Source organism: Clostridium sp. TJA038 (assembly GCF_058310255.1).
On sequence record NZ_JBZEFA010000007.1, the window covers coordinates 1 to 57671 of the forward strand.

Annotated in this window: 51 protein-coding genes, 8 tRNA genes, 1 other RNA gene and 1 other annotated feature (1 of these 61 running past the window's edge); of the genes, 51 read left to right on the forward strand and 9 right to left on the reverse strand. The window is 26.5% G+C overall.

The genetic code is table 11. From position 1 onward, the window contains the following. The first annotated feature begins 5 nt into the window (after positions 1 to 5). From AC4FQV_RS10105 to AC4FQV_RS10165, 13 genes are all read left to right on the forward strand, one after another. Positions 6 to 81, forward strand: a tRNA-Ala gene (locus AC4FQV_RS10105). 265 nt (positions 82 to 346) lie between these two features. Next, positions 347 to 853, forward strand: a complete 507-nt coding sequence (locus AC4FQV_RS10110; RefSeq protein ID WP_491140257.1) for an HD domain-containing protein — start codon at positions 347 to 349, stop codon at positions 851 to 853. 319 nt (positions 854 to 1172) lie between these two features. After that, on the forward strand, positions 1173 to 3926 hold the full coding sequence (locus tag AC4FQV_RS10115) for a UPF0182 family protein (RefSeq protein WP_491165432.1): 2754 nt from the start codon (positions 1173 to 1175) through the stop codon (positions 3924 to 3926). A gap of 143 nt (positions 3927 to 4069) precedes the next feature. Then, entirely contained in the window at positions 4070 to 5464 is a 1395-nt protein-coding gene (locus AC4FQV_RS10120; RefSeq protein ID WP_491140259.1) for an NAD(P)/FAD-dependent oxidoreductase, read from the forward strand. 12 nt (positions 5465 to 5476) lie between these two features. Then, a complete protein-coding gene (locus AC4FQV_RS10125; RefSeq protein WP_491140261.1) occupies positions 5477 to 5710 on the forward strand; it encodes a DUF1667 domain-containing protein in 234 nt (77 codons plus the stop codon). Positions 5711 to 5768: 58 nt separating this feature from the next. Beyond that, positions 5769 to 5972: a binding site (T-box leader), on the forward strand. Between the two features lie 87 nt (positions 5973 to 6059). Continuing rightward, the gene (gene serS, locus AC4FQV_RS10130) at positions 6060 to 7337 is read left to right on the forward strand and encodes a serine--tRNA ligase (RefSeq protein WP_491140263.1); all 1278 of its coding nucleotides are present in this window, start codon (positions 6060 to 6062) and stop codon (positions 7335 to 7337) included. A gap of 117 nt (positions 7338 to 7454) precedes the next feature. Continuing rightward, complete coding sequence (locus AC4FQV_RS10135; RefSeq protein WP_491165433.1) at positions 7455 to 7868, forward strand: hypothetical protein; 414 nt, start codon at positions 7455 to 7457, stop codon at positions 7866 to 7868. Between the two features lie 123 nt (positions 7869 to 7991). Further along, positions 7992 to 8082 (forward strand) — tRNA-Ser (locus AC4FQV_RS10140). A gap of 215 nt (positions 8083 to 8297) precedes the next feature. Further along, a tRNA-Ser gene (locus AC4FQV_RS10145) sits at positions 8298 to 8388 on the forward strand. Between the two features lie 225 nt (positions 8389 to 8613). Beyond that, positions 8614 to 8880: a hypothetical protein gene (locus tag AC4FQV_RS10150; RefSeq protein ID WP_491140265.1), complete on the forward strand. Its 267-nt coding sequence runs from the start codon at positions 8614 to 8616 to the stop codon at positions 8878 to 8880. Positions 8881 to 8986: 106 nt separating this feature from the next. Beyond that, positions 8987 to 9077 (forward strand) — tRNA-Ser (locus AC4FQV_RS10155). Between the two features lie 5 nt (positions 9078 to 9082). Continuing rightward, positions 9083 to 9173 (forward strand) — tRNA-Ser (locus AC4FQV_RS10160). Between the two features lie 96 nt (positions 9174 to 9269). Further along, on the forward strand, positions 9270 to 10151 hold the full coding sequence (locus AC4FQV_RS10165) for a metallophosphoesterase (RefSeq protein ID WP_491140266.1): 882 nt from the start codon (positions 9270 to 9272) through the stop codon (positions 10149 to 10151). 72 nt (positions 10152 to 10223) lie between these two features. On the opposite strand, the gene AC4FQV_RS10170 is transcribed toward AC4FQV_RS10165, so the two are convergent. Next, positions 10224 to 10394, reverse strand: coding sequence for a hypothetical protein (locus AC4FQV_RS10170; RefSeq protein WP_491165434.1), 171 nt, complete (start codon positions 10392 to 10394; stop codon positions 10224 to 10226). Between the two features lie 205 nt (positions 10395 to 10599). Between AC4FQV_RS10170 and addB the strand changes: the two genes are divergently transcribed. Beyond that, positions 10600 to 14076, forward strand: coding sequence for a helicase-exonuclease AddAB subunit AddB (gene addB / locus AC4FQV_RS10175; protein WP_491165435.1), 3477 nt, complete (start codon positions 10600 to 10602; stop codon positions 14074 to 14076). Continuing rightward, positions 14066 to 17866, forward strand: a complete 3801-nt coding sequence (gene addA / locus AC4FQV_RS10180; protein ID WP_491165436.1) for a helicase-exonuclease AddAB subunit AddA — start codon at positions 14066 to 14068, stop codon at positions 17864 to 17866. Before addB ends, addA begins: the two co-directional genes overlap by 11 nt. Before the next feature lie 217 nt (positions 17867 to 18083). Here the strand turns inward: addA and AC4FQV_RS10185 are convergent, their stop codons facing one another. Then, positions 18084 to 19352, reverse strand: a complete 1269-nt coding sequence (locus AC4FQV_RS10185) for a CCA tRNA nucleotidyltransferase (protein WP_491140323.1) — start codon at positions 19350 to 19352, stop codon at positions 18084 to 18086. A gap of 134 nt (positions 19353 to 19486) precedes the next feature. Here AC4FQV_RS10185 and AC4FQV_RS10190 point away from each other — a divergent pair, with 134 nt between their 5' ends. After that, positions 19487 to 20458: a 3'-5' exoribonuclease YhaM family protein gene (locus AC4FQV_RS10190; protein WP_491140270.1), complete on the forward strand. Its 972-nt coding sequence runs from the start codon at positions 19487 to 19489 to the stop codon at positions 20456 to 20458. Positions 20459 to 20522: 64 nt separating this feature from the next. Here the strand turns inward: AC4FQV_RS10190 and AC4FQV_RS10195 are convergent, their stop codons facing one another. Next, positions 20523 to 21695 (reverse strand): ROK family protein, encoded by a 1173-nt coding sequence (locus tag AC4FQV_RS10195; RefSeq protein ID WP_491165437.1) that lies wholly within the window; start codon positions 21693 to 21695, stop codon positions 20523 to 20525. A 316-nt stretch (positions 21696 to 22011) separates the two neighbouring features. Here AC4FQV_RS10195 and AC4FQV_RS10200 point away from each other — a divergent pair, with 316 nt between their 5' ends. From AC4FQV_RS10200 to AC4FQV_RS10225, 6 genes are all read left to right on the forward strand, one after another. Then, entirely contained in the window at positions 22012 to 22914 is a 903-nt protein-coding gene (locus AC4FQV_RS10200; RefSeq protein ID WP_491165438.1) for a DUF7916 family protein, read from the forward strand. 29 nt (positions 22915 to 22943) lie between these two features. Continuing rightward, the gene (locus AC4FQV_RS10205; RefSeq protein WP_491165439.1) at positions 22944 to 23258 is read left to right on the forward strand and encodes a PTS sugar transporter subunit IIB; all 315 of its coding nucleotides are present in this window, start codon (positions 22944 to 22946) and stop codon (positions 23256 to 23258) included. A gap of 52 nt (positions 23259 to 23310) precedes the next feature. Further along, positions 23311 to 23631, forward strand: coding sequence for a PTS sugar transporter subunit IIA (locus AC4FQV_RS10210; protein ID WP_491165440.1), 321 nt, complete (start codon positions 23311 to 23313; stop codon positions 23629 to 23631). A 126-nt stretch (positions 23632 to 23757) separates the two neighbouring features. Continuing rightward, positions 23758 to 25107 carry a PTS sugar transporter subunit IIC gene (locus AC4FQV_RS10215; RefSeq protein ID WP_491165441.1) on the forward strand — a complete coding sequence of 450 codons (1350 nt, stop codon included), beginning with the start codon at positions 23758 to 23760 and terminating at the stop codon, positions 25105 to 25107. Between the two features lie 4 nt (positions 25108 to 25111). Next, positions 25112 to 26890: a glycoside hydrolase family 35 protein gene (locus AC4FQV_RS10220; RefSeq protein WP_491165442.1), complete on the forward strand. Its 1779-nt coding sequence runs from the start codon at positions 25112 to 25114 to the stop codon at positions 26888 to 26890. A gap of 139 nt (positions 26891 to 27029) precedes the next feature. Continuing rightward, positions 27030 to 28469 (forward strand): sulfatase family protein, encoded by a 1440-nt coding sequence (locus AC4FQV_RS10225; protein WP_491165443.1) that lies wholly within the window; start codon positions 27030 to 27032, stop codon positions 28467 to 28469. 92 nt (positions 28470 to 28561) lie between these two features. Here AC4FQV_RS10225 and AC4FQV_RS10230 read toward each other — a convergent pair whose 3' ends face one another. Beyond that, entirely contained in the window at positions 28562 to 29731 is a 1170-nt protein-coding gene (locus AC4FQV_RS10230) for a L,D-transpeptidase (protein WP_491165444.1), read from the reverse strand. A 185-nt stretch (positions 29732 to 29916) separates the two neighbouring features. Here AC4FQV_RS10230 and pepT point away from each other — a divergent pair, with 185 nt between their 5' ends. Beyond that, a complete protein-coding gene (gene pepT, locus AC4FQV_RS10235) occupies positions 29917 to 31137 on the forward strand; it encodes a peptidase T (RefSeq protein ID WP_491140281.1) in 1221 nt (406 codons plus the stop codon). 85 nt (positions 31138 to 31222) lie between these two features. Here the strand turns inward: pepT and AC4FQV_RS10240 are convergent, their stop codons facing one another. Continuing rightward, complete coding sequence (locus AC4FQV_RS10240) at positions 31223 to 32098, reverse strand: DegV family protein (RefSeq protein ID WP_491140282.1); 876 nt, start codon at positions 32096 to 32098, stop codon at positions 31223 to 31225. Positions 32099 to 32287: 189 nt separating this feature from the next. Here AC4FQV_RS10240 and AC4FQV_RS10245 point away from each other — a divergent pair. Continuing rightward, a tRNA-Arg gene (locus tag AC4FQV_RS10245) sits at positions 32288 to 32364 on the forward strand. 142 nt (positions 32365 to 32506) lie between these two features. Then, positions 32507 to 33658: a Card1-like endonuclease domain-containing protein gene (locus tag AC4FQV_RS10250; protein ID WP_491165445.1), complete on the forward strand. Its 1152-nt coding sequence runs from the start codon at positions 32507 to 32509 to the stop codon at positions 33656 to 33658. 36 nt (positions 33659 to 33694) lie between these two features. On the opposite strand, the gene AC4FQV_RS10255 is transcribed toward AC4FQV_RS10250, so the two are convergent. Next, complete coding sequence (locus tag AC4FQV_RS10255; protein ID WP_491140285.1) at positions 33695 to 34582, reverse strand: phosphatidylserine decarboxylase; 888 nt, start codon at positions 34580 to 34582, stop codon at positions 33695 to 33697. Between the two features lie 161 nt (positions 34583 to 34743). On the opposite strand from AC4FQV_RS10255, the gene AC4FQV_RS10260 reads away from it, so the two are divergent. From AC4FQV_RS10260 to AC4FQV_RS10285, 6 genes are all read left to right on the forward strand, one after another. Then, entirely contained in the window at positions 34744 to 35313 is a 570-nt protein-coding gene (locus tag AC4FQV_RS10260) for a TetR/AcrR family transcriptional regulator (RefSeq protein WP_491140286.1), read from the forward strand. 55 nt (positions 35314 to 35368) lie between these two features. After that, positions 35369 to 35443, forward strand: a tRNA-Arg gene (locus AC4FQV_RS10265). A 143-nt stretch (positions 35444 to 35586) separates the two neighbouring features. Then, positions 35587 to 36852 carry an HlyC/CorC family transporter gene (locus AC4FQV_RS10270; RefSeq protein WP_491140287.1) on the forward strand — a complete coding sequence of 422 codons (1266 nt, stop codon included), beginning with the start codon at positions 35587 to 35589 and terminating at the stop codon, positions 36850 to 36852. A gap of 2 nt (positions 36853 to 36854) precedes the next feature. Beyond that, on the forward strand, positions 36855 to 37286 hold the full coding sequence (locus tag AC4FQV_RS10275; RefSeq protein ID WP_491140288.1) for a nucleoside deaminase: 432 nt from the start codon (positions 36855 to 36857) through the stop codon (positions 37284 to 37286). A 62-nt stretch (positions 37287 to 37348) separates the two neighbouring features. Further along, positions 37349 to 37807: a hypothetical protein gene (locus tag AC4FQV_RS10280; RefSeq protein WP_491140290.1), complete on the forward strand. Its 459-nt coding sequence runs from the start codon at positions 37349 to 37351 to the stop codon at positions 37805 to 37807. Positions 37808 to 37962: 155 nt separating this feature from the next. Next, positions 37963 to 38625 (forward strand): glucosaminidase domain-containing protein, encoded by a 663-nt coding sequence (locus AC4FQV_RS10285; RefSeq protein WP_491165446.1) that lies wholly within the window; start codon positions 37963 to 37965, stop codon positions 38623 to 38625. A 65-nt stretch (positions 38626 to 38690) separates the two neighbouring features. Here AC4FQV_RS10285 and AC4FQV_RS10290 read toward each other — a convergent pair whose 3' ends face one another. Next, a complete protein-coding gene (locus tag AC4FQV_RS10290; protein ID WP_491165447.1) occupies positions 38691 to 40163 on the reverse strand; it encodes a protein adenylyltransferase SelO in 1473 nt (490 codons plus the stop codon). 312 nt (positions 40164 to 40475) lie between these two features. Here AC4FQV_RS10290 and AC4FQV_RS10295 point away from each other — a divergent pair, with 312 nt between their 5' ends. From AC4FQV_RS10295 to brnQ, 9 genes are all read left to right on the forward strand, one after another. Continuing rightward, positions 40476 to 41672: a phospholipase C gene (locus AC4FQV_RS10295; RefSeq protein WP_491165448.1), complete on the forward strand. Its 1197-nt coding sequence runs from the start codon at positions 40476 to 40478 to the stop codon at positions 41670 to 41672. 157 nt (positions 41673 to 41829) lie between these two features. Beyond that, the gene (locus AC4FQV_RS10300; protein WP_491140297.1) at positions 41830 to 42756 is read left to right on the forward strand and encodes a CobW family GTP-binding protein; all 927 of its coding nucleotides are present in this window, start codon (positions 41830 to 41832) and stop codon (positions 42754 to 42756) included. Between the two features lie 15 nt (positions 42757 to 42771). After that, the gene (locus AC4FQV_RS10305; RefSeq protein ID WP_491140298.1) at positions 42772 to 43356 is read left to right on the forward strand and encodes a GTP-binding protein; all 585 of its coding nucleotides are present in this window, start codon (positions 42772 to 42774) and stop codon (positions 43354 to 43356) included. Positions 43357 to 43358: 2 nt separating this feature from the next. After that, the gene (locus AC4FQV_RS10310) at positions 43359 to 44252 is read left to right on the forward strand and encodes a permease (protein ID WP_491165449.1); all 894 of its coding nucleotides are present in this window, start codon (positions 43359 to 43361) and stop codon (positions 44250 to 44252) included. Positions 44253 to 44264: 12 nt separating this feature from the next. Further along, entirely contained in the window at positions 44265 to 44978 is a 714-nt protein-coding gene (locus tag AC4FQV_RS10315; protein WP_491165450.1) for a TIGR03943 family putative permease subunit, read from the forward strand. A 180-nt stretch (positions 44979 to 45158) separates the two neighbouring features. Next, positions 45159 to 45248: transfer RNA gene (locus tag AC4FQV_RS10320), tRNA-Ser, on the forward strand. A 3-nt stretch (positions 45249 to 45251) separates the two neighbouring features. Continuing rightward, an RNA gene (gene ffs, locus AC4FQV_RS10325) (signal recognition particle sRNA large type) lies at positions 45252 to 45516 on the forward strand. A gap of 160 nt (positions 45517 to 45676) precedes the next feature. Next, a complete protein-coding gene (locus AC4FQV_RS10330; RefSeq protein ID WP_491165451.1) occupies positions 45677 to 46171 on the forward strand; it encodes a hypothetical protein in 495 nt (164 codons plus the stop codon). 415 nt (positions 46172 to 46586) lie between these two features. Further along, the gene (gene brnQ / locus AC4FQV_RS10335) at positions 46587 to 47873 is read left to right on the forward strand and encodes a branched-chain amino acid transport system II carrier protein (RefSeq protein WP_491165452.1); all 1287 of its coding nucleotides are present in this window, start codon (positions 46587 to 46589) and stop codon (positions 47871 to 47873) included. A 44-nt stretch (positions 47874 to 47917) separates the two neighbouring features. On the opposite strand, the gene AC4FQV_RS10340 is transcribed toward brnQ, so the two are convergent. Then, positions 47918 to 48403 carry a dihydrofolate reductase gene (locus tag AC4FQV_RS10340; protein WP_491165453.1) on the reverse strand — a complete coding sequence of 162 codons (486 nt, stop codon included), beginning with the start codon at positions 48401 to 48403 and terminating at the stop codon, positions 47918 to 47920. Between the two features lie 182 nt (positions 48404 to 48585). On the opposite strand from AC4FQV_RS10340, the gene dnaX reads away from it, so the two are divergent. The 8 genes from dnaX to AC4FQV_RS10380 all read left to right on the forward strand — a co-directional run bounded on the left by dnaX (position 48586) and on the right by AC4FQV_RS10380 (position 53861). Beyond that, the gene (gene dnaX, locus AC4FQV_RS10345; protein WP_491165454.1) at positions 48586 to 50229 is read left to right on the forward strand and encodes a DNA polymerase III subunit gamma/tau; all 1644 of its coding nucleotides are present in this window, start codon (positions 48586 to 48588) and stop codon (positions 50227 to 50229) included. Between the two features lie 103 nt (positions 50230 to 50332). Further along, positions 50333 to 50671, forward strand: coding sequence for a YbaB/EbfC family nucleoid-associated protein (locus AC4FQV_RS10350; RefSeq protein ID WP_491140309.1), 339 nt, complete (start codon positions 50333 to 50335; stop codon positions 50669 to 50671). 93 nt (positions 50672 to 50764) lie between these two features. Continuing rightward, positions 50765 to 51361, forward strand: coding sequence for a recombination mediator RecR (recR, locus tag AC4FQV_RS10355; RefSeq protein WP_491140311.1), 597 nt, complete (start codon positions 50765 to 50767; stop codon positions 51359 to 51361). Positions 51362 to 51451: 90 nt separating this feature from the next. Next, a complete protein-coding gene (locus tag AC4FQV_RS10360; RefSeq protein ID WP_491140312.1) occupies positions 51452 to 51730 on the forward strand; it encodes a YaaL family protein in 279 nt (92 codons plus the stop codon). Positions 51731 to 51747: 17 nt separating this feature from the next. After that, positions 51748 to 52026, forward strand: coding sequence for a pro-sigmaK processing inhibitor BofA family protein (locus AC4FQV_RS10365; protein WP_491140313.1), 279 nt, complete (start codon positions 51748 to 51750; stop codon positions 52024 to 52026). Between the two features lie 246 nt (positions 52027 to 52272). Continuing rightward, entirely contained in the window at positions 52273 to 53361 is a 1089-nt protein-coding gene (locus AC4FQV_RS10370; protein ID WP_491165455.1) for a hypothetical protein, read from the forward strand. A 68-nt stretch (positions 53362 to 53429) separates the two neighbouring features. Continuing rightward, positions 53430 to 53609: a hypothetical protein gene (locus tag AC4FQV_RS10375; protein WP_491140316.1), complete on the forward strand. Its 180-nt coding sequence runs from the start codon at positions 53430 to 53432 to the stop codon at positions 53607 to 53609. A gap of 69 nt (positions 53610 to 53678) precedes the next feature. Further along, positions 53679 to 53861 carry a hypothetical protein gene (locus AC4FQV_RS10380; RefSeq protein WP_491140317.1) on the forward strand — a complete coding sequence of 61 codons (183 nt, stop codon included), beginning with the start codon at positions 53679 to 53681 and terminating at the stop codon, positions 53859 to 53861. 35 nt (positions 53862 to 53896) lie between these two features. On the opposite strand, the gene AC4FQV_RS10385 is transcribed toward AC4FQV_RS10380, so the two are convergent. Then, positions 53897 to 54592, reverse strand: a complete 696-nt coding sequence (locus AC4FQV_RS10385; RefSeq protein WP_491140318.1) for a 5'-methylthioadenosine/adenosylhomocysteine nucleosidase — start codon at positions 54590 to 54592, stop codon at positions 53897 to 53899. Between the two features lie 290 nt (positions 54593 to 54882). Here AC4FQV_RS10385 and AC4FQV_RS10390 point away from each other — a divergent pair, with 290 nt between their 5' ends. From AC4FQV_RS10390 to AC4FQV_RS10400, 3 genes are all read left to right on the forward strand, one after another. Beyond that, positions 54883 to 55644 carry a tRNA threonylcarbamoyladenosine dehydratase gene (locus tag AC4FQV_RS10390; protein WP_491140319.1) on the forward strand — a complete coding sequence of 254 codons (762 nt, stop codon included), beginning with the start codon at positions 54883 to 54885 and terminating at the stop codon, positions 55642 to 55644. Positions 55645 to 55932: 288 nt separating this feature from the next. Beyond that, positions 55933 to 57099 (forward strand): MFS transporter, encoded by a 1167-nt coding sequence (locus AC4FQV_RS10395; protein ID WP_491165456.1) that lies wholly within the window; start codon positions 55933 to 55935, stop codon positions 57097 to 57099. A gap of 24 nt (positions 57100 to 57123) precedes the next feature. After that, a protein-coding gene (locus tag AC4FQV_RS10400; protein WP_491165457.1) for a GNAT family N-acetyltransferase crosses the window boundary here: on the forward strand, positions 57124 to 57671 show its 5' portion. Its footprint extends 391 nt past the window's final position; 548 of the gene's 939 nt are visible here — the first part of the coding sequence; it begins with the start codon at positions 57124 to 57126; its stop codon lies off the right edge, out of view.

Consider the following 57671-nt stretch of genomic DNA (forward strand, 5'->3'; position numbering starts at 1 on the left):
TTTTTGGGGGTATAGCTCAGTTGGGAGAGCACCTGCCTTGCACGCAGGGGGTCAGGAGTTCGAATCTCCTTACCTCCACCAAAAACTCTAAACAATATTGTTTAGAGTTTTTTTATTTTCTTAAATTCTAAAAATCTTAAATTATTTATATTCTAGTAAATTTCATTTCAAAATTAAAATTTTCCACAGATTTAATAAGATAAAGAACAAGTTATCCACAAAAACATAATTATTACCTGTGATTTAGTGGATAAATATTTTAACGGAAAGATAATATATAATAATTGTATTTATATGGTATAATTTACTTTATTAACATTATTTAAAATAGAAGGTGATACAAAAGATGCTTTATAGAATAAAACAAGTTTTATGGGCGCTTTCTGCAAATTTTAAAGAATTAGATTATGATTATGTTAGCTCATTTTTAAATAGTGAAGAATTAAAATTATTTTTAAAGTTAAAAAAAGGAGAGCAGTTTCATTGTATAAAAGTTTCTAAAGAGTGTGTTTCTATAGCTATAAAAAATGGAATAACTTCTAAAGAAAAGCTTTTTGAAATAGCTAAATTAGGTTTATTACATGATATAGGAAAACTATATTATCCATTGAATTTAGTTAAAAAATCTCTTTTAGTTTTAGGTAAAAAAATTTCTAAAAATAAAATACAAAAATATCAAAATATAAAGGCTATATATATTTACTATAACCATGCTTTTAAGGCTTTTGATTATTTAAATGAAAAAAATTACAATAAGAATTTTGTAGAAGCAATAAAAAATCATCATTCTTATAATGGGGACAATAAAAATATATTTTTAAGTATATTAAAAGAAGCTGATGATAAAAATTAATTTTTATATATAAATTTAAGCTTAGTTAAATAGAATTTTATTAAAGCTATTTATATTATTAATAAACATAAAATAATAAAATAAACTAATTTAAATCTAATAGTTAGGGAGTAAGGGACCTTAATTTATTAGATTTAATAATATACTTTCTTATAAGTAAAATAATATAGTTTATATGAAAAATATTTATATTTATAATTTTTTGACCTTTAATTTAAATTTAAGATTTAAATATATTTTTTATTATTTTATTTTAAAATAATATTTTTGCTTTAATTTAATTAATATATGAAATATTTAATTTTAAGGAGGGGGAATTTTGAAAAGTAAAATACGTAATATTATTATTTTTAGTATCTTACTTATAGTTGTAATTTTTTTCGTTTCAACTAATTTTATAATAAATCTTCAATGGTTTAACGAAGTAGGATATTTAAACGTATTTTTTACTAAGCTTATTGCTATTTGTAAGTTATTTATTCCGATATTTGCTTTGTATTTTATTGCTATAGCTATATATTTATTAACCTTAAGAAATAGTATTAAAAGTTTAGTTGGGGATGAAAAGTTTAAAAGTACTAAAAAATATTTTTGGATTTTTAATTTAGTTATTTCTTTTTTTGGTGCAGGAGTTACAGCTATAACTCAATGGTACAAAATATTATTGTTTAGTAATTCTGTTTCTTTTGGGGAAGTAGACCCTATTTTTAAAAAGGATGTATCTTTTTATGTATTTAAGTTGCCGTTAATACAATCTATATTAAGCACAGCTATTTCTTTAATAATAGTTTTAGTTATAATAACAGTTATTATATATTTAGTTTTAGGTATTAAGGATAAAATAATTCAAAGTAAAGATAATGTTATAAGTATAAATAACAAGGCTTATGGAATAAGAAAATTTGCTGGAAAGCAGTTAGCAGTTTTAGCATCAATTCTTTCTTTATTAGTTGGAGGAAGTTATTTGCTTAAGTCTTATAACTTAGTTTACAGCACTAGGGGAGTAGCCTATGGAGCTAGTTATACGGATGTTAAAATAACTATGACTTTTTATAAGGTTATAGCTATAGTATGTTTAATATCAGCTATAGTAGTTTTTATTTCTATTTTAAAATTAAAATTTAGACCAATTGTTATTTCTATTGCAACAGTTGCAGTATTAATTGTTTTAGAGCCTGTAGTTGCTTTAATTACTCAACAATTTGTTGTTAAACCAAATGAAATGGAACTTGAAAAACCCTATATAGCTCATAATATTGAAGCTACTAAAAGAGCTTTTAATATTGATAAGATAGAAGTTAAGGAAATGGAGCCTAATGAAAATATAACTAGTGAAAAAATTAATAATAATAAAGATATTATTGAGAATTTAAAGGTAAACTCTACAGGCCCTCTTTTAAGTTTTTATAAACAAGTTCAACTTATAAAAAATTATTATGAATTTAATGATGTTGATACTGATAGATATAAAATAAATGATGAATATACTCAAGTTTTTATATCACCAAGAGAAATAAATAGAGATTCTATGACTACTTGGCAAAATAAGCATCTTAGATATACTCATGGTTATGGAGTTGCAATGAGTAGAGTAAATAGTGTAACTGAATTTGGACAACCTGATTTTGTAATGAAGGATATACCTACAGTTAATACTGCAAATATAGATTTAGAAAATCCAAGAATATATTTTGGAGAAAGTGATAATGACTATGTAATTGTAAATACTGAAGGTGGAGAGTTTGATTATCCAACTGGAGATACTGAAAATACATTTAACTATAATGGAACTGGTGGATTAAAAATGACACCTTTAAATAGAGTGTTATTTAGTATTTATGAAAAGAATCCTAAAATATTAATGTCTAGTTCAATAACTTCTGAAAGTAGAATAATACTAAATCGTAATATTATGAAGAGAGTTAAGACTATAGCACCATTTTTATCTTATGATAGTGACCCATATATAGTTATTCATGATGGAAGATTAGTTTGGATGATGGATGCTTATACAACAACAGATAAATATCCTTTTTCAGAACCTCATGAAGGAGTTAATTATATAAGAAATTCAGTAAAGGTTGTAGTTGATGCCTTTAATGGAACAGTTGACTTTTATATAGCTGATGATAAAGACCCTATAATTAATGCATATGCCAAGATATATAAGGGTTTATTTAAGCCTTTATCAATGATGCCAAAAGATTTAAAGGAACATTTTAGATATCCTCAAGATTTATTTGAGTTACAAAGTAAGGTTTTAACTAAATATCATGTAGATGACCCTATAAAGCTATTTACTGAAGAAGATTTATGGGATAGGTCTTTAGAGGTTGTTAAACAAGGTGGAGAGATTGAAAGAGAAGAAAATTTAGATGAAAAATTTGCTCTTAAATTAAGAGAAGAAAATAAAATAATAGAAGATGAAAATGAAGGGCTTTACCTTATGACAAAGTTACCAGGAGAAGAAAAGGTTGAAATGATGCTTTTAGATTATTTCAATATGAGAGGAAAGCAAAGTATGGTAGCACTTTTAGGAGCTAGAATGGATGGAGAAAATTATGGAGAATTAGTAATGTATAAATTCCCACCACAAAGAACTATATATAGCCCTATTTTATTTAAAAATAGAATTCAACAAGACCCTAATATATCTAAGGAGATAAGCCTTTGGGAAGGAAAAGGTTCAGAGGTTATTTATGGAGATTTAGTTATAGTTCCTATAGAGGATTCTTTATTGTATTTAAATACAATTTATTTAAAAGCTAGTTCTGAAAATAGTATGCCAGAGATGAAGAGAGTAATTCTTTCTAATGGTGATAAAATAGTTATAGAAGAAAATGTAGAAAAAGCACTATTAAAGCTATTTAACTATAGCGAAGAAAATAGTAATATTGAAGAAAATGATGCAGAGGAAAACAAGGAAGAAGTTACTTCAGGTAGTGGAGATATAAAAGAAGCAGCAGGGTTATTTAATAAAGCTATAGAAGCTCAGAAAAATGGAGAGTGGGCAAATTATGGAGAACTTATTGATAAGTTAGGAAATTTATTAAATAAGCTTTCTAAGGAATAATTTTATTTTAAGCATGTTAAGTATATTTTTATATTTACTTAACATGCTTTTGCATTTCATAAATTTATGAAGGCGTATAATAGTTTAATGATTTTATGTTATAATTCTTATTGTAATATATCTAAGAGCTAGGGGTGAAGCATGTGGATTATGATGTATTGATATTAGGTGGAGGAATAATAGGATGTTCTGTTGCATATGAGTTGTCAAAGTATAACTTAAATATAGCTCTTATAGAGAAAGATTTTGATATTGCAGATGACGTATCTTTTGTTAATACAGCAATTGTTTATGACGGTTCTGAATGTAAGGATAATTTAATGAGTTATTTAGAAAATATGGGAAATATGATGCTACCTGAAATAACTAAAAAGTTAAAGGTTCCCTTTAAGAGAGTTGGTCATTTAACAATTGCAGATAGTGATGAGACAGTTAAAATAATTGAAGAAAATTATAATAGGGCAAAATCTAGAGGAATAGAGAATATCTATTTAATTGATGAAGAAAGAGCAAGAGAGATTGAGCCAAATTATAAAGGGGAAATAAAGAAAGCTATGTATTCGGAAAATATAGCTGTTACAAGTCCGTATGATTTAGCTATAGGATTTGCAGAAATAGCTTATGATAATGGAGTTAGCTTTAGATTAGAAGAGGTAGTTTTAGATATACAAAGTATAGCTAAGGGTTTTAAGGTAACAACTAACAAAAATAAATTTACTTGTAGATTTGTTATTAATACAACTCCTAGTGAACACTATACTATAGATCAGGATAAGGATTATGAGCAAAAAAATGCTCTAAAAACTTATTATTTATTATTAAATGATGAAATAAAAGAGAAAACTTCTAATATAGTTGTGAAGTTAAAAAATGAAGAAGAGTTTATTATTCAAAAAAATACAGTTAATGGGGACACCTTAATAGGTATAAACTCAAATAATTCTTTAGGATTTATGAAATCATTAAAAATAGCTAAAGAGATGATAAATAGCATAAGTAGAAAGCATGTTAAGGATATTTTTTATGATAATCATAATCAGGATAGAATGATTATAGATGATAGTAGAAAGAATAAAGGCTATATAAAGGTTATGGGAAACCATTATGGTGAAGTTACTATAGCACCAGCTGTATCTAAAATAATATGTGATGAGATAATAGATAAATTAAATTGTAGCTTAAATAAAAATTTCATAGATAAAAGAAGGGAATTTTATCGTTTTAGAGAATTATCTAATGAAGAAAGAAATGAACTTATATCTTTAGACAAAAGATATGGTAAAATAGTTTGTCTTTGCAATGGAATTAGTGAAGGGGAGATTGTAGATTGCATAAGACGTCCTTTAGGTGCAAGAACTGTTGAGGGAGTAAAAAGAAGAACAGGTGCTACCTTTGGAACTTGTCATGGGGCTTATTGTATAAGTAAAATAATAAATATACTAGCAAGAGAACTTGAGAAAAAACCTACAGAAATAGTTGAGGACTCAAAAAATTCTAAAGTATTAGCCTCTAGAATTAAAGAATTTAATAAGGTTTAAAGAGGTGATTTTATGCATAAGGATATATTTACTAGTGTAGTTAGAGTTAGGGGATCTAAAAAGTATAATGTGGTTCCTGTAAAAAGCAATAAACCTGTGGAGATTTCTAAGTGGATTGATTTTTCAAATGTACTAAGTAGACTATATGTTGGAGTACCAACTGAAAGTGGAAATATAGTATGTAAAAATATAATGAATACAGGAGTAGACATTATTTGCACAAAAAATCTTCCAAAGGATAGTTAAGAATTGACAAAAATCAAATATTAAAGTATATTCTTAATATATTATATTTAATTTAATAATAAAACCTTTGAGCAGGCTAGTAATGTTATATATTGATTTCAGAGAGTTAGTGGTTTTTGGTGTGAACTAACACAATATTTTCATGAATCCACCTGTGAGGGACTGTGATGAGCAGTACGGATTAACCGTTAGATTTTTTAAGAGGATAAAATTTTTAATTTTATCAATTAGGGTGGCAACGCGGAGTCTTTTCGTCCCTTTTTATAGGGAAAGAAGGCTCCTTTTTTATATAAATTTTTAGTTAACAAATTTAAAATATATAAATAGGTTTCTTGAAAGGAGAATGGCAATGTTAGATTTAAAAAAGTTAAGAAGTAATACTGAAGAAGTAAAAAAAGCTTTATCTAATAGAGGTGAGGACTTCGATGTAAATGTTATAGATGAGGTTATAGCTTTAGATGAAGAGAGAAGAAAAATCTTAGTTGAAGTTGAGGCTCTAAAAAAGAAAAGAAATGAAGTTTCAGCTGAAATTCCAAAAAGAAAGAAAGCTGGAGAAGATGTTACAGAAGTAATGGCTGAAATGAGAGAAATAGGAGATAAAATAAAAGCTGATGATGCTAGAGTTTCTGAATTAAATGATAAAATAACTTATATTATGCTAAGAATTCCTAACATACCAAACCCAGCTGTTCCAGAGGGAGATAGTGACGAAGACAATGTTGAAATAAAGAGATGGGGAGAGCCTACTAAATTTAACTTTGAGCCAAAAGCACATTGGGATTTAGGAACAGATTTAGATCTTTTAGATTTTGAAAGAGGCGGAAAAATTGCAGGTTCAAGATTTACAGTTTACAAAGGAATGGGAGCTAGATTAGAAAGATCTATAATTAATTATTTCTTAGATAAGCATACTTTTGAAAATGGATATACAGAGGTATTACCTCCATACATGGTAAATAGAGATAGTATGATTGGTACTGGTCAACTTCCAAAGTTTGAAGAGGATGCTTTTAAGGTTGAGAATAATGGATATTTCTTAATACCAACAGCAGAAGTTCCTGTAACTAACATGTATAGAAACGAAACTTTAGAAGGAGATAAACTTCCAATAAAACATGCTGCATATAGTGCTTGTTTTAGAGCAGAGGCTGGTTCAGCAGGAAGAGATACAAGAGGTCTTATAAGACAACATCAATTTAATAAGGTTGAATTAGTTAAGTTTTGTAAACCAGAAGAAAGTTATGAAGAATTAGATAAATTAGTTCAAGATGCAGAATCAGTATTACAAGGATTAGGACTTCCATATAGAATAGTTAGAATATGTAAAGGTGATTTAGGATTTACTGCTGCATTAAAATATGATATAGAGGTATGGATGCCAAGTTATAATAGATATGTTGAAATTTCAAGTTGTTCAAACTTTGAAGATTTCCAATCTAGAAGAGCTAATATAAAATATAAAAATTCACCAAAAGAAAAACCACAATTTGTTCATACATTAAATGGTTCAGGAGTTGCAATTGGAAGAACTGTAGCTGCTATATTAGAAAACTATCAACAAGAAGATGGTACAGTAGTTATACCAGAAGCTTTAAAAGAATATATGAGATGTGATTTATTAAAATAATTTATTTATTAGATTTGTATAAAAAACGGTATTTTTAATACCGTTTTTTATTTTTGTATCAAATACAGTTTTATTAACATAGTATAAATTAGGTGAAATAAAAGAGAGGTGTAATTTATGAATTATAGATATAATAGCTGTGGATGTAAATGGAATAAATATGATGATGACAATGAAAATAATATAAATAAAACTGATAAATGTGAAAATCTAGAGAGAATTTCTTATGATTTAACTAGGAATAGTAAGGAGTTAAGAGAAAGACTTAATGAAAAAATTAAGAATAGAGAAAGCTTACAAAAGAAAATAAAAGAATTAGAAGAAGAGTTGAATAGTTTAAGAAGAAAAGAAGAAAGCTTATTTAATGATATTTCTAATTTAGAAGAAAATTTAAATAGAGTTACTTTAGAAGCATTTAAAAATTTATTTGATACTATAGAGTGTTATAAAGTTTATAGCGAAAATAATAATAAGCCTGAAAAACCAGAAAGACCTAATTGTGGTTGCGGATGTTATTATAGAGATAGATAATATGTTTTTTATTTAAATTAGTTTTTATCAAGATATTTTATCAATAATAATAAAATATCTTGTTTTTTTATAAAAAAGTGTTGACATATATATATTTAGTTGATATAATTGTTATCGTACCGCGGAGAGATGGTCGAGTTGGTTTAAGGCACCGGTCTTGAAAACCGGCGTGCGTGTGAGCGTACCATGGGTTCGAATCCCATTCTCTCCGCCATTTTTTTTATAAAAAATTAAAATGGGATATTATGGAGAATTACTCAAGTGGCTGAAGAGGCTCCCCTGCTAAGGGAGTAGGTCGGGCAACCGGCGCCCGGNTCGAGTTGGTTTAAGGCACCGGTCTTGAAAACCGGCGTGCGTGTGAGCGTACCATGGGTTCGAATCCCATTCTCTCCGCCATTTTTTTTATAAAAAATTAAAATGGGATATTATGGAGAATTACTCAAGTGGCTGAAGAGGCTCCCCTGCTAAGGGAGTAGGTCGGGCAACCGGCGCCCGGGTTCAAATCCCGGATTCTCCGCCAAAGCATCTAGTTTACTAGGTGCTTTTATTATGTTTAAGGCAAAGCCATAAATATTATTTAGTCTTTGATTCATTTCTTTTATATAAAAGTTTTTAATATAACACATTAGAAAAAATATATTTTTATATACAAAAATTGTTAATATAAAATTTATAGATAATATAATTATGTTTATATGTAAAAATGTATAATTTAATTATATTAATTTTAATGGGGGGAGATATTTTGAAAGGATCATCAGGTCCAGTTAGACCTAAAAAACCAAAAAGATCAACAGCATACACACTATCATTATACTTAGGTTGGAGTAGTATTTTTGCAGCATTATACTTTTTTATTGTGGGGTTACCTTTTTCAATACCTGGAATTATTGCTGGTTATATAGCTGTTAAAAAGCATAATGAAGGGAAATTTCCATTAATATTAAATATAATAGGGTTTGTTTTAACAGTATTTACTTGGATATTATTTGTTAAAATCCCATTAACATAATAATTTGAAAAAAGATACTATAAATGAGAGAAAAAAATAGTATCTTTTTTAAAAAAATAGTTGACATATAAAATAAAAGTGATATAATAATAAATGTGTCGAGCATGGAGAGATGGTCGAGTTGGTTTAAGGCACCGGTCTTGAAAACCGGCGTGCGTGTGAGCGTACCATGGGTTCGAATCCCATTCTCTCCGCCACAAGTGGAGAATTACTCAAGTGGCTGAAGAGGCTCCCCTGCTAAGGGAGTAGGTCGGGCAACCGGCGCCCGGGTTCAAATCCCGGATTCTCCGCCAAAAGCATCTAGTTTACTAGATGCTTTTTTTTATTTTAAGAATATATTTATATATTAAAAATATATTTTATATAGGAAAAAGTTTTTGGAGTTATTAATGAAAATTGAAAAACTACATGATTTAAAGAATAGTTCTAAAAGGATTATTTTTAATAATGATTCTAAAATTGTGTTTTTTAGTGATTGTCATAGAGGTGATGGCACATATAAGGATAGTTTAGCTCCTAATATAAATATATATTTATCAGCTATAAGGTATTATTATAAAAATAACTTTACTTATATAGAAGTTGGTGATGGTGATGAACTTTGGAAATTTAATAACATACAAGAAATATATGATATGAATTATGAGGTTTATGAAATATTAGAAAAATTTAAAGAAAAAAATAGACTTTATATGCTATATGGAAATCATGATATAGATAAGTCTAAGATAAATTTTTTAAAAAGAAGCAAGAGAAAGAATAGATTTAGTCATAGTGCTATTAATTTTTATAATGATTTAAAGATATATGAGGCCTTAGTTCTTTTTCATGAAGAAAGTAAAAAAGATTTTTTCATAATTCATGGACATCAAGTTGATTTTTTAAATAATGAATTAGCATTTTTATCAAAATTTTTAGTTAGATATGTTTGGGCTATTTTAGAAGCTTTTTTAGGATTTAAGGACCCTACAAGTCCAGCAAAGAGTAATAATAAGAGAAATTTATTTGATGAGAAAATTAGAGTTTGGGCTAAAGAAAATGAAACTAGGATAATTTTAGGCCATACTCATAAAACTTTATTTCCTAAAAGCAAAAAAGAATCTACTTATTTTAATATTGGATGTTGTGTTTTGCCAAGAACTGTTACAGCTATTGAAATAGTTAAAGGAGAAATTTCTCTTATAAAATGGACAATAAAGGTTAATGATAAGGGCGCTTTATTTGTTGGTAGAGATATTATAGGTGGACCTGTTAAAATAGAAAATTACTAATAAAAAACTCTAATGTTTTAAATAAAACATTAGAGTTTTTTATTTGAACAAATTTTTATTTCAATAGATTAATTAATCATGTTTTTTGTCCTTAGTCTTATTTTTTTCAGATTTTTCTTTTTCCTCGCGTTCTTTTTCTTCTCTTTCTTGCTCATCAAGGAAACAAGCCATTGGATTTCCAAGTTTAGTTTCGATTTCAGCAGTAGCATCTACGAACTTTTTAAATGTGTCACTAATCTTCACTTTAAATACCCCCTACTGGTTAATAACCATATTAAATAATTATGATTTCACCATTATTATATAATGGATTTTAATGGATTTCTACAATAAAATAACTCATATAAATTTTTTCTTATATTGCTATTTAAAAGTTAAAATTAAGTATAAAATGTTAGTATACTTAAGCGAGAATTTTTGAATATATAAATAATTAAGAGGTGAAAAAATGGGATTAAAAATTATATATGGAAGAGCTGGTACTGGTAAAAGTTCTTTTTGTATAAATGAAATAAAAAAAAGAATAAATAATTCTTCTAAAAATAAATTAGTATTGATTGTCCCTGAACAATTTACATTTCAAACTGAAAATAAAGTCTTAAAAGAGATAGGAGAAAAATATGTTTTAAGAGCTGAAGTTCTTAGCTTTAAAAGACTTGCTCATAATGTCTTTAATGAATGTGGTGGAACAACAAAAACTATTATGGGCAATGCAGGGAAAAGTATGCTGATTTTTAAAGTTTTAGAGGACTTAAGTGATAAGATGACTATTTTTGAAAATGTATCTAAACAAAAAGGCTTTATAGATATTGTTTCTGAAATTATAAGTGAGTTTAAAAAATATAATGTAGATGAACAGGTTTTAGATTTAAATGTTATTGATAAAATAGAGGATGCAAATTTAAGAATGAAAATAGAAGAATTAAAGGATATTTTTGTTGAGTTTAATTCTAGATTGCATGAAGCTCATATAGATGAGGAGGATAAACTTACCTTATTAAAGGATAGATTAGATGATTGTTCTTTATATGATGATTCAGAGATTTGGATAGATGAATTTAGTAGCTTTACGCCTAATCAATTAAGTATTATAGGTAAGTTATTAAAAAAAGCTAAAAATGTAAATATAACTTTATGTATGGATGATAAAGCTGAAAAGGGAGATAACAATATTTTCTTTACTACTAAAAAAACAGAAAATAGTTTGCTTAAATTAATAGAAACTGAAAATATTCCTTTTAGTGGGTATCTAAATTTAAATAATGGAGTTCCTTATAGGTTTAAAGAGAATAAAAATCTTGCTTATTTAGAAAATAATTTATATTTTTATTCCTCTAAAGGATATAAAGGTGAATGTGATAGTTTAAGGTTGTATAGAGCAAATAATAATTATGATGAGGTAGATTTTATTGCAAAGGATATATTAAGACTTATTAGAGAGAAAGGATATAGATTTAAGGATATTTCAATTATAAGTCAAGATATAGAGGGCTATGAGAAAATTATATCTGCAATATTTTCAGAATATGAAATACCTTATTATATAGATAAAAAGATAGATATATCTAGTAATCCTCTTATTGTTTTTATTAATTCTGCTATAGATATAATAAGTAAAAATTGGACATATGAGAATATGTTTAAATATCTTAAAACTGGACTTCTTAAAGAGTTTAGTGGAATTGAAGGAGCAGAACTTATTGATGAATTAGAAAATTATGTTTTAGCTTATGGAATTAAGGGGAACAAGTGGAAGGAACCTTGGGTTAATTATAGTTTTAATATTTTAAAAGAGGAAGAAATATCTGAGGAAGATAAGGAAGCCTTAGAAAAATTAAATGCTATAAGAGAGGTTATAGTTTCTCCTTTAGAAGAACTTTATGAAAGTTGTAAGGGTAAAAAGACGTTAAAAGAATTTGCTACAATTATTTATGAGTTTTTAGATGAAAAGTTAAATGTTATGGATACTATTGATGATTATGTTCAGTATTTTGAAAAAAATAATATGACTACAGAAGCTAAGGAGTATTCAGAAGTAAGAGATATTTTTATAGAGGTTTTAGAACAGGCAGTTGATGTTTTAGAAGAGGAGCTTTTAAGTTTAGATGATTTTATGAATATATTAAATATTGGGTTATCTAAATATGAAATGGGACTTATACCAATAGCTTTAGACCAAGTAAGTATAGGGGATATAACAAGGATAAAAAGTAGAGGGGCTAAGGCTTTATATATAATAGGAGTAAATGACGGAGTTTTACCTTCTGCTAAAAAGGATGAAGGTATATTGTCAGATAGTGATAGAGAAATTCTACTTGAAAATGGAGTAAGTTTAGCATCTGATACTAAAAATAAAATTTTTGAAGAACAGTTTTTAGTTTATACAGCTTTTACTATAGCTGAAGAATATTTGGTTGTTACCTATCCTTTAGCTGATTTTGAAGGTAAGTCTCAAAGACCATCTTTTATTGTTCATAGGCTTAAAAAGATATTTCCAAGTATAAAAGAGGAAAGTGATGGTTTTAAGCTTGTTAAAGATAAGTATGATAAAGTTTCTGCTAAAGTTCCTACGTTAAATGAATTAATGATAGCTATTAGAGAAAAGTATGAAGGAAATGAAATAGAAGGCTATTGGAAGTATGTTTATGATTGGTACTTACAACAGCCTAAATGGAAAGAAAAAATAGATTATATAGTTAAGGGGCTTAAATATACAAATTTAGAAAACAGTATATCAAAGGAAAGAGCAAAAAGACTTTATAGTGATAATAAAAATAAAATTTCTTTAAGTGTTTCTAGATTAGAAAGATATTCACAATGTCCTTTTGCTTATTATATACAATATGGTTTAAAAGCTAAGAATAGAAAGGTATATGAATTTACAGCACCAGATTTGGGAAGTTTTATGCATGAAATATTAGATGAATTTACTAATGAAATAAAGGAAAAAGAATTAAAATGGAATGAACTAAGTAAAGAAAATTGTAGAGATACTATAAATTATTTAGTTGATAAACAGGTTAAAAATAATAAGTCATCTATATTAAATAGTTCTAAGAGGTATGAATATTTTACAGAAAGATTTAAAAGGATTCTTACAAAGTCAGTTCTTATAATTAGTGAACAAATGAGAAGAAGTAATTTTGAGATTTATAAAAATGAGTTATCCTTTGGTTCTTATGATGACTTAGATTCAATAAAACTAGAACTTCCTTCAGGAGAAAAATTTTATTTAAATGGAAGAATAGATAGAGTTGATAAACTAGAGTGTGGTGAAGAAACTTATTTAAGAATTATAGATTATAAAACAGGTTCTAAAAAATTTGATTTAAATAAATTTTATTATGGACTTCAAATGCAACTTTTAGTTTATCTAGATGCACTTATAAATAATTCAGAAAATATATTAGAAAGTCAAGCTATGCCAGGGGCAATATTTTATTTTAAAATAGATGACCCTATATTAAAGTCTAAGGGTGATTTAACAGAAGATGAAATAAAAGATGAAATTTTAAAAGAGTTAAAGTTAGAAGGACTTTTATTAAATGATATAGAAGTTGTTAAAGCTATGGATAATAAATTAGAGCCAGGAACTCATTCTCTTATAATTCCTGCAAATATGAAGAAATCTGGGGAGCTAGGTAAAAATAAAGCTTTAATAAGCAAAAATCAATTTGATTTATTAAGAGAATATGTAAATAAAAAAATGATTGAGATATGTCAAGATATGATAGAGGGTAGAATTAATATAGAACCTTGTAAGGAAAATAAAAATACTGTTTGTGATAATTGTGAGTATTCACATATATGCCAGTTTGATTCTAGTTTAGAAGACAACAGGTATAAAGTTATTGTTAAGAAAAAAGATGAGGAACTTTGGGATAATATAAGTGAGAAGATAGGTGGTGATTTAAATGGGAACTAAGTGGACTAAGGAACAAGAACTAGCTATTAATACTAGAAATTGTAATCTTTTAGTAGCTGCAGCAGCAGGTTCTGGAAAAACTGCTGTTTTAGTTGAAAGAATAATAAAGATGATAACAGATACTGAAAATCCTATTGATATAGATAGATTATTAGTTGTAACATTTACTAATGCTGCAGCCTCTGAGATGAGAGAAAGAATAGGAGATGCTATATCTAAAGCTTTAGAGAAGGACCCAAATTCTAAGGTTTTACAGAGACAATTAGCACTTTTAAATAGAGCTAGTATAACAACTATGCATTCTTTTTGTTTAGAAGTTATAAAAAATAATTTTCATTTAATAGATTTAGACCCTGGGTTTAGGATAGGGGACCAAACAGAATGTGAGCTTATAAAGCAGGATATTTTAGCAGACCTTTTTGAAGAAATGTATAGTAAGGAAGATAAGTGCTTTAAGGATTTAGTTGAGGCTTATGGGGGCAGTAAAAGTGATGATAAATTAAACAATATAATATTTAAATTTTATAATTTTATAATGAGTGGACCTTGGCCAGAAAAGTGGTTAGAGGAAAAGGTTAGTGAATTTCAAATAAAGTCTGTAGAGGAACTTGATAGTAAAGAGTGGGTAAATGTATTAAAAGAAAGCATACTTTTAGATTTAAACAATGCTAACTCAATGCTTAATCAAGCTAAAGGAATTGCTGAAATGGATGAGGGGCTTGAGCCTTATCTAATTAATATATATCCTGAAATAGAACAGGTTCAAGAGCTTAAGGAAGAATTAAATAATGGTATAGTAAAGTTTTATAATAAGCTTATGGGTGCTAAGTTTGGAAGATTAAAGTCTGTTAGAAAGACAAAGGTTAATGATGAAAGAGCTTTAGAGAAAACTAAAAATCTTAGAGATGAAAGCAAAAAAATAGTAGAAAATTTAAGAGATAATGTTTTTGAAACTTCTTTAGAAGAAGCTATTTTAGGAATGAATAAGATGTATAGACTAATGAATTGTTTAAAGGATTTAGTAATTGAATTTTCTAATAAATATAGAGATAAGAAAAGAGAAAAGGATATTTTAGATTTTAATGATTTAGAGCATCTTTGCTTAAAAATATTAATAGATAAAGATGAGAAGGGAAACATAATTCCTTCTAAAGTTGCTTTAGAATTTAGAGATAAGTTTGAAGAGGTTTTAGTTGATGAATATCAAGACAGTAATACTATTCAAGAAACAATTGTAGGAATGGTTTCAAGAAGAGATGTTGAAAATCCTAATGTATTTATGGTTGGAGATGTTAAACAGAGTATATATAAGTTTAGACAAGCTAATCCTGACCTTTTTTTAGATAAGTATATAAATTATAAAGAGGATTTAGGATTAAATAGAAAAATAATGCTTTATAAAAATTTTAGAAGTAGAGAAGAAGTTATAGATGGAGTAAATTATATCTTTAAAACTTTAATGAGTAGTACTGTTGGAGAGCTTGAATATGATGAGAAAGAAGCCCTTAATTTAGGAGCTTTATATGAAGAACTAAGTATTTATAATGTTGAAAAGGAATATAAAAGTGAAATAGAAAATTTAAAATTTGCAGGTCCTATAGAAGTTGAGATATTAAATAAATCTGGTGAAAAAGGATTTATTGAAAAAGAGATTGAGGAAGAAAGTGATGAGGAAGAGGACTTAGATTCAATACAGTTAGAAGCTAGAATTATTGGAAATAAGATTAAAGAATTAATGTTTCCTAAGAATAAAAAAGCATATATGGTTTTTGATAAGAATTTAGGAAAGTATAGGAAGATAAAATATAAGGATATAGTTATTTTGCTTAGAGCTACTAAGAACTGGGCTGAAACCTTTGTTGATGAACTAGGAACTTATGGTATACCTGTTTATGCAGATACAGGTACAGGATATTTTGAAACAATTGAGATAAGAACTATTTTGTCATTATTGCATATAATTGATAATCCTATGCAAGATATTTATATTTTATCTTCTTTACGTTCACCTATATTTTCTTTTACAGCTAATGAGTTTGCTGATTTAAGACTATTAGATAAGAATAAATACTTTTTTGAAATAATAAAGGGTGTTGTAAATAGTGAGTACGATAATTTAATATCTATTGAGTTAAAGGAGAAGTGTAAATATTTTTTGAAAAACTTAAATAGGTGGAGAGAGAAAGCATCATATATGCCTATAGATGAGTTTATATGGTTTTTATATTCAGATACATCTTATTATGGGTATGTTGGTACAATGCCAAATGGAATTCAAAGACAGGCCAATTTGAAAATATTATTCCAAAGAGCTAGACAGTATGAAGCTACAAGTTTTAAGGGGTTATTTAATTTTATAAACTTTATAAATAAGCTAAAAAAATCTTCAGGGGATATGGGAAGTGCAAAAATTCTTGGAGAGAATGAAGATGTTGTTAGAATAATGAGTATTCATAAGAGTAAGGGGCTAGAGTTTCCAGTTGTTATTTTAGGAGGGACTGGAAAGCAGTTTAATAAAAGAGACTTACGAGAAGATATACTTTTACATGAAACTTTAGGTATTGGAACAAATTGTATAGATGTAGATAAGAGAATAAGGTATGATACTCTTCAAAAAAATGCTATAAAGAAAAAATGTGAATTAGAAGTTTTATCTGAAGAAATGAGGATATTATATGTTGCCTTTACAAGAGCAAAGGAAAAATTAATTATAACAGGAGCAGTTTCAGACTTTGAAAAAGCCTGTGAAAGATGGTGTAATTTTGTAAGTGAAGGTGATAATATTATTAATCCTAGTAATGTTTTAAAGGGAAGAAGCTATTTAGATTGGATTTGCATGGCTTTAGCTAAACATAAAGATGGAGATATTATAAGAAATATAGGAAATTTAGAATTTAATTTAAGTGTAAATGATAATTCTAAGTGGGCTTTTAAGCTTTGGAATAAAGGCGAGCTTTTAGAGAAAGAGAATGATAAAAAAGAAGTTACAAATGAGTTTAATTTTGATAATTGGGATAAGGAAAAAAGTAAGGAAGATTATATAGAAGTAAAAAATAGATTAGATTTTAAATATAAATATATAGAATCTTGTAATATTCCATCAAATATATCTGTAACTGAGTTAAAAAGCCTTAAGAATGAGGAAGAAAGTATTAGTGAAAGTTATGGAGAGTTTGATAATTATAAAGAAAAAGAAGAAGAAAATAAAATAAAAAGAAAGCCTAAATTTATGCAAGAAAAAATAAAGGATTTTTCAGCAGCTAAAAAGGGAACTATAACACACTTTGTAATGCAACATATTTCTTTAGATAAGGTTAATAGCATAGAAGAAATATGTGAAGAAGTTAATAAAATGGTTGAAAAAGAACTTTTAACAGAAGAAGAAGGAAAGGTAGTAAATATATTTAAAATACAAAAATTCTTTAAAAGTGATTTAGGTAAGAGATTATTAAAAGCATATAAAGAAGGAAGAAAAATATATAGAGAGTTACCTTTTATAACTGAAATTCCTGTTAGCGTTATAAAAGATAATATTAATGATGAGGTAGAAGATGATGAAAAGCTTAGATTACAAGGTATTATAGACCTTTTCTTTGAAGAGGAAGATGGATATGTTCTTTTAGATTATAAAACAGATTATGTTAAGAAAGATGAAGAACAGATATTTAAAGAAAGATATGAAAATCAAATTAAATTATATAGATTTACATTAAATAAAATTTTAGGAGAAGAGGTTAAAGAGGCTTATCTTTACTCCTTTTATCTTGAAAAAGCTTTAAAATATAATTAATCTTAAAAGTATATAATGACTACTTTGAAGATACATACTAATAAAACTTTTAAAGTTAAATAGTTTAGTTTTACATGAACTTTTAAATTTTTATAGAAGTTTTTTAAGAAATATCTTCAAAGTAGTATTTTAAATTTTAATATAAATATCTTAAAATTTATTAATCTAAGGTTTTTCTTTAAAAATTTAAGTTTTAATTTTAGGACTTCTTAAATTTTTAATTATATGAATTAAATTGTTTACTAAGGTTTATTAAATCTTCTTTTGTATTTAATTCAGGTGTTTGCATTACATTTTCAAGAAGAAAATTTAATAAAACACCTATATTTTTTCCAGGTTTTAAATTTAGTTCTTTAATTAAATCATTTCCTGTTACTTTTAAATCTTTAATAAATATAGGCTCTTTTGAAGATAAAATATCAGAAATTCTATTTCTTAAAATATCTATACATTCAGTATCATATTCATCCATATATGATAAATAACATTTTTGTAAATCTAGTAAGTCAAAGATATTTTCAACACCAACTGAATTTATAAGTAACTTTAGTTTTTTTCTTGTCATATTACATGAAATATTATTTATGTTTTCTACTAAGTTACAGGTATTATTTATTGTATTATTATCGTATTTAAGCTTTTTAAGTATAGTTTTACAGTCATTAACTGCATTTTCAGAGTTAAATACTTTATAAAATAATCCTGCTAATCTTACATGAAGTTTTTTTGGTAATGAATTTATTAATCCATAAGTATCATGAACATCATCATATAAATCATAGCAATTTATTATTTTTAGGTTTTTAAATTCTTCAATTAAAAAGTCAGAAAATCCAAGTTTTCTAAGTAACATAAGACCTTTATCTGGGTCATCACTTAAAATTATTTTAGTAAATTCATTTTGAATTCTTTCCATACTAATATTTTTTATAAGTTTAAAATTTCTTTTTATAGACTCAGCTGTGTTTTTTTCAATTTCGAAATTTAGTTGACAACTAAATCTAATAGCTCTAAGCATTCTTAAAGCATCTTCAGAAAAGCGTTTATCTGGATTTCCAACACATCTTATTAGTTTATTTTTTAAATCTTCTTTTCCATTAAAACAATCTTTAAAGCCTAAATAAGGGCTATATGCCATTGCATTTATTGTAAAATCTCTTCTTGATAAATCTTCTTCTATATTAGAAACAAATTTTACATCCTTAGGTTTTCTATTATTTAAATATTCACCATCTACTCTATAAGTAGTTACTTCATAAGGTGTTTTATCTATTAAAACAGTTATTGTTCCATGTTTAATTCCTGTTGGAATTGTTTTTTCAAATAACTCTTCTATTTTTTCAGGAAATGCATTGGTTGTAATATCATAATCTTCAGGTTTTTTATTTAATAAAGAATCTCTTACACAACCACCAACTATGAAGGCTTCAAAGCCATTAGAGTTAAATTTCTCTAAGATATATTGGACATTGTTAGGTAATTTCATTAACATGTCACCTCCTAGTAGTTATTTTATCAATTAATGCAAATTTTAGCTATAAATAGAGCACTTATTTGTTTACAAAAAATAATAATATGCAATAATTAAAATAGAGATTAAATGAAAGAAAGGATAGACTTATGGACATACCAGTTAAAAAGATAGGTGAATTCGTTAAAGGAGAAAGAGTTGAGGGTTTTTTTCTTTTAAAATCAGTTACTTTAAAAACTACTAATTCTGGTGGGAAGAAATATTTAGATTTAGTTTTAAGTGATAAAACTGGTGATATATTAGGTAAAGTATGGGAGATTAAACCTGAGCATGAAGAATTAAAAAGCAATACAGTATTTAAAATAAGAGGGACAGTCAATAGTTGGCAAGGAACTTTACAGTTAAAGGTTGAACATTTTGATAAAGTTAGTGAAGAAGATAATATAAACTTAGATGATTTTGTTCAAAGTGCACCATACACTAGTGATGAAATGTTTAGTTTTATAAAAAATACTGTTGATAATATGAAGGATTTAGATATAAAAAATATTCTTAATAGAATTTTAGAGATTAATAAGGATAAACTTATGTATTATCCAGCTGCTAAATCTAATCATCATTCAATAAAGGGAGGACTTTTATATCATATAACAACTATGCTAAAGTTAGCAGAAAGTATTTGTTCAATATATGATTTCTTAAATAGAGATTTAGTTTATGCAGGAGTAATACTTCATGATATGGCTAAAATAAAAGAAATGTCTTCTAATGAAATGGGAATAGTAGATGAATATACTTTAGAAGGAACTTTACTTGGTCATATTACACAGGGAGTAAAGGAAATTGAGGTAATAGGAAAAGAGGTTAATGCAGATAGTAAAATTATAATGTTACTTCAACATATGGTTTTATCACATCACTATGAGCCAGAGTATGGAAGTCCTATTAAACCTCTTATACCAGAAGCTGAAATGTTACATTATTTAGATGTTATGGATGCTAGAATGTACGATATGAGAAAAGCTATTAAAGAAACAAATGAGAATGAGTTCTCAGAAAGAATTTGGTCTTTAGATAGTAGAAGAATATATAATCATGGAATGTATGGAAAAAATAATTAGATTTAATTAGATAATAAAGTAGACAAATTTAATTTATATAATTTTGTCTACTTTTTATTATGATTTAATTCATAAGTAAGATTTTAGATACACAAAGAGCTGTTGCTGATAGGCAACCATTGTAATCTTTATATTCTTTTATGATAAAGTTTTTATTTTCATAATCAGAAAGCAAATTTAAATTTTGATTTAATGATTCTTTTAATAAGTCCAACAATAAAGGTTCTAGAAATAGTTCACTATGAATTATTATCTTATTAGAGTCAATCATCATAGATAAATTATTTATAGTAATTGAAATATATTTAACTGCTAAATTAAGTATTGTAATTACACCTTCATCTCCTAATTTATATGCTTTTAAAACTGTTTCTATTGTTATTTCATCTCGTGAGGAAACTAATTGTGTCAAATAAGTATTACTTGAATTATCATAAAGTATTTGAGATTTTTTTATAATACAAGCTTCACTACCATATGTTTGTAAGCAACCTCTTTTACCACATTCACATAATTCTCCGTTAGGATGAACAACTATATGTCCTATTTCACCTACAAGAAGATTATTTTCTGCGTAAAGTTTACCATTGTACATATATGAACAAAACATTCCTCTACTTATATGAAAAAATATAAAATTATCATTATTTTTATCGTTTCCAAATAAACGTTCTGCTAAAGTCATGCACTTTACATTATTTTTAAAATAAATAGGTAATTTTATTGAGTTTATTATATTTTTAATATTAAAGTTTTTCCAAAACTCATTATTAGTAATAATACAATCATTTTTTTTATCAAAGTGTCCAGGAAGAGCTATTCCTATTGCTCTAGGATTATATTTTTCACAAGATTTAATAAAGTCTTTTAATTTTAAAATATATATAGATTCTGTTAATTCATTTAATTTAATAATATCTTTTTTAATTAGAGAGCCTTTATTATCAGATAAACAAAATGAAATATATTTTGTTGACAATTCTGAACCTATATAAAAACTATGATTAGGTGCTATATTTAACAATATTTTTTTTCTTCCTGATTTTTCTTGAGAAGGATCTTCTCCAACTTCATGTATAAGATTTTCTTCATTAATCATACTACAGGTTATTTCGCTAACAGTTGCTGGTGTTATGCCTGTTTCTTTAGATATTTCAATTCTGGAAATTGGTCCTTTAGAGTAAATTTTATCTAATATTTTAAATCTTAATTCTTGTTGTTTTTTTGAAAGTTTCATTTTAAATCCTCGCTATTTTAATATATTTAATAAATTAAATCTTATATAAGTAAATTATAAATTATAAAAAATATATTTTAAAATTTTATTTGTTAAAAAATTATAATATAAAATTATAAATTATAATTTATAAGAATCTATTATACATAATAAAACAAATTTATTAATTATAATTTATAATTAATAAATTATAAAAAAACCTTTACATTTAGGTTAAATGGATATAATATATAATTAATAGTTATAAAATGTAATATATAGAAAAAAATTCATTTAATGCTTTGCAAAATTTAGAAGGGGGATATAAGTATAAAATATGAGGAAAAGGTTTATTAGTTCAAATGCATCAGAAATTTTAAATATGAATTCTTTGGAATTAAAGAAAAGTATTAAAGCTAGTGAGGGGAGAACTATAATTTCTGAAAATGTAGTTATTAGAGAACCTTTTATAGGAGATATAACAAATTCAGAAATTGCTAGAGCTTTTGGAGCGGATTTAATTTTATTAAATTGTTTAGATGTATTTAATCCTAATATATTTGGATTAAATATAAAAGATGGAGAGTCATTTGTTGATGCATTACATCGTTTAGTTGGTCGCCCTATTGGAGTTAATCTAGAACCAATTGATTTAGAGGCTAATATGTGTGAAGAGATATACCAAATAAGTAGGGGGAGACAAGCTACTATTGATACAATAAATAAGATTCAAGAATTAGGTATGGATTTTGTTTGTTTTACAGGTAATCCTGGAACTGGAGTAACTAATGCTCAAATAGAAAAAACTATTAAATTAGCAAAGGAAATTTTTTCAGGACTTATAATTGCTGGAAAGATGCATGGAGCTGGGGTAAATGAAAGTGTTGCAGATATAAAAGCTATTGAAAAATTTATAGAAGCTGGTGCTGATATTATATTAGTTCCTGCTGTTGGTACAGTTCCTGGATTTGATGAAGCTCAACTTAAGGAAGTTGTTAAAGTTGCACATAGTAAAGATGCTTTAGTATTAGCTGCTATAGGAACAAGTCAAGAAAGTGCTGATGAAGATACAATAAAGCAAATTGCTATAAGAAATAAAATATGTGGTGTTGATATACAACACATAGGTGATGCTGGATATGGTGGTTTAGCACCATTTGAAAATATATTTGCAATGAGTAAAGCGATTAGAGGAGTTCGTCATACTATATCTATGGTTGCACGCTCAATTAATCGTTAGTAAATAAAATAAAGAAAGGAATGATAAATATGAAACTAACAATTATGTTAGCTTGTGCCGCTGGTATGAGCACTAGTTTAATGGTTGAGAGAATGAAAAAGGCTGCTAAAAATAAGGGAGTTGAAGCAGAAATATTTGCTGTTCCAGTTGGGGAAGCTGATCTTTATATACAAGATAAGAAAATAGATATAGTATTATTAGGACCTCAAGTTCGTTTTATGAAATCAAAATTTGAAGAAAAAGCTAAACAATATAATTTTGCTCTAGATGTTATTCAAATGGTTGATTATGGGATGATGAATGGAGAAAAGGTATTAGATAGTGCTCTTGCATTATTAGATTAAAATAATATTTTAATATTTAAAAGTTGAGGGTAATTTTTATGGGGGTATATTTGTGGAAAATCAACAAGAAATAGAAGTTATAATGAATCTAATAATGTACGGTGGAGATGCTAAAAGTAATGCTATGGAAGCTATATATGCAGCTAAAAAAGGAGATTTTGAATTAGCTAAAATTAAAATTTTAGATGCAAATTCCTCGTTGTCAAAGGCGCATAATTCTCAAACAAAATTATTAAGTGAAGAAGCTAATGGAAATCAAAGCATTATTTCACTACTAATGGTACATGGACAAGATCATTTAATGAATGCAATAACATTTACAGATTTGGCTAAAGAAATAATAGAGATATACGAAAGAATTTTAAGTAAGTAAAGTTAAAACTAAAAGTTATATTAATTATTTTATAACTTTTAGTTTATTTTAAAAATTAGTTTAAATAACAATATTATTAAATAGATTAGTGAAATTTTATTGTAATATTCTAGGGGGAAGAATTATATGCAAAAAATTATGAATAGTATTGAAAAATACTTACTACCAATTGCTACGAAAATAAGTAATATAAAATTTTTAGTTGCTTTAAGAGATTCGTTTATCTCAACTATGCCAGTTGTTATGACTGGTTCTATAGCTGTATTATTAAATGCTTTTTTAGTAGATGTGCCTAATCAATTTGGACTTACTAGTATTCCAGAAACTTTTAAATGGTTAGTAGATATTAACAATTTAATCTTTAAAGGTAGCTTGGCTATAACATCTTTATTATTTATTTTTGCTTTAGGTTTTAATATTGCTAAGATATACAATACAGATAAATTATCTGCTGGATTAGTATCTCTTTCAGCATTTATAATTTCCATAGGAAATTCAATAAGTAAAAGTATAGATTTACCTAATGCTAATTCAGAAAATTTATCACAAATATTTAATGGAGTAGATGGGATTTTACTTGATGGTAATACTTTAACCTTTTCTATTGATGGTATTATTCCGGGAGCACAAATAAATTCAAATGGTTATTTTACAGCTATTTTAATAGGATTTTTAGCTACTATGATATTTTGTAAATTGATGAAAAAAAATTGGACTATAAAGTTACCAAGTTCAGTTCCACCAGCTATTGCTAAGCCATTTATGTCTATAATTCCAGGATTCATATCATTATATACTGTCGCAATAATTGCCTTTATATTTAATAAAGTTACTGGTCAATTAATAATTGATTGGATATATAAAGTTCTTCAAACACCTTTATTAGGATTATCTCAAAGTTTTGTAACTATTTTAATAGTAGCTGTATTGACACAGTTATTCTGGTTCTTCGGAATACATGGTGGAAACGTTATGGCACCTATTATGGAAGGAATTTTTGGAGTGGCTTTACTTGCTAATTTAGAAGCTTTTCAAAATAATCAACCTATTCCATATTTATGGAATAGTGTATCATTTGGAGCTTTTGTTTGGTATGCTACGTTAGGATTACTTATAGCTATATTCTGGAGGTCAAGAAATAGTCATTATAGAGAAGTTGCTAAGTTAGGTATTGTTCCTTGTTTATTTAATATTGGAGAGCCGGTTATGTATGGATTGCCTACAGTTATGAATCCGCTATTATTTATTCCATTTTTATTGGCTCCTGCATTAATGGCTACTGTTTCTTATTTTGCAACATACTTTGGTCTTGTAGCTCCTGTTACTCAAAATGTTACTTGGGTTATGCCACCGGTTTTATATGGGTTCTTTTCTACAGGATTTGATTGGAGAGCTATAATTTTATCTTTAGTAAATATTTTAATAGCAACATTAGTTTATTTACCTTTTGTAAAAATGGCTGATAAGGAGAGTTAATATAATGTCATTATTTGAGATAAAGGAAAAGTTTTATTTGAATAACAAAGAATTTAAAATTTTGTCTGGAGCAATTCATTATTTTAGAATTCATCCATCACAATGGGAAGATACGTTATTTAATTTAAAGGCTTTAGGTTTTAATACAGTAGAAACTTATATTCCTTGGAATATTCATGAACCTTATGAAGGAGTTTTTAATTTTGAAGGATTTAATGATATAGAAAGTTTTTTAAAAATAGCTAAATCTTTAGGATTATATGTTATTTTAAGACCTAGTCCTTATATATGTGCTGAGTGGGAATTTGGGGGATTACCACCATGGTTGTTAAAGTATGAAGGTATAAAGCTTAGAAGTTCTGAAGTGAATTTTATAAGTAAGGTAGAAAATTACTATAATAATTTATTACCAAGATTATTAAAATATCAAATAACTAATGGTGGTCCTGTATTAATGATGCAGATAGAAAATGAATATGGCTCTTATGGTAATGATAAGAAATATTTGAAAATTATTTTTGAAATAATGAAAAAAAATAGAGTTGATGTACCTTTATTCACTTCAGATGGAGCTTGGCTGGAGGCTTTAGATTCAGGATCATTAATAGAAGAAAATGTTTTTGTTACTGGAAACTTTGGTTCTAAATCATTAGATAATTGTAATATTCTTAAACAATTTATAGAAAAAAACAATAAGAATTGGCCTATAATGTGCATGGAATATTGGGATGGATGGTTTAATAGATGGGGAGAAAATATAATTAAGAGAGATGCTTCAGAATTTATAAGTGATGTTAAGGAAATGATAAATTTAGGAAGTATAAATTTATATATGTTTAGAGGTGGAACTAATTTTGGATTTATGAATGGATGTTCTGCTAGAGGTCATAAAGATTTGCCACAGGTAACATCATATGATTATGATGCTATAGTTACTGAGTGGGGAAGTTTAACAGATAAATATTATAAGTTAAAAGATTTAATAAAGTTTATGTATCCAAGTTTAAATCAGTATAAGCCAAGAGAATTTTATTTTGAAAATTTTGGGGATTTTAATATTGATGGTGCTGTAAGTTTATTTTCAGTTATTAATGATATATCTTTTTGCATAAAAATGTTGTATCCGCAAAATATGGAAAAGTTAGATTGTAATTATGGATATATTTTATATAATACTAAAATAAAAAATTATAACCATGATGAAAAATTAACTATTATAGAAGCTTCTGATAGATGTCAAGTATATATAGATAAAAAATTTACTTGCACTCAGTATGGAGAAGAAATTGGAAATGAAATTATATTTAATAGTGAAAATGAAGAAATCGACATTGATATATTAGTTGAAAATTTAGGAAGAGTAAATTATGGTTATAAACTAAATTCGCCAACTCAGAAAAAAGGAATAAGAGGTGGAGTTTTAATAAATAATCATTTTCATAGTGGATGGAATCATTATCCCTTAAGTATTGATTCGGAGATGATATCTAATATTAAATTTAAGTCAAGTAAAAAAGTAGAAGTTAATACTCCTATGTTTTATCATGCTACAGTAAAATTAAAAACTATAAATAATACTTTTATAGACTGTTCTAAATATGGAAAAGGATGTATATTTATAAATGGATTTAATATAGGAAGATATTGGAGTAAAGGTCCTATACAATATTTATATGTTCCATCTGGTATTCTTAAAGAAGAAAATAGTATAGTTGTATTTGAAACAGAAAATGTTTTTATAGAAAATATTAGTTTTAGTGATAAGCCTATATTTTCTAAATAAATTTTATTTTATAGTAATTATATAAATAATTTTGACTACAAACTGAAAAGTTTGTAGTCTTTATATTTAAATACTTTATAAATAGTTTTTAGTTTATTAGAGTATATTTACTTATAATTTGATTATAAAGGAGAGTTTTATGAGACCTAATATATTATTCATATTAACTGATGACCAAGGGGCATGGACGATGTCTAGTTCAGGGAATAATGAGATAATAACTCCTAATTTAGATGAACTAGCTTCTAGAGGAGTTGAATTTAGTAATTTCTTTTGTGCATCTCCAGTTTGTTCACCTGCTAGGGCTTCTATTTTAACAGGAAGAATACCTTCGCAACACGGTGTTCATGATTGGATTAGAAGTGGAAATTTTAATAAAGAAAATCTTTTTGAGATTTCTAGTAAAGAAATATATAAAGATGAAAAAGTTAGTATAGATTATTTAGAAGGTATGGAAACTTATACTAATATTTTAAATAACAATGGATATAACTGTGCAATAAGTGGAAAATGGCATTTAGGTGATAGCTTAAATCCAAAACAAGGATTTAAAAGATGGTGTGTATTAGGGAGAGGTGGTACAGAATATTTTTCGCCAGACTTAGTTGAAAAAGGTGAAGTTAGCATAAAGGAAAATTATTATGTAACAGATTTAATTACAGATAAAGCTATTGAGATGCTTGAGGAATTAATTGAAGATGAAAAGCCATGGTATTTAAGTGTTCATTATACAGCTCCTCATAGTCCATGGGAGAAGGAACAACATCCTAAAAAGTATAGGGATTTATATAAAAATTGTGAATTTAAATCTGTACCTATAGAAGAATTAAATAAAAAGCAAATTAGTACATGTCCAATTGGAATAGGGGAAAAAAGAAAAGAATTTCTTACAGGATATTATGCATCAATAACTGCTGTGGATGAAAATATAGGAAAAATTATCGACTATTTAAAAGAAAAAAATATTTTTGAAAATACAATAATAATATTTACCTCAGATAATGGTATGAATATGGGACACCATGGAATATGGGGAAAAGGTAATGGAACATTTCCTATGAATTTATATGATACCTCTGTGAAAGTTCCCTTTATAATTTCATGGCCAAGAGGTATTAAGTATGGAAAGCTTAAAGAAGATATGTGTAGCCATTATGATATTATGCCTACAATTTTAGATTTACTTAATATAAGTGAGTTTATGCCAAATAATTTACCAGGTAAAAGTTTTAAAAGTGTTTTAATTAATGAAAAAGAAAGTGAAGATAAAAAGGATGAAATTATAATTTTTGATGAATATGGTCCTAATAGAATGATTAGAACGAGAGAATGGAAGCTTATCCATAGATATTCTTATGGAGAGGATGAACTTTATGATTTAATAAATGACCCTGATGAAAAAATAAATTTAATATTAGATTTAAAGTATAAGGATATAAAAAAAGAGCTATTAAATAAGTTAAATCTTTGGATAAATAAATATGTTGATGAAAGGTTTGATGCATCAAAAGAAAAGGTAACTGGTTTTGGTCAAATTTCTAGACATGAGTATTATATTAAGGAAACAGAAAATAATTAGGGTTTAAAAATAACTTTTAGTATTAATTTTTTTTAAAAATATAAAAAGCTATAGATTATATTAATTTATAGCTTTTTATATTTTAAAAGCTTTTAGTATATTATTATTTTTGTTTTTGATGGAATATTTTCATAAATCCATTTAGAATCATCAACAGAAAGTCTAATACATCCATGAGAAGAGGGTTCTCCTAAAGTATCATCTAATATTGTATTCATATCAGAAGCAAAGGGGATTGAGTGAAATAAGTAATTACCCATAAATTGAACATAGTACTTACCGCCTTGTCTATATTTAGGAGAGAAAAACCATGTATCTCTATCTTGAACTTTAAATTCTCCAATTATGGTTTCTTGTCCTTCTATTCCTGTTGAACAAACAAAGGTTTTATCTAAAGACCAGTTGTTTTTTTCACCAGTATATATGTAAGTTTTTTGGTCGCATATATTTACAAAAATTAAGTTTTCTGTGTCGCTTTCTATATTAAATTGGTTTATGGTGTTTTCACTTAATTTTTTATAATATTCCTTAAGAGGAGCTGTTTGTTTAGTTGATTTGCTTATTTGTTCATCACTATAATTTTTTAGGTGTTCTAATCTAAGATTTTCTAGTTCTTGTTTTTTTTCTTGAAGTTTTAAGTCTTTTTGGGTAATTTCTTTTTTAGAGTTTAAATATTTAATTCCTTCTGAATATTCTTTGTTTGAAATGTAATTATTTATTTCATCTAAAATAGGTTCTCTTATTTTTTGCAAGCATATTTCTTCATATTCTAATGCTTTGTTTTTGTAATCTGAAATTTCATTTACCTTTTGAAAAGAATTAAGAGCGTTAATGTAATCTTTATTTTCTAAGTATAAGACCCCTTCATTAAAGTTATTTTCAGAGTTTTTTATTATAGGCATATTGTTTTTAAAAGCAATAATTTCATATATAGAATCATTTAGGCTTAGTAAATTATTTATTTCTTCTATGGTTTTTTCTTCTGATAGATTTTTATTATTATAATTTTCTTCTAATTTGTAGAATTTATCTAAAATTATATTATTTGAATCTTTAATAAAATTTTCTTTTAATAAGTAGCTATCTTTTCCTAAATTAAAGTGATAGTATGCCTCTTTGTAATTATTTGCTTCTATATCTTTTTTAAAGTTATTTAAGTTTTTAGAATAGGAAATTATATAATATAAAAAAGATAGGATTAATAATGTTATTGCTAAAAAAATTGAAATTAAAATTGAAATTGAAAATTTTTTATTTTTCATCTTTTACCTCTATTAAAGTTTTATTATTTAATTATAGAAAGTAACACCAATATTAATCATTATAGGATATATTTACTTATTAATAAATGAGAACGGTTGTATTTTTTTTTCAAAACAGTCATAATATTATTATATAGGCATTTATTTAACGAAATGTTAACAATTTAATCAAGGTGGTGTTGAGCATGAAGAAAGTTCATGAAAGGTTTTTAGAATATGTAAAAGTAGATACTCAATCAGATGAAACAACAGGGGTTACTCCTAGTACTAAAGGTCAATTAGAATTAGGAAAAATGCTTGCTGAAGAATTAAAGGCAATTGGAGTAGATGAAGTTACTATTAGTGATAAAGGATATATATATGCTTCTTTAAATAGCAATTGTGATAAAGATATTCCAAAGATAGGATTTATTTCACATATGGATACTGCACCAGATATGAGTGGTAAAAATGTTAATCCTAAAATAGTAGAAAATTATGATGGAAAAGATATTGAACTTGGACATGGATATGTTTTATCACCAAGTTTTTCACCAGAACTTCCAAGATACAAAGGACAAACTTTAATAACTACAGATGGAACAACTCTTTTAGGGGCTGACGATAAAGCTGGAATAGCTGAAATAATTACAGCAGTTGAATACTTAGTAAATCATCCTGAAATAAAGCATGGAGATATAAAAATAGGATTTACTCCAGATGAAGAAATTGGAGAGGGTGCAGACCATTTTGATGTTAAAGCATTTGGTGCAGACTTTGCATATACTTTAGATGGCGGAAGAATAGGTGAACTTGAATATGAAAACTTTAATGCAGCTAGTGCTAAGGTTGAAATAATAGGTAAAAATGTTCATCCAGGAAGTGCTAAGGGAAAAATGATAAATTCAATATTAGTTGGTCATGAATTTGTTTCAATGCTACCTTTAGATGAAGTTCCAGAAAAGACAGAAGGTTATGAAGGATTCTCATTCTTATTAGACATACAAGGTGAAGTAGAGAAAACTACAATGTCATTTATAATAAGAGATTTTGATAAAGAAGGATTTAAAAATAGAAAAGAAAAATTTAATGAAATTGCAGAAACTTTAAATAAACAATATGGAGAAGGAACTGTAACAGTAACATTAAAAGATCAATATATGAATATGAGAGAAATGATAGAACCTAAGATGCATATTGTTGAAGCTGCTGAAAAAGCAATGAGAGATTGTGGAATAGAGCCTATTAAAAACCCAATAAGAGGGGGTACTGATGGAGCTAGATTATCATTTATGGGATTACCTACACCTAACTTATTTGCAGGTGGAGAAAACTTCCATGGAAGATATGAATATATACCTGTGAATTCTATGGAAAAAGCAGTTGAAGTTATAATAAATATAGTAAAAAATTATGCTGAAAAATAAAATTGATTAAAATAAACCTATAAATATATTTAGAGTATAAGTCAAAATATATTTATAGGTTTTTTAAATTTTAAATAATTAAAATTTAAGGTTCTTTTCTATCACCTAAGAAAAATAAGGCTAATGTTCCTATTCCAGTATGCGAACCTACCACGATTCCTATGTAATCTATAAGTATATCTTTAACATTATATTTCTCTCTAATCATTTTTGCTAAAGTGTTTGCATCATCTAAGCAATCACTATGAGCTATAAATATTGTTTGTTCTTCAGGATTTATTATACGATTTTCAAGTTGCTGAAATAACATTTTTAATGATTTTTTTCTTCCCTTTGCCTTAGCAAAATTTTGAAGTTCACCTAATTCATTTACATATAGCATAGGCTTTATATTTAGTAAGCTTCCAATAGCTGCTGCAGTAGAGGATATTCTTCCACCTCTTTTTAAGTGGTCTAAGCTATCTACTGTGAAATAATGACATAAATTGTTTTTATTTTCTTCTACCCAAGAGTAAATTTCATCTAAGGATTTTCCTGATTTTTTCATTTTAGCAGCATGGTAAACTATAAGACCTTGACCTAGGCAAGCAGCTTTAGTATCTATTATTTTTATTTCAGCGTGGGGATATTTTTCTAAAAGTTCTTCTCTAGCCATAAGAGAGCTATTGTATGTTCCGCTTAAGGCTGAGGAAAAAGATAAGTATAAAATAGATATTCCTTTTTTTATGTATTCTTCAAAGGCTTCCACAAATCTAAAGGAATTTACTTGACTTGTAGAGGGCATTGAGCCTTCTCTTAATTTATTATAAAAAGTTTCAGGAGTTAGTTTGCTGTCAATGTTATCTGTGTATTCTATGTTGTCAATATTACAGACAAGTCCTAAATACTCAACATCTAAATCTTTTACTAGGCTTTTTGGCAAATCTGAAGCCGAATCAGTAAATATAACAAATTTTTTCAAAATAATTTTTCCTCCTCATTTAATTGAATTATTCTAAATAAGTATAATATTTAATATAAAAAATATCTAGGGCATAAAATTGAAGAATAAGTTATAAATAGTATATTTAATAATAATTTGAGATGTGGGAATAATATGTAACAACTTGATTTATTATTAAATATATGATATTATAAGTCTGATAAATATGCGGTGGTAGCTCAGCTGGATAGAGTAGTCGGCTACGAACCGATTGGTCGGGGGTTCGAATCCTCTTCGCCGCACCATAAGCTTACAACATTTAGTTGTAAGCTTTTTTTATTTAATTATAAAGAGTATATTATCTATTTTTTTAGAATAAAAATACTTGCTTAGGTGAAAATAATTATAAATAATTTTATTCATAAAATATTGATAAGGGTTGATAATATGAATTATGATATTATAATTACTATTTTAGATGACCACAATGAGTCAAGTATTTTATTAAGTGAAAAGTTAAGTCCTAAGGAAATTATATATTTATATAAAAGTGATGAAGAAATTGGAATTTCAAATTCTTTAAAGCAGTTTTATTTAAATAAATTTCCTAATATTAATCTTAAAACTAAAAAAATAGATAAGGACATAATTTCTTCTTTAAAAGAGTTAATAGAAAGTGTTAAGGATAAAAAAGTAGCTATATGTTTAAATCAAGGCGATAAAAGAGATATCTTAATTATGAACAATTTAGCTTTAAAATATAATATAGATTGTTTTTTTCTTGATATTCCTAAGGAGGAAATTTTAACATCAAATTTAAGAGATATAAATTTAAGCAAATGTAATTTTATAGATTTAGATGTTAAGGATATTATAGATAGTATAGGAGCTTCCATAATATCAGATTCAACTAAGATGTCTGAAATAAATATAATAGAAAAAATTACAAATCATATAGCTAATAATTTAGAACTTTGGAAAAGATATAAGATAAAATTAAGTGATAATTCTATTTTTATTCATGATGAGTCAAATCCTAAAATAATAAAAATAGATAGAGAACTTCTAAATAAAGAAGAAAAAAATTTAATTGATAAAATTTTAAAGTTTTTAGAGGAAAATGGACAAATAAAAATAAGAAGCTTTGACCAGTATTTAAAAGTAACTTTTCAAAATGAATTTATAAAGGGTTTTATATTTAAAAGTGGAACATGGTTAGAAGTTTTAACAAAAAATATTATTGAAGAAATAAAAAGTATTGATGATATAAAAAGTGGATTGCTTTTTCTTTGGAATGATAAAGAATCTAGAATTAAAAATGAAGTTGATGTAGTTGCTATAAAGGATTCAGTTTTAATATGTGTTTCTTGTAAAGATTCTAAAAAGTATGATGAAGTAGCACTAAATGAACTAAATGTTTATTCAGAACAGCTAGGCGGAGAAAATGTAGTTAAGATATTAGTTGCAACTTATCCTCCTTTAAAGTCCTCTATTTTAAAAAGAGCTGAGGAAATGGGAATAAACTTAGTTATATTTGATGGTGATAAAAAAATATTTAAAGAGAAATTAGAAAAGATAATAAATAAGGTCTTATCTTAATTAAAACAATAAAAACTTAGCTTAAAAGCTAAGTTTTTATTGTTTACGACCAATAGTTTCGCCCATGTTAACCTTAGTTTCGTATCCTAAGTTAGTTTGCTCTAAAATATCAGAGTCTATTTTTACTTTTCCTTTTTCAAGGAATAATATAGTAGTAGAACCTCCAAACTTAAAGTATCCTTTTTCTTGCCCTTTATCTACTCTTTTTTCAGGTATGTATGTTTGAATAATTGTACCAACACAAGTAGCACCAACTTCTACATGAAGTATATCACCAAAATTATCTGATTTAAAAATAGACCATTCTCTTTTGTTTTTACAGAAAAGATTAGGAATATTATTTAATGCAATAGGATTTACAGAGTAATAAAATCCTTTTATTTTTGTTGTTTTACTGCAAGTTCCACTATCTACAAAATGAAATCTATGATAATCTGTTGGGCATAATCTTAAGATTAAACATGTTCCACCTTTAAACTTTTCAGCTACTTTAGAATCGTCTATTAATTCTCTTAAAGAATAAGTATATCCTTTAATTTGAACAAGTTTATCAAGGTCTATGTTTTCATAAGCTAGTAGTCTACCATCACCAGGTGAAATTAGAATATTTTTATTATAATCAATAGGTCTAGCCTCTTTAATTAAAGTTCTTGCAAAGAAGTCATTAAAGTTTTTAAAGTCCTCCTTCTTTTTAGTGCATATAGACATATCAATATTGAATTCATCAATAAATTTATTGATTTTTTTCTTACTTAAAGAAGAATCACAAAAATCACCATAAAGTTTTGAAAACAATTTCTTTTTTATAAATAATTCTAAAAAACTTTTTCCGATAGGAGATGAATAAGACCAATTTATATACTTAAGACCAGCTACTTGTTCAATGTCATAAGCTTTAGTTTTTCTATTAAAATTTTTTATCATATATGATATCTCCCTTTAAAATTTATGTTAAATACATATATTATATTATTATATATATAAATTGAACTTGTAAACAAAAAATTACAAATTTCTGTTGTTGATTAAATAAAATAAGTATTATATCATTAAATTGTTTTAATAATGAAGGTGGAGTGAATAATATGAATAAAACCAAAAAGGCTATTTTTGATGCAGCTATAAATATTTTTTCAGTTTATGATTATAATAGTGCAACTGTAGATGAGATTGCTGCTAAAGCAAGTGTTGCCAAGGGAACCATTTACTATAATTTTAAGAATAAGGAAGAGATTTTTAATTTTGTGATTAACAAAGGTTTAGAAATATGGAATGAGAAACTAATGACTTTAGAAAATCTTAAGGATGAACCAATAGATAAATTAAAAAAATTATTTAAGATGCAATTTGAGTTATTATATGAAAATAGAGCTTTTTTTAAAGTTGTAATGAGTCAAATTTGGGGACAGGAAACTAGACAGGATGAGCTAAGAGGAAAGATAAATCAATATATAGAAGGAATAGAAAGAATATTAAATGAGGCTGTTAATAAAAATCAAATAAGAAATTGCGACACTTCTTTATTAGCACATAGTTTGTTTGGAAGCCTTATATCAACTTCATTATATGAATTAAGTAAAGAAAAAGAATTTGATGTTGATAGTGTTTTTTCAGAAATTACAACTAATATACTAGAGGGAATACTAATAAAATAAGTCATATTGACATATATTAGTTATAGAGTTAAAATTATAATAAAAATTAAAATAAGTCTCCATAGTTCAATGGATAGAACAATCCCCTCCTAAGGGATAGATGTAGGTTCGATTCCTACTGGGGATACCATGGTTTTAACTGTGAAGTAAAAAACTCCATATTTATATGGAGTTTTTTAAGTATTATTATTTAATAATAAATTTTTGTATAATATAATAATTATATAGAAAAATAAATAAGAAAATATATAAAATTTTTAGGGGGGAGTTCATTTGGACCCATATACGTTGCAGATTGTTCTTCTTATTATATTAATAGTTTTATCAGGCTTTTTTTCAGCTTCAGAAACTGCTTTAATGTCTTTAAGTAAAATAAGAGTTAGACATATGGTTGATGAAAATGTAAAGGGAGCTAAGCTTTTAGAAAAGTTATTAGAAGACCCAAACAAGTTATTAGGTGGTATTTTAATAGGAAATAATATAGTCAATATAGGTGCATCATCTTTAGCATCAACACTTGCTTATAGAATATTTGGTGATGGTGGAGTTGCATTGGCAACTGGAGTTATGACAATATTAGTATTAATTTTTGGAGAAATAACACCTAAATCTTTAGCTAAGCAAAATGCCGAAAAAGTTTCCTTAGCTGTAGCGCCTATAATAAATATAGTTGTAATAGTTTTTAAACCTTTTGTATGGTTATTTACTTCAATATCTTCACTTATAGTAAAGCTTTTAGGTGGGGATTTAAATAAAAGTGAGCCTTTCATAACAGAGGAAGAATTAAAAACTATGGTAGATGTAAGTGAAGAAGAGGGCGTCCTTGAAGAAGAAGAAAAAGAGATGATATTTAACGTTTTTGAATTTGGAGATCTTCAAGTTAAAGATATAATGGTTCAAAGAGTAAATGTTGTTGCAGTTAATGTTACTTCTACATATGAGGAGATTCTTAAAGTTATAAAAGAACAACAATTTTCAAGAATACCTGTGTATAATGAATCAATTGACGACATAGTAGGTATTTTAAATGTTAAAGATTTAATACTTTTAGATAGCGATGAAAAAGACTTTAATGTAACAGACTATATGAGAGAGCCTTTTAGAACTTTTGAATTTAAGAAGATAACTGAACTTTTTGCAGAGATGAGAACTACAAGAAATCACATAGCTGTAGTATTAGATGAATATGGTGGAACAGTAGGTATTGTAACTATTGAGGATTTAATTGAGGAAATTGTAGGAGAAATTGAAGATGAATACGACGAAAGAGATAAGGATATAGAAGTTATAAAAGAAAATGAATTCGTTGTAGATGGTAGTACAAGACTTTCTGATTTAAGCGATATGATAGGATTTGATATAGAATCTGAAGAATTTGATTCTATTGGAGGATATGTGATTGGTTATTTAGGAAGAATGCCTGAAGTTGGAGAAGAAGTAAAAACAAATGACTTTAGGGTTATAGTTGAAGAGTTAGATAGAAATAGAATTAAAAAAGTTAGAGTATATACTTATAAGATAGAAAAAGAGGAGAGTTAAATGTGCTTAGTTTAGCTTTGGAAGAAGCAAAAAAAGCTAAAGAAAAAGGAGAAGTTCCTGTAGGTGCTATAATTGTAAAAGATGGAGAGGTTATTGCAAAAGCTCATAATTTAAGAGAAACCTTAAAGGATTCAACAGCACATGCTGAAATTCTTGCCATAAAGGAAGCCTGTAAAAAGTTAAATAATTGGAGGTTAAATGGTTGTGAAATGTATGTTACATTAGAACCATGTCCTATGTGTGCAGGAGCTATTTTACAAAGTAGAATTTCAAAAATATATATTGGTACATTTGATGAAAATACTGGAGCTTCTGGTTCTGTAATCAATATTCTTCAAAACCACAATCTGAATCATTTTCTTGAAGTTGTTTGGGAAAATGATGAGGAATGTAGTAAAATATTAACAGAATTTTTCAAAGATAGACGAGGGTAAGTAATGATTTACTTACCTTTTTTATGTTATACTGATGATACAAGTATTGGTGGGGGTGTAGTATGAATAAATTAGATATGATGGTAGGATATGAAATGAATTTTTATGAAAAGAAATTTGATGATAACATAAAAAAATTATCTTACTATATGCATAGATGTTTTAATGAAACTATTGGAGAAAAGGTTGCAGGAATAGCTATAGAAGAAAATCTTTTATATGCTTGGTCATACTATTTTATTACAATAGCAGATGAGGACCCTAATATTGGAGATAGAATAATGATGGGGCTTATAAATCATTTTAATACTTTATTAGAGGATGAAAATGTAAGAATAAATGGAAAAGAAGGCGCTAAGCTTATGATAGACCCATCCTTCTGTAGAGTATGGTTTGGTACAAGTTTAAATGTAATGTTAGTTAAAAAATATGGAGAAGAAGATTATAAGGAAGTATTTAATTATATAAAAGAAAATTATTTACAAAAAGAATGTAAAATAAGGTCTTTAAAAGTATCTTAATTATTTAAGTCAACAAATAAATTTTTATTTGTTGACTTTTTTATTATAAAAAATAATTTTATTAATGATTATTTTTACAATTACTTTTTACATAAATAAGCATTGTATCTCATATTATTTATAGAGAAATTTATAGATTATTAGGAGGTACTATTTTGAAAGAGGAACAATTTAATATAGAAACTCTTATAGTTACCATATTAATTATGCTTACAATTATAAATATAGATTTTGTTCATTTATCTAATGAAAATAATATAAATTTAGAAATAATAGAAGAAGAGAACGTTCCAATAATTTCAGAGGTATTTATAAGTGCAGAGGAGGCTAAGAAATGGGCAAGAGAAAAGGGAGCAACAGAGGAATTTTTATATCTTGCAGATTTATATTGGGAATATTCAAGTGAACATGGTGAGGTTAATCCTGCTTTAGCTTATGCACAGGCTGCTAAGGAAACAGCTTATGGTAATTTTGGGGGAGTTTTAGATTCTTCTTATAGAAATCCTTGTGGGTTAAAAACAAGTAGAGGAGGAAGTGATAGAGACCCTAAGGCACATATGAAGTTTGAAAGTTGGGATGATGGAGTAAAAGCTCATTTAGACCATTTAGCATTATATGCAGGAGCTATAGGATACCCTAAGGAAGAAACAAAGGACCCTAGGCATTTTGATAGTATATTAGGAAAAGCTGATTCTGTAATTGAGCTTAGTGAAAACTGGGCTCCTAGTGATACTTATGGAGAAGAAATTTTGAATATGTATAATGAAATGACCTTAGGTGCTATAAATGGTGGCATGGAAGTTATGAACGTTTATTAATTTTAGTTATAAAAATAAGGTATAAATTCTATTTAAGAGAATTTATACCTTAATATATTTAAAGCTTAGGTTCCACAATAGGTTATATAAGGTTTATTATCTTTATTTGGTACCTTAGTGTATTTTTCTAAGTCCTTAGAATAGTTATAAGGATTTTTTAAGGCTTCTATTAAATCATTCATAAAGATAAAATCACCTTTTTCTGCTTTTTTAAGAGCTTCTTCAACTAAGTGATTTCTAGGAATTATATAAGGATTATTTTTACTCATTAAATCTCTTATTTCTTCACTTGTTTTATTTTCTTCTTTTAATCTGCTTTTCCAAAGCATATACCAATTTTTAAATTCTTCACTATTAAAAATTTCTTCCTCATTAAAGTTATTAGTTGTTAAAGAGACAAAAGTATTGGTAAAATCTGCTTTATACCTTTGCATTATGCTTAAAAGAGTATCTATTAACATTTCATCATTTTTCTTTTTAGTAAAAAGACCAAGTTTAGCTCTCATTTTATCAAACCAGTAATTTTCATATAACTTAGAGAAATTTGATAAAGATTTATTAGCTATATTAATAGCTTCTTCTTTATGGTTACTTAAAAGGGGTAACAATGCTTCAGAGAATCTAGCTAAATTCCATAAGGCCATATTAGGTTGATTTTTGTAGGAGTATCTACCTAAATAATCAATGGAGCTAAAAACTGTTTCTGTGTTATAAGTATCCATAAAGGCACAAGGGCCATAATCTATTGTTTCTCCTGATATAAGCATGTTATCTGTATTCATAACGCCATGAATAAATCCTACACTTTGCCATTTTGAAATAAGACTAGCTTGAAGTTTTATTACTTCTAAAAGGAATAATTCATATTTATTTTCTTTATCTATTAAATGAGGAAAATGCCTTTTTATTGTGTAATCAGCAAGACTTTTTAAGTCATCTAATTTTCCAAATTGATTAGCAAAAGAAAATGTTCCAACTCTTATATGGCTAGAGGCTATTCTTGTTAGTATAGCTCCTTGTTTAAATCCTTCTCTTAAAATTTCTTCACCAGTAGTTACCACAGCAAGACTTCTAGTTGTTGGTATTTTAAGTCCATACATTCCTTCACTTATTATATATTCACGAAGCATAGGTGAAAGGGCTGCCTTTCCATCTCCACCTCTTGAATATATTGTTCTTCCAGAGCCTTTTAATTCTATATCATATCTTTTTCCTTCTTTAGTTATATGTTCACCTAATAAAATAGCTCTTCCATCACCTAACATTGCGAAGTGCCCAAATTGATGACCAGCATAGGCTTGTGAAATAGGTGTTATTTCAGGAAAAGTTTTATTGCCTGAAAATATGCTAAGACCAAAGTCGCTATTTAAAATATCTTTATTAAGTCCAAGTTCCTTAGCTAAATCATCATTAAATTTAATTAATTTAGGATTTTTTGATATGCTAGGATTTTGTTTACTAAAGAATATATTAGGAAGAGTTAAGTAGGTGTTCTCTAGATTAAAACCTGTTTTTTCTTGAAAATCTTTTTTATTCATATATTTAAATCCTTTACCTTATAATTTATTTCAAACTTTATTCCATCCCTTATATTATGCTTAAAAATTTTTATTAAATTATAAAAATAAGATTTAAGTAGATTATATCACTAATAGTTTTAAAAAATTATTAAATATTAATTTTAGAGAAGAATTTATTTAATATAATTTTGAATTTAGTTTAAAAATAGTTTAAAAAATATTAAAAAATTACTGAGATTATTAATTATATATGGTATAATTTTAATACTAGTGTTAAACCTTATCAAAAAAGGAATATTAAGGCTAGATATTTTTTATGGGGGATGTAAAATGAAAAGAAAAATTTGTAAAGCGCTTATTTGTGCAACTTTAGTAACTTCTTTTGCAGGACTTTATTCAAGTAAAGTATATGCTTGGGATGGAAAAATTGATGGTACAGGAACTCATGCAATGATTGCAAAGCAAGGAATTTCTATTTTGGAAAATGATTTATCAAAGGATGAACCGGCTTACGTAAGAGAAAATTTAGAAATTTTAAAAAGCAATTTAAAAGAGTTTCAATTAGGTTCAACTTATCCTGACTATGATAAAAATGCTTATGATTTATATCAAGACCATTTCTGGGACCCTGATACAGAACATAACTTTTCAAAGGATAATAAATGGTATTTAGCTTATTCTGTTCAAGATACTGGAGAATCACAAATAAGAAAATTTTCAGCTTTAGCTAGATATGAGTGGCAAAGGGGTAATTATAAAGAGGCAACTTTTTATCTTGGAGAAGCTATGCATTATTTTGGAGATATAGATACTCCATATCATCCTGCAAATGTAACTGCTGTAGATAGCCCTGGGCATGTTAAGTTTGAAACTTTTGCAGAGGAAAGAAAAGAGCAGTATAAAATAGATACTGTAGGATGTAAAACAGATGAAAATTTTTATAAGGATATTTTAAAAAATGAAGATTTTAATTCTTGGTCAAAGGAATATGCAAGAGGATTTGCTAAGATAGGAAAGAATTTATATTATAGTCATGCTAGTATGAGTCATACATGGGAAGATTGGGATTATGCAGCAAAAATAACTTTAGCTAATTCTCAAAAAGGAACAGCAGGTTACATTTATAGATTTTTACATGATGTTTCAGAAAATAAAGAAGCTTCAAGTGATAAAAATATAGATGAATTAGTTGCGTATATTTCAACTAGTAATGAAAAAGATGCAGGAACAAATGATTATATGTATTTTGGAATTAAGACTAAGGATGGAGAAAGTCAAGAGTGGGAAATGGACAACCCAGGAAATGATTTTATGACAGGAAGTAAAGATACTTATACCTTTAAGTTAAAGGATAAGAATATAAAGGCTTCTGATATTGAAAATATGTGGATTAGAAAAAGTAAATATACAGCTTTTCAAGATGATTATAAGCCTGAAAATATAAAGGTAATAGCTAATGGAAAAGTCATATTAGATAAAAATATAAATGAATGGATTGTAGGAAATTCAACTTACAGTATAAAATAAAAAAATGATTAATAGTTTTGGTGGTAATAAAAAATAAAAGCTTAAGAAAGAATATATTCTTTTTTAAGCTTTTATTTTATCTAATTTTATTAAAGTAATAATAAATGGATTTTAAGAATATAATCAATAAGAATATGCTTTTTATTTGGAGGATTAAATGAAAGTAGATGTAATTTCTGGGTTTTTAGGTTCTGGTAAAACTACTTTAATAAAAAAGCTTTTAGAAACCTTAATTATAAAGGAAAAGGTAGCTATTGTTGAAAATGAATATGGTGAAGTTGGAATTGATGGATTTTTACTTAAGGATAGCAAAATTGAGGTTAAGGAAATTAATTCAGGTTGTATATGTTGCACTATAAAAGGTGATTTTAAAAAGAGTATTTTAGAAATAATATCAAATTATAGACCAGATAGAATAATCATAGAACCTTCTGGAGTAGCTAATTTTTCTCAGGTTCTTGAATCTATAAAAGAAGCTAATATAGAGGGTTTAAGAATAAATATGAAGGTAACTATGGTTGATGCTCAAAATGTTCATATGTATATGAAAAATTTTGGAGAGTTTTATAAAAGCCAATTAATTATGGCAAATACAATAATATTAACTAGAGTTGAAAATCTTTCTGATGATGAGATTCTTAAAGTTTGTAAAGAAATAAAAAGTGTAAATAATAGAGCAAGTATTATAACTACAAGTTTAAATAAATTAAGTGCAGAAAGAATACTTCAAGTTTCTGAAAAAAAGATTGAGGATTTAATAGAGGGAGTAGATTTTAAAAGAAAGGGTATAAGGGCAGTTAAAAGAAGCTATGCTAATGAAGTTTTTGAAAATTGGGGTACAGAAACAGCAAAGGTTTTTAAAGAGTTAGAAATAAAAGAAATTTTAAAAGAGTTTCAAAGTAACAAGTATGGAGAAGTTTTAAGAGTTAAGGGAATAGTAAAGTCTAAGGAAGATAGGTGGCTTAAATTTGATTTTGTTCCTAAGGATATATCAATTTCAGACTATAAAGGAGATTATACAGGAAGAGTATGTGTTATAGGAAGAAATTTAAATAAAGAGGAAATAGAAAAATTATTTTTTTAAAAGGAGATTAGAGAGATGAAAAAATGTTCTGTTGATTTAGTAACAGGTTTTTTATCCTCAGGAAAAACTTCCTTTATAAATCATACTTTAGAGGGAGGCTTTAAAGATGAGATTTTAATAATACAGGGGGAAAAGGGTAAGGAATCTATAAATATTAAGAGAAAAAATATTAATATAAAAAATTATTTAGACATGGAAAAATTAGAGGAAGAAGACTTAATAAGAAGTATAAAGTTTTATGAACCTAAAAGAATTATTTTTGAGTGTAATGGAGTTATAAGTAGTAAAAAAATAATAGATAAAATAAGAGGAGATAAACTTAGAAATTATTTGAATTTAGACCTTGTAATTAATTTAATAGATATGACAACCTTTGATATGTTTTTGAAAAATATACCTTCTATGATAGTTCCAAACATATCTTTAAGTAATCTTATTATTTTAAACAAATGTGAATATATAAAAGGTGATTCTTTAAAAGAGTATAAGAGTATGATAGAGAAATTTAATAAAGATGCTCATATAGTGAATTGTATAGGTAAAAAGGAAAATAAAATGATTTTTAATAAGGAAAGATTAATAAAAAGGATGATGGCTTAAGTATGGCGTTTTTAAATAAATTTTCTATAGTTTTTTCAAGTATAGTAATAGAAGCTCTGCCCTTTATACTTATAGGGGCAGTTTTAGCTTCCTTTATGCAAGTTTATATATCAAAGGATATTTTCAATAAAATAATATGCAAAAATAAGCTTTTAGGTTCTTTGCAAGCAGGAGTTATAGGTATTTTTCTTCCAGTTTGTGAATGTGCTACAGTACCAATAACTAGAGGACTTTTAAGTAAAAAGGTTCCTTTAAATGTTGCTATAACCTATATGTTAGCTGCACCTATTGTTAATCCCTTAGTTATTTTATCAACTTACTATGCCTTTGGTGGAAATATGAAAGTTGTATTTTTAAGAGTTTTTATTGGATTTTCAGTAGCTGTTATAGCTGGAGTTATTATGCTTTACTTAAGTGAAGAAGGTAATATATTTATAAATAAAGAAGATAGCTTTGAAGAGGAAAAATGTTTTTGTGGATGTTCTGAAATAGAAGATAATTCTAGTAAAATAATAAAGCTTTTAAAGCATATATCCTTAGAGTTTTATGAAATAGGAAAATATTTTATAGTAGGAGCTTCTTTAGCAGCAATTTTTCAAAGTTTTGTACCAAGAGGAATAATTTTTTATTTTGAAAATAATCAAGTTTTATCTATAATAACTCTTATGATTTTTTCATTTTTAATTTCTCTATGTTCAGAAGCTGATGCTTTTGTTGCAAGTACTTTTATGAATAGATTTTCTTTAGGGGCAGTAACTAGTTTTTTAGTAGTTGGTCCTATGATAGATTTAAAAAATACTATTATGCTTTTTTCAACATTTAAGAAGTCTTTTGTTTTTAAGCTTTTATTTGTAATATTTGCACTTTCTTTTATATTTTCAGTTCTTATATTTTAAGGAGGGAATTTTATGAGAAAGTTTAATTTTGGAGAATTTATATGGTTTTTATTAATTTTAGTCTTAGAGTATTTAATAGTTAAGATGATACTTAGCGAAAAGATTTTTTTGATAATATCAAAGGATATGAAGATATATGTTATTTTAACCTTAATAATATTGTCTTTTATTTTGATAATTCAATTTGTTAATATTTTTAAGGTTTCAACTAGAAAAAAATTTAAGGGAGGATATTTAATTTTTCTTTTTGCAATAATTATGTTAAGTATATCAGTAAGAAGTGATATTAAAGAAATTTCTTTAGATTTAAAGGGAGTTAAATTACAACATGGAATTCATAAGGAAGAAAATCACTTACATTCTCATGAAGAAATTAAAAATTCAGATGTTTTAGTTTCTAATGAAGAGAATTTTCATAGTTTTATAGAGGAGTTAAGTGTTAACTTAGATGAATTTTTAGGAAAAGAAATTTATATGGAAGGACTTTTTTATTTAAGTTCTGATTATGAAAGGGGAGAATTTGCTATAACACAGATAGATATGACTTGTTGTATAGTGGATTCTATGTATTTAGGAGTTCTTTGTAGGGGAGATATTAAAGAAATTAAAAATGGAAGTGAAATAAAAATAAAGGGAGTAGTTGAATCAAAGGAGATAAGAAATGAATTTGGAGAAATAGTAACTGTTCCAATTATAAATGTTTCTTATACAGATACTTTACAATAAATTTATATTTTGAATTTAATATATAATGTATAAATAAGAATTTTAAGAAAAGCCTATAAGTGAGGTTTTTATTGATTTTCTTATTTTTTATTTTAAAGAGAGATATTTACTTTTCAGTATTGAATTGCTTAGCTTTATATGTTAGAATGAGAAAGTATTACAAATTAATATTATTTATATGGAGAGATGTCCGAGTGGCCGAAGGAGCACGCCTGGAACGCGTGTGTAGGGGAAACTCTACCGAGGGTTCGAATCCCTCTCTCTCCGCCAATGCCGTACTAGATGGGGAGTTAGCGGTGCCCTGTAACCTGCAATCCGCTACAGCAGGATCGAAGTCCTCATAGAGGCTCTAGCTTGTGAAGTCTGCCCTATGTAAGTGGTGTTGAGAGTTGGGCCCCACGCAATGGAAACCTGTGAACCTCGTCAGGTCTGGAAGGAAGCAGCGATAAGCAGTCATTTTCATGTGCCGTGGATACGTCTGGCTTGAGCTAACTGCATAGGTAACGTTCATAAGTTATTGTCGAAGTGAGGTGTACGGTTTATTTATGCAAATTTAACTCTTAACAGTAAAATGTTAAGAGTTTTTTTATTTTTTAAAATTTCTAAACTGTTTATTAACAAAACATTAATAAAATCCTTTGTGCTTGTTGGTATAATTATAAGAGAATACTTATGATAAATATATGGAGGAAGCTATTATGAGGAAAATTTTATTGGGTATAATGTGGATAGTTATGTCCTTTTTTATTTTAGGATGTTCTAACATGGAAAAAAATTTATATGGTTTTTTTAATGATAAGAACATTGAGGAAAAGTATAAAGATAAAGAAAAATATATTCAAAAACTTTCCTCTACTATTGTAAATATGAGAGTAGATGGGTCAATAAATAATATGAGAGAGGTTAGTGAAACAGGCAAAATAGATAGTAAACTATTTTCACAATTAGAAGTTTCAGATAATTTTTTTCAATGTCTTATAGATGACTTTAATAATTTAAGCGTTCCAGAGGAGTTTTCTACATATAATGAGGAGATATTAGATAATTTAAAAAAAGCTAAGGCTTCCTTAGATGTAATGTTAGTTTCTAAAGATGAAAATTCTATAAAAGAAAATGCTAAGGTTTTTATTCAGAGTAATAAGGAAATATCTAATATAGTTGATAGGTTATTAATATACTACGAAAATTGTTAAATTAAAGAAACTATTAAGAAATTAAAGGGATTTTATCTTATTTATACTTTTTAAAGAAATTTATTAGTATTATAACAATAAATTGTATTGACTTTTTTTGGTTTAACAATTAAAATTCTAGTAAGATAATAATTTGAAATTTGGAGAATGGTATTATGAAAAATATAAACTTAACTAAAGCTTCAAAACTAAATACCTTTTACTTTAGCTATTATAGTTAAGTTTGCGTTTATGATACATAAAGAATTCATAGATGCAAGCTAAGGTTTGTATCTATGATGGCTAAGTTTAATATGCATGTAGGCCACATAGATAAATACTATGTGGCTTTTTTATTTAGGCAATAGGGCCACATAGTTTTACACTATGTGGCTTTTTTATATAAAAAAATAAATTTAGATTGGGGTTGGAAAACATGAAAAAAAACAGAGATATATTAATAATAGGATTTGCTTTGTTTTCTATATTCTTTGGGGCAGGAAACCTAATTTTTCCTCCATACATAGGATTAACATCTGGAAGTCAATGGATTATAAGTTTTTTAGGATTTATAATTTCAGATGTAGGAATAATATTTTTATCTATAGTTGCTATATCTAAGGCAGGCTCATTCCAAGGTGTTGTGGGAAGAGCTGGTAAGAGATTTGGTATAACTTTAGAAATTTTAATGATGCTTTGTCTAGGGCCTATATTAGTAGTTCCAAGAACTGCTGCAACAACTTTTGAGATGAGTATTGCACCAATTTTTAGTGGTGTAAATCCATATATTTTTTCAATTATATTCTTCTTAGTAGTTTTTGCTTTAACAATAAAGCCTAATAAAGTTATGGACATAATAGGAAAGGTATTAACTCCTTTATTATTAATAGCCTTAGCAATATTAATAATAAAAGGTATTGTAAGTCCTATTGGCGAGTTAGCAAAGGTTAATTCAGGAGAATTATTTATGACAGGTATTACTCAAGGATATCAAACAATGGATGCTTTAGGAACAGGAGGAATTGTTGCTCTTGTTATGGCTTCCTTAGCAAGTAAAGGTTATAAAGATAAAAAAGAAAATAGAATACTTACTATAAAGTCAGCTTTAATTGCATGTATTGGACTAGCTATTGTTTATGGTGGATTAACATATTTAGGGGCTACAGCTTCAACTTTATATGATAGTAATATTTCACAAACAACTTTACTTATGAACATAACAAATAAGATATTAGGTTCAACAGGAACAATAATGTTAGCTGTAGTAATAGGTTTAGCTTGTCTTACAACTGCAGTTGGATTAACATCAGTTACTGCTAAGTATTTTGAGGATGTTTCTAATAAAAAATTAAAGTATAAGTATGTAGTAATAGCAATATGTGTATTTAGTGCATTTTCTTCAAATTTAGGAGTTGATAAAATAATAGAAATAGCAGTTCCTATATTAAGTTTAATTTATCCAGTATCAATTCTTTTAGTACTAATGAAAATATTTGATAAGTTATTCCCAAGTGATGCAGTTGTAAAAGGTGCAACTTATGCAACTCTTTTAATAAGTTTACTTACTGTAGTTGATAGTTTAGGAATTAAGATAGATTTAGTACATAAATTACCTTTTGCAAATTTAGGATTTAACTGGGTTGTTCCTGCAATAATTGGAGGATTAATAGCTGCAATTATATGTAGGAAAAAGGAAGTACTGCCTTTAGAAGAATCCTACTAAAATTAAAAAAACAAAGCTCTTTAAAAGAGCTTTGTTTTTTTAGTTTAAATTTTTTTATAGTCTATAAACTTAAACTTAATATTATTTTCTTCATAAATACAACTTTCATAGGTTTTTATTAATTTTTCATAATTTAAATTTGGAAAGTAAGTATCACCATTAAATTCTTTTAATACTTCGGTTATATAAAATTTTGAGCTATGTTTTAAAAGCTCTGAGTAAATTTTTCCTCCACCTATTACAAAAACTTCTTCTTTGCTATTTTTATAATCTGAAATAACATCTTTTAAATCATTATAGATTATTACTGAGTTATTTTTGCAAGAAAAGTTTTTATCTCTAGTTAAAACTAAATGAGTTCTATAAGGGAGTATAAAGGGTAAAGATTCAAAGGTTTTTCTACCCATTAATATTTTTTTACCCATAGTAATTTCTTTAAATCTTTTTAAATCGCTTGAAATATTCCAAGGCATTTTATTGTTAATTCCTATGATATTATTAATACTTTTGGCAACAATTATAGAAAACATAAAAAATCCTTTCTAAATATAAACACTATTAAAGATAATTATATATTTATTTTTAGAAAATAAAATATTAATCATGATATAATAATTTAACTAAGAAAAATATAAAAAAGTGTAGCAGGTATTACAGTTTGTTTTGATGTATAATGATTATATGTTAATACAAGCTTAGAGAGGTGAATAATTTGGCATATAAAGCTTTGTATAGAGAATGGAGACCACAGACCTTTAAGGATGTTGTGGGACAGGAACATATAACAACTACTTTAAAGAATCAAATAATAAATGATAGAATAGCTCATGCATATTTATTTTGTGGAACAAGAGGAACAGGTAAGACATCAACTGCTAAGGTTTTTGCAAAGGCTTTAAATTGTTTAGATTTAAAGGATGGTGAACCATGCAATGAGTGTGAAATGTGTAAAAAAATAAATGAAGGGCTAGCGATAGACATAACAGAACTTGATGCAGCTTCAAATAATGGAGTAGATAACATAAGAGATATAATTGAAGATGTTCAATATCCACCACAGGAAGCTAAATATAAAGTTTACATAATGGATGAGGTGCATATGCTTTCAATGGGAGCTGTTAATGCATTTTTAAAGACTTTAGAGGAGCCACCAAAAAATGTGGTTTTTATTTTAGCAACAACAGACCCACAAAAATTACCTATAACTATATTATCAAGATGTCAAAGATTTGATTTTAAAAGAATTAGTAGAAAAGACATAACGGCAAGGCTTAGAAAAATAGTTACAGAGCAAGGTGTTTTTTGTGATGATAAAAGCTTAGATTTAGTTGCAAGAGTTTCTGATGGAGCTATGAGAGATTCACTAAGTATATTAGATCAAGCTATATCAATAGGTGATGGAAAGGTGGATTATGATGAATTAGTTTCAATGCTAGGACTTGTAACTAATGATAATCTATTTAAAATAGTTGATTCTATAATAAAGAGAGATATTGAAAGTGCTATGGAAATAATAGAAGAATTAGTTCTCTCAGGAAAGGATTTAACTCTTTTTATAAAGGATTTAATAGTTCATTACAGAAATCTTCTTATGATAAAGGTTACTTTAAATCCAGAGGAGGTTTTAGATACTGCAGAGGAAAATATAGAAAAGTTGAAGCTTCAAGGTGCTAAGTTAAAAGTTGAGGAAATTATGAGATGCATAAGAATTATGCAAGATTGTGATGAAGAGGCTAAACTTAGCAAACAAGCTAGAGTTTATTTAGAATTAGCAGTAATAAAAATGTGTAAAATAGAGTATGATACATCTAAGGAAGTTCTATTATCTAGAATAAATAAATTAGAGCAAATTATAAAAAGTGGAAATATAAGAGTTAATACAAACTCACAATTAGAAAAGCCTAAAGTTATAAATGAAAATAATAGAAATCAAAGGCTTTTAAATAATGAAAAAGATAAAGAAGTTAAGAGCTTAAATTATGAAGTTGTAAATGAAAATTCAACTTTGACACCAGATTATTTAAGGAAGGTTTGGAAAGATATACTTGAAACTTTTAAGAGTAGAGGAAAGTATATGGTTTATATAGCTTTAGCTAGAGGGATAAGTAAGGTTTCCTGCAATAAGGGAGTTGTTGAATTTAGATATAATTATGAATATAGACATAATAAAGAAAGACTTGAAAAACCTGATTTTTCTAAGATTGTAAATGAAGTTTTTTCTGAGGTCTTGAAAGAGCCTGTAAAAGTTGTATATAGTGTTGAAAAAGGAACTGAAGAAGAAAAAGATAAGGAAGCTGATTTAGAAGCTAGACTTGCAGGTATTATGGGAGATGGCCTTGAAATAGTTGATGAATAGAATAATTTGTAACCAAATAATTATGGTTAATCATATATTATAGTAAATTTTTCAAAAATGCTATATAATATTAAAGAGTTAATTTTTTAAGGAGGATATAAGTATGGCAAGAGGTGGATTCCCAGGCGGAATGGGAAATATGAATAATTTAATGAAGCAAGCACAAATGCTTCAAAAGCAAATGCAATCAATGCAAGAAGAAATCGAAGCAACAGAATTCGAAGGCTCAGCTGGCGGCGGTGCAGTTGTTGCAAAAGTTAACGGTAAGAAAGAATTAATCGCACTTAATATAAAGCCAGAAGTTGTAGATCCAGATGATGTTGAAATGTTAGAGGACCTAGTTTTCACAGCTGTTAAGCAAGCTTTAGAAAAAGCTACTGAAGAAACTTCAGAGAAAATGGGTAAATTAACTGGCGGAATGGGAATGCCAGGATTATTCTAATATAATACTTATTAAATTTAAAAACTCTGCTGAAACTATCAGCGGAGTTTTTTATAAATATAGAGTTTATTTTAATAGATAGGAGGAAGAAATATGGAATTTTATCCTGTAGCTATAGAGAAGTTAATTGAAGAGTTTGCTAAATTACCTAGCATAGGAAAAAAGTCAGCTCAAAGATTAACTTTACATATTTTAAACATGCCAAAGGAAGAAGTTGAAGAATTTGCTAATGCTTTAATTAAAGCAAGAGGTACTATTAAGTATTGTTCAGTTTGTGGTAACTTTACAGATACAGACCCTTGTGCAATTTGTTCAAATCCTAATAGAGATAAGGATATAATTTGTGTTGTTGAACAACCAAAAGATATTATGACTATGGAAAAAGTTAAAGAATTTAATGGATTATATCATGTTTTACATGGAACAATTTCTCCGATGCAAGGTAGAGGGCCACAAGATATAAGAATAAGAGAATTAGTAGCTAGAATGAGTGGAGATATAAAAGAGGTTATTGTAGCTACTAATCCTACAATTGATGGAGAAGCTACGGCAATGTATATATCAAAAATATTAAAACCTTTAGATGTTAAGGTTACTAGAATAGCAGCGGGAATACCTGTTGGTGGAGATTTAGAATATGCAGATGAAGTAACTTTATCAAAAGCTTTAGAGGGAAGAACAGTAATTTAATATATAAATATTCTATAAATATCTGTAATGCATGAATATAACTTGGATATTTGGGTAATAATTCCAAAAGAATAAGTTGGAGGTGTTATTATGGATAAAAGAAAAATTTCTAATTACTTAATTAAAAAAATAGATTATTCAAAGGAAGAAAAAGAAATATTAGATGCCATAGAACAGACTATTTTGGAGATGGAAGTTGCAAGGTCAGCCTTTCAAAATGCTTATGATGATAAACTTATAGAATCTTTAATATATAAAGAGCAAGATATTAATGCAAGATATGAATATTTAATAAGAGAAGCAAAAAAAAGAGGAATAAAAGTTGGGATTGAGCATATATTTAAGAATACTAGAATAAGCATAATTTAAAAAGGGATGGTATATTAATGGATATAGGAAATTTATCCTTAGATGATATAGTTATTTTAATTATAGGTGTACTTGCTGCACTTCTAATTTTAAGATTAATATTTGGGTCTATAAGAAAGATAATTGGTTTAGTTATAAATGGTCTTTTTGGAGCAGTACTACTTTTAATAGTTAACTATTTTGGGGCATATTTTGGAATAACTATAGGTATAAATTTGTTAACAGCTTTAATTGCTGGAATATTAGGAATACCAGGAGTTGTATTAATGGTGTTATTTCAAATTTTTATAGCATAAAAAAACAGGTGATTTTCACCTGTTTTTTTTATTTAAGTCATTGGAAGGAGATTGTTTTGACAATTATTAAGGAGGAATCCAATTACTTCTTTCTTATTCTAAGGAGAGGAGTAGCCAAAGTAAGAAGTAATTAGTCTTAATATAAATATATGCTTAAAATAAAAAATTGCTACTTAAATCATAAAATCTTTTAAAGAAAAGTATATTTTATATATACTATAAATTTAAAAGTGGAGAGTTTTGTTTATGAGTAATTTTAGTTTTGTCTATGATAAAAAATATTTAGATAAATATAAGTATAAAAACATTAGAATTGGTATTTTTTTAGGGGCTTTGTACTTCTTTTTATTAGGAAACTATGCTTTAATAAGAAACTTAAAATTAAATAAATCTTTTTTAGAGATTTCCATAATAAATAAATGTTTTTCCTTAAGCGATATAGATAAGTTTTTTCTTTTTTTAATTTTAGCTTTTACAGTTAATTTTATATTTTCTCATAAGGGTACTAGTTTAGTTTCATCTAAAATATTTAAGTATGAACATAATTATTTTTATATAAAGATAATGACAATACTAAAAATATCTATTATTCCTTATGTTTTAAATATGCTTTTAAAGTTTTTTTTATATTTTAAATATAGAGAGGAATTTCCTATTGGGTTATTTATATTAAGCTTTTTTTATATATTAAGTTTAATACTGTTTTTTCTTAGTATAATAATATTTATGAATTTTTTAATAAAGGATAGTCTTTTAGCAGGTGTTTTTCCTATATTTTTTGTAGAGGGATTAATATTTTTCTTTTTTATAAGTGAACTTTTAATAAGTGATAAACTAATAAAGTTAAGAATGTTTTTAATTAGTATAGGGGAGTTTCTTCTTAAAATATTTGAAATTTTTAATTTGGATTTTCAAATAAATTCATTTAGTATATCAAGACAGGTTATAAATATTTTTATTATAAATTCAATTTCATTAATATTTATAATCTTATCAAAAGTAGTTTTTAGAAATATAAAGGTAGTAAATATTTCTAATATATATTTCTTTAAAGGTATTAGATATTTCGTTTATTTTTTTATGAGTTTATTAATAAGTTTTATTTCAGTTCATGGAATAGGATATTTATTAATAATGTTAATGCCTAGAATATCTTATGTTCAAGGAACTTTTATAGTTAATCTTTTATCTTTAGTATTTTTTATAATATTTTTTGTGATTTTAGAAATAAGCTATAGAATTATTATGAGTAAAAGAAGAAAAAAACTTGAACATTTATATAATATTAAAAATTCAAGTAGAGCTATACAGTTAGCAGAAGATATGTCTATTTAAATATTCTTTTTATTTTTAATAAAAGAAAGTGTGATATACTTTTATTATTAAAAATTTGGAGGGTTATTATGGCTGTTGGAACAAGTATAAATTGTAAGTATTGTATAGACTTTAAAAATAATAAATGTGATGGAACTGAAAAAAATTGTTTGTGTAGAGTTTGTCCAAGAAATTTAGGACAATGTATTTGTGTTAAATACTGTAGAGAAACAGAATCAGTATTATTTTGGGGTGAAGAAGAGGAATAATTTAGTATAAAAAAACTTTCTTAGAAAATAATAATAATAAATACTTCTCTAAGAAAGGAGATTTTTTATATGACTATAAGTGAGGAGTTTAATCATATAGCAGAAAATTGTTTTGATTTTTCATCTAGACATAGGGAAGCTGTATCTTCAATGGATTCTTGTAAAAGTTGTTTAAATTGCAATGAATTTAGATGCGGAACTTGTTCAAGAGAAATGGAAAGAAAATTTAACATTTTACAAGATATTATTTAAATTTAAAAAAGCCCTAATATATTAGGGCTTTTGTTTTATGCCATTTTTAATAACATAGATTTTAGTATAGAAGTTGAGTTTTTAACTCCTATAGCTGTAAATTCAGCAAAATCCATATGTGCTCCATTATTTGCATTATCAGATATTGATCTTATAACTAAGAATGGAATATTGTTTAAGTAACATACATGAGCGATACTTGCTCCTTCCATTTCACAGGCTAAAGCAGAAAATTCTTTTTCTAACCATTTAACTTTATCTAAATCAGCAACAAATTGATCTCCTGTTACTATTCTTCCAGTAAAGCTATTGATTTCATCATTTTCTTTACAAGCCTCTTCACAAAGTTTTATTAATTCTTCAGAAGATTTAAAGTCAAAGGTATCTAGTCTAGGGATTTGTCCAATAGGGTCTCCAAAAGCTGAAGTATCCATGTCGTATTGTACTAATGAATTACCTATAACAACATCTCCAGGGTAGATATTCATACCTATACCACCAGCAACACCAACATTTATTATTTTATTAACTTTATATTCACTTATTAATATTTGTGTGCAAACTGCAGCGTTAACTTTACCTATACCACAAACAACAGCTACAACTTCTTGTCCCCAAAGAGTTCCTTTGTGGAATGTCATATTAGCTTTAGTTTCTTTAGATTTAACTTCCATATCTTTTAAAAGTATTTCTAATTCTTCGCTCATAGCAGCGATTATTCCTAATGTCATTTTAATGCCTCCTCAAATTAAATTCATAAAGTTATTATATATTAAAAAATAAGCATATCATAGGAATTTAAATACTTTTAATAAGTAGTTTTATTGTTTTTTATATATGAATTTAATAAATTTACATATATAAAAACTTTTTGACTAAATTATATGATAGTATATATGAAAAACTTTATTTATATTAGTTTATATAAATAAAGTAAATTTCTATATATAATTTATATAGAACATAAATTAGATTTTTACACATAGGGAAAATTTTAAAGTTTAAGAAGGAGAGAATTTTTATGTCAAAACATTCATTGTCAAGAACAGAGCTTTTAGTAGGAGAAGAAGCTTTAGAGAAATTATCCAAAAGTAAGGTTATGGTATTTGGAGTTGGGGGAGTAGGAAGCTTTGCTGTAGAGGCTTTAGCAAGAGCAGGAATTGGAAATCTGATTTTAGTTGATAATGATACAGTTTGTATAACTAATTTAAACAGACAAATACATGCTACATATGATACTGTAGATAAAAATAAAGTTGATGTTATGAAAGAGAGAATACTTTCAATAAATAAAGATTGTAATGTGGAAACAATACAAATTTTTGTTACACCAGATAATTTAGACGAAATAATACCAGAGGATGTAGATTATATAGTTGATGCTATTGATACAATTTCATCTAAAATAGCTCTTGCAGTTTATTGTGAGAAAAAAGGTATAAAGCTTATAAGTTCTATGGGAACAGGAAATAAATTAAACCCAGCTGAATTTAAAGTTTCTGATATATATAATACAAAGGTATGTCCTTTAGCTAAGGTTATGAGATATGAGCTTAGAAAAAGAGGAGTTAAAAAGTTAAAGGTTGTATATTCAGAAGAGATGCCAAGAAAGCCTAAAAGTTTTAACGAAGAGGAATCCTCAAAAAAAGAACAAAATGAAAACAATGATAAAACCATTATAAAGAAAAGACAAACACCTGGTAGTATGTCTTTTGTTCCACCAGTTGCAGGTATGATAATGGCTTCAGAAGTGGTTAAGGATTTAATAAAAGAATATATATAGTTTGAATAAATTTTTAGGTTATATCAAAATATAAACTTAGTTATTTTGATATAACCTAAATTTTATTTATTAAATTAAAAATAATTTTTAGCTTAAAAGTATAAAGAAGTTTTACATACTTAGAGTATATAATTTAAGCATTAAATAAATTTTTTGTGTTATAATTTTAATGTTTTTGTTTTATAAATACTACTCTAAATTTTATATTTTTATAGCTTAAAGTGATTTAATTTAATAATATAAATATGGTAAGATTTTTTATTTATTAAATGATAAGGAGAAGTAATAATGAATAGTAAAAAGCAAAATTATGTTGCATTAGCTTTTCTATTTATAATGATGATCTTAGCAGCTATAGTTGAAAATACTAAGGGTATATTTATCCCTGTTTTTAAACAGGAATTTGGAGTGAACGATAATACTATAAGTAATTTACTTATATCAACTTCAGCTGCATACATGGTCTTAACATTTATAGGTGGAATGCTATGTGAAAAATTTGGACAAAAGAAAGTATTTTTAACAGGATTAGTAGTTATATTTTTATCTCTTATATTTTTATCTTTTACAAGAAACTACTTAATGTTATATACGGGGACAGTTGTAAGTAGTGCTGGTATAGCTTTAGTTGCAATATCTTGTAATACGGTACTCCCTATACTAGCTTTAACTGCACAAAATGTAATAATGAATGTTATGCATGCTTGTTATGGTTTAGGTTCTTCAGTAGGGCAAGGGCTTTTTGGAGCTTTAACAGCAAGAGGTGTTAACTGGAGAACAATATACTTTTTTGTTGGACTAATTTATTTAGCAGTATTTATCTGTTTTATATTTGTAAAGATACCTAGAACTGAAGTTGTTAAGGAAAAAGATAAGATGACTTTAGTAGAAGCTCTATCAAATAAAATAATTATAGCCTATATGCTTGCTTTAGGTTTATATGTATTTACAGAGCAAGGTATATCAAACTGGTTCGTAAATTATATGAAGTACGGGTATAATATAAATGAACAAAGAGCAGGAATGTATCTATCTTTATTTTTTGCTATCTTTACAATTGGAAGATTGTTTGGAGGTTTTGTAGTAGAAAAAAGAGGATATTTTAACATACTATATAAAACATTAATAGTAGGTGCTGTGCTTTGTATATTAGGTTTAGTTTTAGGTAGAAGTGGTATGGTTATAATATCTTTATCAGGATTGTTCTTCTCAATAACATTCCCAACTACAGTTTTAACAATAAGTAAGGTGTTTAATAAAAATGTTGCTTATATAACAGGAATAGTAATAACATCTGCAAGTTTAGTAGGAATGATATTAAATAAAGTAATTGGTATTTTAAATGAGAGTATAGGACCTGAAAAAGCTTTTTATATTATACCTGCAAGTGCAATTTTATCTGCAATATTAATGTTCTACTTATATATAAAAACTAAGAAAGAGCTAGTAAAATAAAAATATAAATTTGGAGAGTAGAGTATGTCTTTTGATAAAAATGTATTTATAGAAGCAATAAGAGGAAACAATAGAGAGTACGTTATAAAAGATAAAATTGGAATAATTTTAGGGAGATTTTTTTTAAAGGACCTAGATAATAAAAATAAAAAAGCAGATGTTAAATTTAAGTTTTATAAAGAAGAAAACTATATGCTTATGAAGGAAACTTTAAAAAAGATTCTAAAGGTTTTATTTGCTGAAAAAGACATATATAAAATAAATCTTTTTGTATCGGATATAAAAAATTTTAGTGTCTATTTAGACTTAGGTTTTATGCTTGAAGGAATTTTATCAGATAATGTTTGTGTGAACGGCGTAAAAAAGGATGAATATATACTTGGTATAAATTCAAATGACTTTAAGGATAAAGTGAAATTAGTTAATTTTCAATTAAATACTAAGAATTTAACTATTAAAAACTTAACACCAGAAAATACTGAGGAAATGTTAGCTTATTATATAAGAAACGAAAAGCATTTAAAACAATATGAGCCAACAAGGGACAGTAGTTTTTATACTTATGAGGGGCA

Bases quoted from the DNA above. Each gene is read 5' to 3' on its own strand.
- brnQ (WP_491165452.1), top strand. From the start codon at position 46,587: ATGAAAAAAAACAGAGATATATTAATAATAGGATTTGCTTTGTTTTCT.
- AC4FQV_RS10110 (WP_491140257.1), top strand. From the start codon at position 347: ATGCTTTATAGAATAAAACAAGTTTTATGGGCGCTTTCTGCAAATTTT.
- AC4FQV_RS10300 (WP_491140297.1), top strand. From the start codon at position 41,830: ATGAAAGTAGATGTAATTTCTGGGTTTTTAGGTTCTGGTAAAACTACT.
- pepT (WP_491140281.1), top strand. From the start codon at position 29,917: ATGAAGAAAGTTCATGAAAGGTTTTTAGAATATGTAAAAGTAGATACT.
- AC4FQV_RS10200 (WP_491165438.1), top strand. From the start codon at position 22,012: ATGAGGAAAAGGTTTATTAGTTCAAATGCATCAGAAATTTTAAATATG.
- AC4FQV_RS10290 (WP_491165447.1), bottom strand. From the start codon at position 40,163: ATGAATAAAAAAGATTTTCAAGAAAAAACAGGTTTTAATCTAGAGAAC.
- AC4FQV_RS10220 (WP_491165442.1), top strand. From the start codon at position 25,112: ATGTCATTATTTGAGATAAAGGAAAAGTTTTATTTGAATAACAAAGAA.
- AC4FQV_RS10380 (WP_491140317.1), top strand. From the start codon at position 53,679: ATGACTATAAGTGAGGAGTTTAATCATATAGCAGAAAATTGTTTTGAT.
- AC4FQV_RS10195 (WP_491165437.1), bottom strand. From the start codon at position 21,695: ATGAAACTTTCAAAAAAACAACAAGAATTAAGATTTAAAATATTAGAT.
- AC4FQV_RS10395 (WP_491165456.1), top strand. From the start codon at position 55,933: ATGAATAGTAAAAAGCAAAATTATGTTGCATTAGCTTTTCTATTTATA.
- AC4FQV_RS10215 (WP_491165441.1), top strand. From the start codon at position 23,758: ATGCAAAAAATTATGAATAGTATTGAAAAATACTTACTACCAATTGCT.
- AC4FQV_RS10135 (WP_491165433.1), top strand. From the start codon at position 7,455: ATGAATTATAGATATAATAGCTGTGGATGTAAATGGAATAAATATGAT.
- addB (WP_491165435.1), top strand. From the start codon at position 10,600: ATGGGATTAAAAATTATATATGGAAGAGCTGGTACTGGTAAAAGTTCT.
- AC4FQV_RS10255 (WP_491140285.1), bottom strand. From the start codon at position 34,582: ATGATAAAAAATTTTAATAGAAAAACTAAAGCTTATGACATTGAACAA.
- AC4FQV_RS10230 (WP_491165444.1), bottom strand. From the start codon at position 29,731: ATGAAAAATAAAAAATTTTCAATTTCAATTTTAATTTCAATTTTTTTA.
- AC4FQV_RS10125 (WP_491140261.1), top strand. From the start codon at position 5,477: ATGCATAAGGATATATTTACTAGTGTAGTTAGAGTTAGGGGATCTAAA.
- AC4FQV_RS10185 (WP_491140323.1), bottom strand. From the start codon at position 19,352: ATGAAATTACCTAACAATGTCCAATATATCTTAGAGAAATTTAACTCT.
- AC4FQV_RS10260 (WP_491140286.1), top strand. From the start codon at position 34,744: ATGAATAAAACCAAAAAGGCTATTTTTGATGCAGCTATAAATATTTTT.
- AC4FQV_RS10315 (WP_491165450.1), top strand. From the start codon at position 44,265: ATGAGAAAGTTTAATTTTGGAGAATTTATATGGTTTTTATTAATTTTA.
- AC4FQV_RS10305 (WP_491140298.1), top strand. From the start codon at position 42,772: ATGAAAAAATGTTCTGTTGATTTAGTAACAGGTTTTTTATCCTCAGGA.
- AC4FQV_RS10190 (WP_491140270.1), top strand. From the start codon at position 19,487: ATGGACATACCAGTTAAAAAGATAGGTGAATTCGTTAAAGGAGAAAGA.
- AC4FQV_RS10280 (WP_491140290.1), top strand. From the start codon at position 37,349: ATGAATAAATTAGATATGATGGTAGGATATGAAATGAATTTTTATGAA.
- AC4FQV_RS10330 (WP_491165451.1), top strand. From the start codon at position 45,677: ATGAGGAAAATTTTATTGGGTATAATGTGGATAGTTATGTCCTTTTTT.
- AC4FQV_RS10385 (WP_491140318.1), bottom strand. From the start codon at position 54,592: ATGACATTAGGAATAATCGCTGCTATGAGCGAAGAATTAGAAATACTT.
- AC4FQV_RS10310 (WP_491165449.1), top strand. From the start codon at position 43,359: ATGGCGTTTTTAAATAAATTTTCTATAGTTTTTTCAAGTATAGTAATA.
- AC4FQV_RS10165 (WP_491140266.1), top strand. From the start codon at position 9,270: ATGAAAATTGAAAAACTACATGATTTAAAGAATAGTTCTAAAAGGATT.
- serS (WP_491140263.1), top strand. From the start codon at position 6,060: ATGTTAGATTTAAAAAAGTTAAGAAGTAATACTGAAGAAGTAAAAAAA.
- AC4FQV_RS10360 (WP_491140312.1), top strand. From the start codon at position 51,452: ATGGATAAAAGAAAAATTTCTAATTACTTAATTAAAAAAATAGATTAT.
- addA (WP_491165436.1), top strand. From the start codon at position 14,066: ATGGGAACTAAGTGGACTAAGGAACAAGAACTAGCTATTAATACTAGA.
- AC4FQV_RS10390 (WP_491140319.1), top strand. From the start codon at position 54,883: ATGTCAAAACATTCATTGTCAAGAACAGAGCTTTTAGTAGGAGAAGAA.
- AC4FQV_RS10375 (WP_491140316.1), top strand. From the start codon at position 53,430: ATGGCTGTTGGAACAAGTATAAATTGTAAGTATTGTATAGACTTTAAA.
- recR (WP_491140311.1), top strand. From the start codon at position 50,765: ATGGAATTTTATCCTGTAGCTATAGAGAAGTTAATTGAAGAGTTTGCT.
- AC4FQV_RS10365 (WP_491140313.1), top strand. From the start codon at position 51,748: ATGGATATAGGAAATTTATCCTTAGATGATATAGTTATTTTAATTATA.
- AC4FQV_RS10370 (WP_491165455.1), top strand. From the start codon at position 52,273: ATGAGTAATTTTAGTTTTGTCTATGATAAAAAATATTTAGATAAATAT.
- AC4FQV_RS10350 (WP_491140309.1), top strand. From the start codon at position 50,333: ATGGCAAGAGGTGGATTCCCAGGCGGAATGGGAAATATGAATAATTTA.
- AC4FQV_RS10250 (WP_491165445.1), top strand. From the start codon at position 32,507: ATGAATTATGATATTATAATTACTATTTTAGATGACCACAATGAGTCA.
- AC4FQV_RS10295 (WP_491165448.1), top strand. From the start codon at position 40,476: ATGAAAAGAAAAATTTGTAAAGCGCTTATTTGTGCAACTTTAGTAACT.
- AC4FQV_RS10340 (WP_491165453.1), bottom strand. From the start codon at position 48,403: ATGTTTTCTATAATTGTTGCCAAAAGTATTAATAATATCATAGGAATT.
- AC4FQV_RS10205 (WP_491165439.1), top strand. From the start codon at position 22,944: ATGAAACTAACAATTATGTTAGCTTGTGCCGCTGGTATGAGCACTAGT.
- AC4FQV_RS10225 (WP_491165443.1), top strand. From the start codon at position 27,030: ATGAGACCTAATATATTATTCATATTAACTGATGACCAAGGGGCATGG.